At 70.2% G+C, this 55,510-nt stretch carries 55 protein-coding genes and 6 pseudogenes (1 of these 61 cut by a window edge); 33 read left to right on the top strand and 28 right to left on the bottom strand.

The genetic code is table 11. From position 1 onward, the window contains the following. From ACWFQ8_RS18405 to ACWFQ8_RS18385, 5 genes are all read left to right on the top strand, one after another. A protein-coding gene (locus ACWFQ8_RS18405; RefSeq protein WP_453787283.1) for an ArsR/SmtB family transcription factor crosses the window boundary here: on the top strand, window positions 1-947 show its 3' portion. Its footprint begins 37 nt before the window's first position; only the last 947 of its 984 coding nucleotides appear in the window; its start codon lies beyond the left edge, outside the window; the stop codon is at window positions 945-947. Between the two features lie 360 nt (window positions 948-1,307). Beyond that, window positions 1,308-1,958, top strand: a complete 651-nt coding sequence (locus tag ACWFQ8_RS18400; protein WP_453787282.1) for a hypothetical protein — start codon at window positions 1,308-1,310, stop codon at window positions 1,956-1,958. A gap of 379 nt (window positions 1,959-2,337) precedes the next feature. Then, entirely contained in the window at window positions 2,338-2,529 is a 192-nt protein-coding gene (locus ACWFQ8_RS18395) for a hypothetical protein (RefSeq protein WP_453787281.1), read from the top strand. A gap of 50 nt (window positions 2,530-2,579) precedes the next feature. Next, on the top strand, window positions 2,580-3,029 hold the full coding sequence (locus ACWFQ8_RS18390; RefSeq protein WP_453787280.1) for a VOC family protein: 450 nt from the start codon (window positions 2,580-2,582) through the stop codon (window positions 3,027-3,029). A 21-nt stretch (window positions 3,030-3,050) separates the two neighbouring features. After that, the gene (locus tag ACWFQ8_RS18385; protein ID WP_453787279.1) at window positions 3,051-3,644 is read left to right on the top strand and encodes a pyridoxamine 5'-phosphate oxidase family protein; all 594 of its coding nucleotides are present in this window, start codon (window positions 3,051-3,053) and stop codon (window positions 3,642-3,644) included. Here the strand turns inward: ACWFQ8_RS18385 and ACWFQ8_RS18380 are convergent. Further along, window positions 3,617-3,868 (bottom strand): hypothetical protein, encoded by a 252-nt coding sequence (locus ACWFQ8_RS18380; protein ID WP_453787278.1) that lies wholly within the window; start codon window positions 3,866-3,868, stop codon window positions 3,617-3,619. The two genes, ACWFQ8_RS18385 and ACWFQ8_RS18380, sit on opposite strands and share 28 nt — an antisense overlap. A gap of 199 nt (window positions 3,869-4,067) precedes the next feature. Between ACWFQ8_RS18380 and ACWFQ8_RS18375 the strand changes: the two genes are divergently transcribed. Then, a complete protein-coding gene (locus ACWFQ8_RS18375) occupies window positions 4,068-5,180 on the top strand; it encodes a hypothetical protein (RefSeq protein WP_453787277.1) in 1,113 nt (370 codons plus the stop codon). A gap of 352 nt (window positions 5,181-5,532) precedes the next feature. On the opposite strand, the gene ACWFQ8_RS18370 is transcribed toward ACWFQ8_RS18375, so the two are convergent. Continuing rightward, the gene (locus ACWFQ8_RS18370) at window positions 5,533-5,667 is read right to left on the bottom strand and encodes a hypothetical protein (RefSeq protein ID WP_453787276.1); all 135 of its coding nucleotides are present in this window, start codon (window positions 5,665-5,667) and stop codon (window positions 5,533-5,535) included. Window positions 5,668-6,005: 338 nt separating this feature from the next. Between ACWFQ8_RS18370 and ACWFQ8_RS18365 the strand changes: the two genes are divergently transcribed. The 4 genes from ACWFQ8_RS18365 to ACWFQ8_RS18350 all read left to right on the top strand — a co-directional run bounded on the left by ACWFQ8_RS18365 (window position 6,006) and on the right by ACWFQ8_RS18350 (window position 10,135). Then, window positions 6,006-6,386, top strand: coding sequence for an FKBP-type peptidyl-prolyl cis-trans isomerase (locus ACWFQ8_RS18365; RefSeq protein WP_453787275.1), 381 nt, complete (start codon window positions 6,006-6,008; stop codon window positions 6,384-6,386). Window positions 6,387-6,871: 485 nt separating this feature from the next. After that, window positions 6,872-7,765, top strand: coding sequence for an AraC family transcriptional regulator (locus ACWFQ8_RS18360; protein WP_453787274.1), 894 nt, complete (start codon window positions 6,872-6,874; stop codon window positions 7,763-7,765). 460 nt (window positions 7,766-8,225) lie between these two features. Beyond that, a complete protein-coding gene (locus ACWFQ8_RS18355) occupies window positions 8,226-9,239 on the top strand; it encodes an SPFH domain-containing protein (RefSeq protein WP_453787273.1) in 1,014 nt (337 codons plus the stop codon). After that, window positions 9,236-10,135, top strand: coding sequence for a hypothetical protein (locus ACWFQ8_RS18350; RefSeq protein WP_453787272.1), 900 nt, complete (start codon window positions 9,236-9,238; stop codon window positions 10,133-10,135). Before ACWFQ8_RS18355 ends, ACWFQ8_RS18350 begins: the two co-directional genes overlap by 4 nt. A gap of 139 nt (window positions 10,136-10,274) precedes the next feature. Here the strand turns inward: ACWFQ8_RS18350 and ACWFQ8_RS18345 are convergent. The 3 genes and pseudogenes from ACWFQ8_RS18345 to ACWFQ8_RS18335 form a co-directional block, all read right to left on the bottom strand. Continuing rightward, a pseudogene (locus tag ACWFQ8_RS18345) lies at window positions 10,275-10,728 on the bottom strand (IS5 family transposase); the annotation flags it as partial. An 87-nt stretch (window positions 10,729-10,815) separates the two neighbouring features. Further along, window positions 10,816-11,451: a VOC family protein gene (locus ACWFQ8_RS18340; RefSeq protein ID WP_453787271.1), complete on the bottom strand. Its 636-nt coding sequence runs from the start codon at window positions 11,449-11,451 to the stop codon at window positions 10,816-10,818. 10 nt (window positions 11,452-11,461) lie between these two features. Beyond that, entirely contained in the window at window positions 11,462-11,617 is a 156-nt protein-coding gene (locus ACWFQ8_RS18335; protein ID WP_453787270.1) for a hypothetical protein, read from the bottom strand. Window positions 11,618-11,761: 144 nt separating this feature from the next. On the opposite strand from ACWFQ8_RS18335, the gene ACWFQ8_RS18330 reads away from it, so the two are divergent. Both ACWFQ8_RS18330 and ACWFQ8_RS18325 read left to right on the top strand, forming a co-directional pair. Further along, window positions 11,762-12,676: a hypothetical protein gene (locus ACWFQ8_RS18330; RefSeq protein WP_453787269.1), complete on the top strand. Its 915-nt coding sequence runs from the start codon at window positions 11,762-11,764 to the stop codon at window positions 12,674-12,676. A gap of 2 nt (window positions 12,677-12,678) precedes the next feature. Beyond that, window positions 12,679-12,915 carry a SpoIIE family protein phosphatase gene (locus ACWFQ8_RS18325; RefSeq protein WP_453787268.1) on the top strand — a complete coding sequence of 79 codons (237 nt, stop codon included), beginning with the start codon at window positions 12,679-12,681 and terminating at the stop codon, window positions 12,913-12,915. Here the strand turns inward: ACWFQ8_RS18325 and ACWFQ8_RS18320 are convergent. The 3 genes from ACWFQ8_RS18320 to ACWFQ8_RS18310 form a co-directional block, all read right to left on the bottom strand. Next, entirely contained in the window at window positions 12,843-13,601 is a 759-nt protein-coding gene (locus tag ACWFQ8_RS18320; RefSeq protein ID WP_453787267.1) for an SDR family NAD(P)-dependent oxidoreductase, read from the bottom strand. The two genes, ACWFQ8_RS18325 and ACWFQ8_RS18320, sit on opposite strands and share 73 nt — an antisense overlap. A gap of 25 nt (window positions 13,602-13,626) precedes the next feature. Further along, a complete protein-coding gene (locus ACWFQ8_RS18315; RefSeq protein WP_453787266.1) occupies window positions 13,627-14,985 on the bottom strand; it encodes an MFS transporter in 1,359 nt (452 codons plus the stop codon). A gap of 80 nt (window positions 14,986-15,065) precedes the next feature. Next, window positions 15,066-15,650: a TetR/AcrR family transcriptional regulator gene (locus ACWFQ8_RS18310; RefSeq protein ID WP_453787265.1), complete on the bottom strand. Its 585-nt coding sequence runs from the start codon at window positions 15,648-15,650 to the stop codon at window positions 15,066-15,068. 284 nt (window positions 15,651-15,934) lie between these two features. Between ACWFQ8_RS18310 and ACWFQ8_RS18305 the strand changes: the two are divergent. Beyond that, a pseudogene (locus ACWFQ8_RS18305) lies at window positions 15,935-16,098 on the top strand (helix-turn-helix domain-containing protein); the annotation flags it as partial. Here the strand turns inward: ACWFQ8_RS18305 and ACWFQ8_RS18300 are convergent. Next, a pseudogene (locus ACWFQ8_RS18300) lies at window positions 16,080-16,450 on the bottom strand (helix-turn-helix domain-containing protein); the annotation flags it as partial. The pseudogenes ACWFQ8_RS18305 and ACWFQ8_RS18300 overlap by 19 nt on opposite strands. A gap of 145 nt (window positions 16,451-16,595) precedes the next feature. Between ACWFQ8_RS18300 and ACWFQ8_RS18295 the strand changes: the two are divergent. The 4 genes from ACWFQ8_RS18295 to ACWFQ8_RS18280 all read left to right on the top strand — a co-directional run bounded on the left by ACWFQ8_RS18295 (window position 16,596) and on the right by ACWFQ8_RS18280 (window position 22,467). Then, on the top strand, window positions 16,596-17,582 hold the full coding sequence (locus ACWFQ8_RS18295; RefSeq protein ID WP_453787264.1) for an alpha/beta fold hydrolase: 987 nt from the start codon (window positions 16,596-16,598) through the stop codon (window positions 17,580-17,582). Window positions 17,583-18,148: 566 nt separating this feature from the next. After that, a complete protein-coding gene (locus tag ACWFQ8_RS18290) occupies window positions 18,149-18,799 on the top strand; it encodes a DUF6338 family protein (RefSeq protein WP_453787263.1) in 651 nt (216 codons plus the stop codon). Next, the gene (locus tag ACWFQ8_RS18285) at window positions 18,796-18,945 is read left to right on the top strand and encodes a hypothetical protein (protein WP_453787262.1); all 150 of its coding nucleotides are present in this window, start codon (window positions 18,796-18,798) and stop codon (window positions 18,943-18,945) included. Before ACWFQ8_RS18290 ends, ACWFQ8_RS18285 begins: the two co-directional genes overlap by 4 nt. A gap of 3 nt (window positions 18,946-18,948) precedes the next feature. Beyond that, window positions 18,949-22,467, top strand: a complete 3,519-nt coding sequence (locus tag ACWFQ8_RS18280; RefSeq protein ID WP_453787261.1) for a CHAT domain-containing protein — start codon at window positions 18,949-18,951, stop codon at window positions 22,465-22,467. A gap of 535 nt (window positions 22,468-23,002) precedes the next feature. On the opposite strand, the gene ACWFQ8_RS18275 is transcribed toward ACWFQ8_RS18280, so the two are convergent. Then, a complete protein-coding gene (locus ACWFQ8_RS18275; protein WP_453787260.1) occupies window positions 23,003-23,524 on the bottom strand; it encodes a DUF4142 domain-containing protein in 522 nt (173 codons plus the stop codon). 462 nt (window positions 23,525-23,986) lie between these two features. Next, the gene (locus ACWFQ8_RS18270) at window positions 23,987-24,196 is read right to left on the bottom strand and encodes a hypothetical protein (protein ID WP_453787259.1); all 210 of its coding nucleotides are present in this window, start codon (window positions 24,194-24,196) and stop codon (window positions 23,987-23,989) included. 1,129 nt (window positions 24,197-25,325) lie between these two features. On the opposite strand from ACWFQ8_RS18270, the gene ACWFQ8_RS18265 reads away from it, so the two are divergent. The 3 genes from ACWFQ8_RS18265 (at window position 25,326) to ACWFQ8_RS18255 (ending at window position 28,752) form a co-directional block, all read left to right on the top strand. Next, the gene (locus ACWFQ8_RS18265; RefSeq protein WP_453787258.1) at window positions 25,326-26,738 is read left to right on the top strand and encodes an ice-binding family protein; all 1,413 of its coding nucleotides are present in this window, start codon (window positions 25,326-25,328) and stop codon (window positions 26,736-26,738) included. A 134-nt stretch (window positions 26,739-26,872) separates the two neighbouring features. After that, complete coding sequence (locus ACWFQ8_RS18260) at window positions 26,873-27,583, top strand: DUF5819 family protein (protein ID WP_453787257.1); 711 nt, start codon at window positions 26,873-26,875, stop codon at window positions 27,581-27,583. 137 nt (window positions 27,584-27,720) lie between these two features. Then, window positions 27,721-28,752: an HTTM domain-containing protein gene (locus ACWFQ8_RS18255; protein ID WP_453787356.1), complete on the top strand. Its 1,032-nt coding sequence runs from the start codon at window positions 27,721-27,723 to the stop codon at window positions 28,750-28,752. A gap of 71 nt (window positions 28,753-28,823) precedes the next feature. Here the strand turns inward: ACWFQ8_RS18255 and ACWFQ8_RS18250 are convergent. The 3 genes and pseudogenes from ACWFQ8_RS18250 to ACWFQ8_RS18240 all read right to left on the bottom strand — a co-directional run. After that, window positions 28,824-29,264: pseudogene (locus ACWFQ8_RS18250) on the bottom strand (DUF5753 domain-containing protein); the annotation flags it as partial. A gap of 204 nt (window positions 29,265-29,468) precedes the next feature. Next, the gene (locus ACWFQ8_RS18245) at window positions 29,469-29,624 is read right to left on the bottom strand and encodes a hypothetical protein (protein ID WP_453787361.1); all 156 of its coding nucleotides are present in this window, start codon (window positions 29,622-29,624) and stop codon (window positions 29,469-29,471) included. Then, window positions 29,623-29,781 (bottom strand): annotated as a pseudogene (locus ACWFQ8_RS18240) (IS110 family transposase); the annotation flags it as partial. The pseudogene ACWFQ8_RS18240 and the gene ACWFQ8_RS18245, both read right to left, overlap by 2 nt. Before the next feature lie 166 nt (window positions 29,782-29,947). Between ACWFQ8_RS18240 and ACWFQ8_RS18235 the strand changes: the two are divergent. The 4 genes from ACWFQ8_RS18235 (at window position 29,948) to ACWFQ8_RS18220 (ending at window position 33,495) form a co-directional block, all read left to right on the top strand. Then, on the top strand, window positions 29,948-30,406 hold the full coding sequence (locus ACWFQ8_RS18235) for a hypothetical protein (protein ID WP_453787256.1): 459 nt from the start codon (window positions 29,948-29,950) through the stop codon (window positions 30,404-30,406). A 216-nt stretch (window positions 30,407-30,622) separates the two neighbouring features. Next, window positions 30,623-31,249 carry a hypothetical protein gene (locus ACWFQ8_RS18230; RefSeq protein ID WP_453787255.1) on the top strand — a complete coding sequence of 209 codons (627 nt, stop codon included), beginning with the start codon at window positions 30,623-30,625 and terminating at the stop codon, window positions 31,247-31,249. 448 nt (window positions 31,250-31,697) lie between these two features. Beyond that, the gene (locus ACWFQ8_RS18225; protein WP_453787254.1) at window positions 31,698-32,390 is read left to right on the top strand and encodes a hypothetical protein; all 693 of its coding nucleotides are present in this window, start codon (window positions 31,698-31,700) and stop codon (window positions 32,388-32,390) included. 175 nt (window positions 32,391-32,565) lie between these two features. Further along, a complete protein-coding gene (locus tag ACWFQ8_RS18220; RefSeq protein ID WP_453787253.1) occupies window positions 32,566-33,495 on the top strand; it encodes a S8 family peptidase in 930 nt (309 codons plus the stop codon). 149 nt (window positions 33,496-33,644) lie between these two features. Here ACWFQ8_RS18220 and ACWFQ8_RS18215 read toward each other — a convergent pair whose 3' ends face one another. The 4 genes from ACWFQ8_RS18215 to ACWFQ8_RS18200 all read right to left on the bottom strand — a co-directional run bounded on the left by ACWFQ8_RS18215 (window position 33,645) and on the right by ACWFQ8_RS18200 (window position 38,555). Continuing rightward, complete coding sequence (locus tag ACWFQ8_RS18215) at window positions 33,645-33,860, bottom strand: hypothetical protein (RefSeq protein WP_453787252.1); 216 nt, start codon at window positions 33,858-33,860, stop codon at window positions 33,645-33,647. A 458-nt stretch (window positions 33,861-34,318) separates the two neighbouring features. Next, window positions 34,319-34,873, bottom strand: coding sequence for a telomere-protecting terminal protein Tpg (tpg, locus tag ACWFQ8_RS18210; protein ID WP_453787251.1), 555 nt, complete (start codon window positions 34,871-34,873; stop codon window positions 34,319-34,321). A gap of 5 nt (window positions 34,874-34,878) precedes the next feature. Continuing rightward, window positions 34,879-36,993, bottom strand: coding sequence for a telomere-associated protein Tap (gene tap, locus ACWFQ8_RS18205; RefSeq protein ID WP_453787250.1), 2,115 nt, complete (start codon window positions 36,991-36,993; stop codon window positions 34,879-34,881). Window positions 36,994-37,952: 959 nt separating this feature from the next. After that, on the bottom strand, window positions 37,953-38,555 hold the full coding sequence (locus ACWFQ8_RS18200; RefSeq protein WP_453787249.1) for a DUF2867 domain-containing protein: 603 nt from the start codon (window positions 38,553-38,555) through the stop codon (window positions 37,953-37,955). A 91-nt stretch (window positions 38,556-38,646) separates the two neighbouring features. On the opposite strand from ACWFQ8_RS18200, the gene ACWFQ8_RS18195 reads away from it, so the two are divergent. Beyond that, the gene (locus ACWFQ8_RS18195; RefSeq protein WP_453787248.1) at window positions 38,647-39,204 is read left to right on the top strand and encodes a TetR/AcrR family transcriptional regulator; all 558 of its coding nucleotides are present in this window, start codon (window positions 38,647-38,649) and stop codon (window positions 39,202-39,204) included. A gap of 74 nt (window positions 39,205-39,278) precedes the next feature. Beyond that, a pseudogene (locus ACWFQ8_RS18190) lies at window positions 39,279-40,396 on the top strand (IS630 family transposase). A 48-nt stretch (window positions 40,397-40,444) separates the two neighbouring features. Here ACWFQ8_RS18190 and ACWFQ8_RS18185 read toward each other — a convergent pair. Next, on the bottom strand, window positions 40,445-41,101 hold the full coding sequence (locus ACWFQ8_RS18185) for a hypothetical protein (protein ID WP_453787247.1): 657 nt from the start codon (window positions 41,099-41,101) through the stop codon (window positions 40,445-40,447). Window positions 41,102-41,294: 193 nt separating this feature from the next. On the opposite strand from ACWFQ8_RS18185, the gene ACWFQ8_RS18180 reads away from it, so the two are divergent. Next, window positions 41,295-41,570 carry a hypothetical protein gene (locus ACWFQ8_RS18180; protein WP_453787246.1) on the top strand — a complete coding sequence of 92 codons (276 nt, stop codon included), beginning with the start codon at window positions 41,295-41,297 and terminating at the stop codon, window positions 41,568-41,570. Between the two features lie 464 nt (window positions 41,571-42,034). Here ACWFQ8_RS18180 and ACWFQ8_RS18175 read toward each other — a convergent pair whose 3' ends face one another. Further along, a complete protein-coding gene (locus ACWFQ8_RS18175; RefSeq protein WP_453787245.1) occupies window positions 42,035-42,502 on the bottom strand; it encodes a cupin domain-containing protein in 468 nt (155 codons plus the stop codon). Between the two features lie 421 nt (window positions 42,503-42,923). On the opposite strand from ACWFQ8_RS18175, the gene ACWFQ8_RS18170 reads away from it, so the two are divergent. The 3 genes from ACWFQ8_RS18170 to ACWFQ8_RS18160 all read left to right on the top strand — a co-directional run bounded on the left by ACWFQ8_RS18170 (window position 42,924) and on the right by ACWFQ8_RS18160 (window position 44,082). After that, window positions 42,924-43,052, top strand: a complete 129-nt coding sequence (locus ACWFQ8_RS18170) for a hypothetical protein (RefSeq protein WP_453787244.1) — start codon at window positions 42,924-42,926, stop codon at window positions 43,050-43,052. A 489-nt stretch (window positions 43,053-43,541) separates the two neighbouring features. Continuing rightward, window positions 43,542-43,931 carry a peptidase inhibitor family I36 protein gene (locus ACWFQ8_RS18165; protein ID WP_453787243.1) on the top strand — a complete coding sequence of 130 codons (390 nt, stop codon included), beginning with the start codon at window positions 43,542-43,544 and terminating at the stop codon, window positions 43,929-43,931. 16 nt (window positions 43,932-43,947) lie between these two features. Next, window positions 43,948-44,082 (top strand): hypothetical protein, encoded by a 135-nt coding sequence (locus tag ACWFQ8_RS18160; RefSeq protein WP_453787242.1) that lies wholly within the window; start codon window positions 43,948-43,950, stop codon window positions 44,080-44,082. A gap of 263 nt (window positions 44,083-44,345) precedes the next feature. Here ACWFQ8_RS18160 and ACWFQ8_RS18155 read toward each other — a convergent pair whose 3' ends face one another. Continuing rightward, complete coding sequence (locus ACWFQ8_RS18155; RefSeq protein ID WP_453787241.1) at window positions 44,346-44,693, bottom strand: hypothetical protein; 348 nt, start codon at window positions 44,691-44,693, stop codon at window positions 44,346-44,348. A 514-nt stretch (window positions 44,694-45,207) separates the two neighbouring features. Between ACWFQ8_RS18155 and ACWFQ8_RS18150 the strand changes: the two genes are divergently transcribed. Continuing rightward, complete coding sequence (locus ACWFQ8_RS18150) at window positions 45,208-46,104, top strand: hypothetical protein (RefSeq protein ID WP_453787240.1); 897 nt, start codon at window positions 45,208-45,210, stop codon at window positions 46,102-46,104. Window positions 46,105-46,148: 44 nt separating this feature from the next. Here the strand turns inward: ACWFQ8_RS18150 and ACWFQ8_RS18145 are convergent, their stop codons facing one another. The 6 genes from ACWFQ8_RS18145 to ACWFQ8_RS18120 form a co-directional block, all read right to left on the bottom strand. Beyond that, complete coding sequence (locus ACWFQ8_RS18145) at window positions 46,149-46,538, bottom strand: IS3 family transposase (protein ID WP_453787239.1); 390 nt, start codon at window positions 46,536-46,538, stop codon at window positions 46,149-46,151. Between the two features lie 59 nt (window positions 46,539-46,597). Then, window positions 46,598-46,894, bottom strand: a complete 297-nt coding sequence (locus tag ACWFQ8_RS18140) for a DDE-type integrase/transposase/recombinase (protein WP_453787355.1) — start codon at window positions 46,892-46,894, stop codon at window positions 46,598-46,600. A 441-nt stretch (window positions 46,895-47,335) separates the two neighbouring features. Next, window positions 47,336-47,794, bottom strand: a complete 459-nt coding sequence (locus tag ACWFQ8_RS18135) for a hypothetical protein (RefSeq protein ID WP_453787238.1) — start codon at window positions 47,792-47,794, stop codon at window positions 47,336-47,338. A gap of 809 nt (window positions 47,795-48,603) precedes the next feature. Then, complete coding sequence (locus ACWFQ8_RS18130; RefSeq protein WP_453787237.1) at window positions 48,604-48,939, bottom strand: hypothetical protein; 336 nt, start codon at window positions 48,937-48,939, stop codon at window positions 48,604-48,606. Between the two features lie 898 nt (window positions 48,940-49,837). Beyond that, window positions 49,838-50,170 carry a hypothetical protein gene (locus ACWFQ8_RS18125; protein ID WP_453787236.1) on the bottom strand — a complete coding sequence of 111 codons (333 nt, stop codon included), beginning with the start codon at window positions 50,168-50,170 and terminating at the stop codon, window positions 49,838-49,840. A gap of 933 nt (window positions 50,171-51,103) precedes the next feature. Next, entirely contained in the window at window positions 51,104-52,705 is a 1,602-nt protein-coding gene (locus ACWFQ8_RS18120; protein WP_453787235.1) for a sigma-70 family RNA polymerase sigma factor, read from the bottom strand. A 615-nt stretch (window positions 52,706-53,320) separates the two neighbouring features. Here ACWFQ8_RS18120 and ACWFQ8_RS18115 point away from each other — a divergent pair. Next, the gene (locus tag ACWFQ8_RS18115) at window positions 53,321-53,632 is read left to right on the top strand and encodes a CAP domain-containing protein (RefSeq protein ID WP_453787234.1); all 312 of its coding nucleotides are present in this window, start codon (window positions 53,321-53,323) and stop codon (window positions 53,630-53,632) included. A gap of 163 nt (window positions 53,633-53,795) precedes the next feature. After that, window positions 53,796-54,761: a ricin-type beta-trefoil lectin domain protein gene (locus tag ACWFQ8_RS18110; RefSeq protein ID WP_453787233.1), complete on the top strand. Its 966-nt coding sequence runs from the start codon at window positions 53,796-53,798 to the stop codon at window positions 54,759-54,761. Between the two features lie 83 nt (window positions 54,762-54,844). Here the strand turns inward: ACWFQ8_RS18110 and ACWFQ8_RS18105 are convergent, their stop codons facing one another. Continuing rightward, window positions 54,845-55,069, bottom strand: a complete 225-nt coding sequence (locus tag ACWFQ8_RS18105; protein WP_453787232.1) for a hypothetical protein — start codon at window positions 55,067-55,069, stop codon at window positions 54,845-54,847. Window positions 55,070-55,510: the final 441 nt, after the last annotated feature.

The raw sequence follows: 55,510 nt of genomic DNA, 5'->3' as shown, positions 1-55,510 counted from the left end.
GGACGCGGTTGGCCCCTTCCCCTGCGTCAGAGTCCATGGCGTGGCTGAAACTCACCGCCGCGTCGGGACGGCACCCGGTATTCGGAGATCCCGGACCACTCGCCCGCGCGTCCCTTGCCCATCCGGACGTTGCCCTGCTCGCGGACCTGTTGCCGCAAAACGGCGACACCTACAGACCTGACCTGCTCACCCCTCAGCCAGGGGCGGACGCGCAGCGTCGTGACCTGCTCGACGAGCAGATCGCGCAGATCGAGGCGGCAGCGCAGGACGACCTCGAAACCCAGGTCCTCACATACACCCGGACCCACTGGAACAGGCCGCTGCTGGCCGCGACCCGCCGGATCGCGGAGTCGGGGCGGATGCAGCGCCATCTCGCCAACGGTCTCGCCCGGTTCTGGCGCGATGCCCTCTCCGAAGGCTGGCCCGAACTGCGCTCGATCATCGAGCAGGACATCGCCCACCGCGCGACGGCCATCGCCACCCATGGCGTCGGCCGGGTGCTCGGAACACTTCACCCCGACATGGAGTGGGCAGGCGACGCGGTCACCCTCGCCAAGTCGTGGGACGGCGAAATCGACGTCACCGGCCGGGACCTGGTCCTCGCCCCCGGCGTGCTCAACTGGCCCGACGTCATCATCCAGGTCGACACCCCAGGGCAGTTCGTCCTCTACTACCCCGCCCAGCGGATCGGAGCCGGCCGGGATCGCAAGTCCGGAAGGATCGCGCAAGTGGTCGGCAACACCCGAGCGGCCCTGCTGGCGGACCTCGAAACCGCCCGGTCCACCGCGGAACTCGCCGCCCGGATCGGATGCACCCCGGGCACCGTCTCCTACCACCTCAGCGCACTGCACCGCGCACGCCTCGTCACCAAGGTCAGAGACGGGCGCTACGTGTTGTACCAGCGGACCGCACATGCGTCAGGTCTGCTGGAAGAAGCCCGCGTCTAGGACGTGTTGTGGACGTCGTCGGTCTTCTGGGTGGACTGTCCGGGGAGGTCGTGGTCGGCCATCCAGATCGTGAGGCGGGCCGCGCCCGGCAGCACGGACGACCGGCCGACTGCGCCACCTCACCGTGGCGCTGCCGCTTTCTGGGACGGCTCCCCGAGATCCTGCGGCTGGAGCCGAGGGCACGAACCAGGTCCAGCGCATCGTCATGGCCCGCAACCTGCCGTAGAGGCCTGACCCCGCCGGACGTGAGGTCTCCCGGTCCATGGCCGGGGGACCGCGCGTGTTCCGATCGGCGGCGCACCCCCTAGGCTGTGCGCCGGTCGGCCCCAGGCGCGGGGTCCCAGGGGGCGGGGAAACAGGATGTCCGTAGAACGTCACATAGCGGGGATGCTCCAGCAGATCGCCCGTCAGCAGGACATCGTCGAGATCGCCCCCCAGGGCTCCACGCCGAAGGCGGCCGCCCTGGCGCACGTGGCGGAGCAGTACGGCTACACGTACGGCGTGGCGTACAGAACCGGGTTCAAGAACTCGCTCGTCCAGGTCCGGATGTACCGGGACCCGCAACCCGACGCACGCGTCCGCGAGGCGGCCACCATCACCGCCCATCCGCAGGCGGGCAACGGCGGGCCAGTGCCGGGGCTGGAGCAGGGCTCGCTGAAGCCGCTCCCCGAAGCGGTCGGCGCCGTGGCCGTGCTCAAGGACCTCATCACCTTCGACGTCATGGCCCAGTACGTCGCCGACCGGAGCCAGAAGGTGAAGGGCTACCTCGCCTGCGCGGTCCTGACCGTCCTCCTGCTCATCGACAGGTCGCCGGTCGAAGCGGTCGCCTCCGGCGGAGCGGTCGCGCTGCTCTTCACCGTGGCGTTCAAGGTGGGCGCGATCCGCCGCGAAAAGATCGCACAGCGGCTGACGGACGCCGGGTTCCTCGCGGTGCGCGACGAACAGGGCGGCCGGCGGTTCCTGCGCCCGGGGCAGCAGTTGCCCGGCCACACCAACCCGTTCGCCGTCTGAGGCCCTGGCCTGCGGCGCAGACAGGACTGGGACACCGCCGGGCAGCTGCCGCCGGCCGAGCCGGCTGCTCGGCGTGGTTGTCGCCACGCCCCGGGTGATGACGCGGCGCGGCTCCCCGGCCGTCACCGGCCCGGAGCCGATGACGAGTTGTCGCCACGCCCCGGCACAACGACGGAACGGGTTGCACGCAACCCCGTCCGTACGCAGCGCCGCTGACCGTGCCCACCGCCCCGCTCAGCGGCGGCTCCTACCGGATCCGCTATGTCGGCCCGAGCAGGAGCCAGCCCCGGACACCCGGCCACGCCCGGGACGTCGCCGTCCGGATCGGCCTGTTCGGGAGCGCGCACACACACGCCCGGGTGATGACCACGGACCCGACATGATCGCCGTCGCCCTGGTCCACCCCGACCCCGCACGCTGCGGCGCCCACCGCTACACCAGCAAGTGCCTATACCCGGACGACACCGAGGACCAGGCCGTGCTGCGCCCGCTGACCCGCGCCCGCACGAAGGCTCCGTACGAGCGGGCCCGCCTCGCCGCCGGCGCGCTTCGCATACCGAGGGTATGCTGACGTTCAGCTCGCATACCCTGGGTATGCGAAATGAACTCGGAGGCCCCGCCATGACGAACGCACTCACCACCGCGCCCACGACCGGTCTCGGTGGCTTCTATCCGGTGCTCGCCACCCGGGACGTGGCGGCGTCCCGCGACTTCTACACCCGCCACCTCGGCTTCGAGGTGACCTTCGAGGCCGACTGGTACGTCAGTCTGCGCCGCCCCGACGCGCCGCAGTACGAGCTGGCCCTCCTGGACCACGCCCACCCGACCGTCCCCGAGGGCCACCGGGAAGCGCTCCGGGGCGGTCTGCTGCTGAACTTCGAGGTGGACGACGTGGACTCCGAGCACCAGCGGCTCGTGACGGAGGCCGGCCTGCCGGAAGTACTGCCCCTGCGCACGGAGGAGTTCGGCCAGCGCCACTTCGTCGTCGCCGCCCCCGACGGGGTGCTGATCGACGTCATCACCGTCGTCCCGCCCGGCGAGGAGTACGCCGCCCACTACACCAAGGCCTGACCCCAGGGCCGGGTCAGAGCCATGGGTCGGGCCCCCCGGCCTCTACAAGCTGCCGGATCAGGAGCGGCAGGCCGCCCGGGAGCCAAGTGCCCGGCAGCCCAGGAGCCGGCCACCGAGACGCCGCCTGCCGAGAACACCAGCGGCACCACCAGAAACGACGGCCCGGCCCCCCGGGTACTCACCGCGCAAGAGGTCTCCCAGCTGTTGCGGCAGCAGCAGTTCGGCGTACTTGCGAGCGTCAGGAGCACCGGCCACCCGCACCTGTCGACCGTCCTCTACGACTGGAACGCCGAGGAGCGCGTACTGCGCGTCTCCTCCACCGCCGACCGTCTCAAAGTCCGCCAACTGCGCCGCGACCCACGCACTTCACTCCATGTCAGCGGTCCGGACGTCTGGTCGTTCGCCGTAGCGGAGGGCGAGGCGGAGATAGCGGACCTGGCCGACGGAGCGGCCCCCGGCGAAACGCCGCTGCCCTCTTTCGGGGGTGGCGGCCCTGGTGCTGTCTTCCGGCGGGGGAGTGAGACCGGGCAGGGCGGCGGTGCTGGGGCTGGTCCGGCCGGAGCCCCTTCGGCTGCTTGCGGTGCGGGTCATCGGCGCATGCGCAGGGTGCCGTAGAGGCCGGCGACGGCGGTGATGACACCGGCGAAGCCGTTCTCGCCGACGATGAGGTAGATGCCGGCGCAGGTGGCGAGTAGGGCGATGAGTACGACGCTGTCGTGATGCCGGTTGCGTGGCGTGTCGGTGGGTGGAGCCGGTTCCTGTCGCGTGGGGGGCCGTGCAGGGTCGGGAGTCGGGGTTGTGGGGTCGGGGGTCGGGGGTGTTGCTTCGGTGGGTGTCATGCCTCCAGGAGAGCGGCGCCGGGGCCAGATCCCTAGTGATCCGTACGGGCCCGCATGGACCCGGACGCCGCCCGTCACGGGCCAGTTGATCGCGGGCTGTTCTCGAACGCTGTCGGGCGTCCGGCATCGTTCGACGCATTCCGCGTACGTACGGCCCTGGGCCCTCTAGCGTTGCCTTTCGGACAGGGAGGGTGATCCGGTGACAGACGACGACCCCGGGATCGAGCCGAACGATGCCGCCGCCGTGGACGCGTTCGAGACGGCGCTGCGGGCGTTCGCCGGGGAGCTGAACCGGCTCCACATCGCCCACGGCGCCCCCTCCTACACAGTCATGGCCGGTGCGTCGGTCCGGCCGAGGCTTACCCGGGCCGGCCTCAACGAGATGCTGACCGGTAAGCGGTTCACCTCCCTGGAGGCCCTGCTCGAGTTCGTCCGGGTCGTCACGATCCCCCCGGGCCTCCCGCCCGCCGCGGCCGCGGGCTTCCGCGCGGACCCGGCACTCGCGGCCGCATGGCGGACCCGGTGGCAGGAGGTGAAGCTGCTCCAGCGCGCGTCCCAGCCGGCACGCAAACGCCTTCGTGCCACCGTGCGGCAGACCCTGGACGACGCCGCCCAGGAAGCCGAAGCCCTCCGCGAGGACGCCCGCACCGACGCCGACCGCATCCGCGCCAGCGCGCAATCCGAGGCCGCCCGTGTTCGCGCCGGCGCGCAATCCGAGGCCGCCCGTGTTCGCGCCGGCGCAGAATCCGAAGTTGCGGGCCTACGTGCCCAGGCGCGGCACGAAGCCGACGAACTCTTGCACCACGTCCGCCATACGGCCGGCCAGAACACGCCGCTCACCCATGACGGAGCAGACCTGGAGGACGCTATCCATGTCACCGGGCCCGGCGGACCGCGGTGGCGCCAGGGCCTTGCGCGGCGTCCCGCATTACGTCCGCTGGCCGCGGCGGCCGCGGTGGCCTGTCTGGCGCTGGCCGCGATTCTGGCCGGGGACTCTCTTATGGGGACGTCCGGCGCCTGCCCGCCCGGTCAGAGCCAGGCCGACGCCATGCTCAGCTCCCGAGCGGGCCTCCCGGGTCGCGGAGCTGTGCGGCAGGCGGCGTTTGCCCACCGGCCGGCGGACATCATCTTCATCACCAACCTTCCGGCGCCGCAGGGCTGGCCACAACCGTCCTCCTCTTTATGGACAGGCCCCCCTTCTACGCCGAGCCCGAGCCCGACCCCCAGCCCTACTCCCACTCCGAGCCCTACTCCGACGCCGAGTCCCACCCCGACACCAACCAAGGACGGGCCCGAGGCCTGCACCCCGTAGGCCCGCCACCACTGAGAGGGCGTTCCGTCCAGCCGCGACCGGGAGACCGGGGCACTCGCCGAACGGATTTCCGCGGGGTCGCCCGGCGGTGTCCGGGCCCGTGGAAGCCCGTTGGGCGGGCGGGCGTGTCACCCCGGGGGAGCAGCCCGCTCCCGGGCCGCGTACACGTCCTCAAGGACGGCACAGCTCGCCGGATACTGATCATGGTCGACGCCGGAGCTGCCGACTGGCTTACCGCCACCTAGGGCGGGGAGATCGACCCCGGGCCGGACGTGCCATGGGCCCCAGGGGTCAGCCATGTCAACCCCGGGGGGCCCGTGGGCCGGTTGAACGACATCGCGGCGCCGTCGCGTCACGTGGTGGCCGGCCGGGTCTCCTCCAGGGCCTCCACGACCTTGCGGGCCATCCTTGCGACGTGAGCGGGCAGGTAGTCGTCCAGGGCGCCGACGTCGCATGAGCACGACCCAAGGCCGGGCCCTCTCGTCACGCCCACCTACCTGTTCCTGACCGCGCAGCGGACCTGCCCCAAAGCCCCTGCCATGGCCTGACCCTCTACCAGGCCCTGGACTTCCTCCAACACCTCATCGCTACCTGGACCGGCACCTGCCCAACCTGCCGACAACCCACCAGACAGCCCTTCGACAGCAGCCAGCAAAGCACTACTGAACCGTGTCTTCTGGATCCGCCACAGGCGCCGTGCTCCGTCGGGTTGGATGCACTCCACGGGATCAGCATTGTCGGTAGCGTGATCATCTACTGCATGGAGTGACCATGCGCCCGGCTGGTCCGTACGAGGGCTTCCGGCGGAGGGTGAATGAGGCCGCAATGAACGAACTGACGAAGCCCGAGATCGACCTTCCGGAGGGTGATGCTCCCACCGAGCTGACAATCCGGGACCTCGTCGTCGGGGACGGGCCCGAGGCGAAACCGGGCAGGGTCGTCCGGGTTCACTACGTGGGGGTCACCTTCGAGTCCGGAATGGAGTTCGACGCCTCCTGGGACCGGGGTGATCCGTTCAAGTTCGCCGTGGGTGGCGGCCGGGTCATCAAGGGCTGGGACCGGGGGGTCAGGGGGATGAAGGTCGGCGGCCGGCGCGAGATCATCGTTCCCCCGCGCCTCGGCTACGGCAACCAGTCGCCCTCGCCGTTGATCCCGGCGGGCTCGACGCTCGTCTTCGTGGTGGACCTGCTCTCGGTCTCAGTCTGAGGCCTGCTTCACAAGCGGCAGACGCCACGGCAGTGGGCGTCCACGTCGGCCTGGACCGCCGGGTCGGCGACGGGCGTGCCGGCGGCCGTGCACTCCGCGAAGCGGATCATCTGCGCGGAGACCTCGCGCAGAGCAGGATCTGCTGAAGCCGCAGCAGCCGGCCCTTCCCGTAGCAGCGGCGCCCGATACTCGCGATGTACGCGGGCAGCAGCAGGCCGATGTCCTGGGACCCAACCGGCGGACATCCGGGCCACGTACGCGATCGGCCAGCCCATCAACGGTGTTCTTCCTTGGCCGGGGCTGGTGGTTCCGGCCCCGCACGAAGCCTTGGCAGTCGACGCGGCGTACACCGCGAGTCCGACGCGCGCCCGTCGCTCCGGGCTCGTGACGCAATCGGTCACCCGATCGTTCCGGGCACGGATCATCGGGCCCCGGAAGGGAGGTGATTCCTACGGTGAAGACATCAGAGGGAAGGACACGCACCCGTGCTGGAGCAGCTCAACGAGGCGCTCGACCACATCGAGCGCTGCCTCGAAGCGGAGGCCGGCCGGGAGGTCGCCATCGTCGAAGTCGCCCGGATCGCGATGACGTCGGAGTACCACTTCCGGCGCCTGTTCTCGGCTCTCGCCGGGATGCCGCTCTCCGTGTACGTACGGCGCCGGCGCATGACGCTAGCCGGGGCCGAGGTGCTGGGCGGGGAGCGGACGCTGCTCGACGTGGCCGTGCGGTACGGGTACGGCTCGGGCGAGGCGTTCGCCCGGGCGTTCCGGTCGGTGCACGGCATCGGGCCGGGCGAGGCCCGGCGCACGGGTGCGACGCTCACGGCGCAGTCGCGCATGTCCTTCCGTGTCGTCGTCGAAGGGAGTACGACCATGCGGTATCGGATCGTCGAGAAGGAAGCGTTTCGGGTCGTTGGCAGGAAGGCGCGGGTCCCCCTCGTGCACGAGGGGGTCAACGCGGCGGCCGCGGCACACGTGGAGAGCCTGGACGAGCAGGCGATCGTAAGGATGAAGAAGCTGGCCGACGGGGAGCCGAAGGGGGTCCTGTCGGTGGTGGTGCACCTGACCGACAGTCGGGAGGAGGGCGCCGAGGTGGACTACTGGATCGGTGTGGTCACCGGCCCCGAGGCGGCCGCGGAGGAGCTCGACGCCCTCGACGTACCGGCCGGGGCCTGGGCGGTCTTCGACAACCACGGGCCGTATCCGAGCGCCCTCCAGGAGCTGTGGCGGGACGTGTTCACGCAGTGGTTCCCCTCGAACCCGTACGCGAGCCGGCCGGGTCCGGAGCTGCTGCGGACACAGCCGGTGGAGATCGGCGCGGAGACGGACTCCCAGCTGTGGATCCCGGTCGAACGGGTCAGCGTGAGCAACGGGGAGTGAAGACCGGGACCTGGACGTCGTCTTTCGGACGGAAAGGCGACGTCCAGGTCCAGGGTGCCGGGAGTCCACCCGATGTGCGCGGTGTCCTGCTGAACGCCGTCTTCGGCAAAGCCACGCCGCGGCCCTCCGCGGAGACCACACCACCGCACGCACCCTCCTCGCCGAAGGTCGGCGCATCTTCGACCAGCCGGCTCCCACGAACGGACTGGGCCTCGCACTGCGGGCGGAGGACGAGTACCCGCCGCCCGGCCATGGCTGTTCCCGAACCTGAGCCCGGCGGTGGCCGAGGGCTGTGCGGCAGCCTGTCCCGAGCAGAGAAGCCGTGCTGCGCCGCCGCCCACCCGCCCGACGGGGACCGGCCCGCTTGCCGGGGCAGCGTGCCGGAAGCCCCTTTTCGTCCGCTTGACGATATGGGAAGCCTTCTATTATCGTCATGCTGACGAAATCAAGGGGGTTCGCCATGGCCGACATCACCCGGCGCTTCGGCTGGCGCCATCTGCGCTCCGCGCCCACCGCCCACATCCGCCACCACAAACGCGGCCGCCTCGTCCACGACGGACGGGGACTCAGCTTCTGGTACCGGTCCCTGTCGGCGGCGCTCTCCGAAGTCCCGGTCGACGACCGCGAGCTGGCCATGGCGTTCCACGCCCGCACGTCCGACTTCCAGGACGTCGCCGTGCAGGCCACCGTCACCTACCGGATCAGCGACCCGGCCGAGGCCGCCAACCGACTCGACTTCTCCGTCGACCCGGACACCGGGAGCTGGCGCGGCGCCCCCCTGGAACAGATCGCCACCCTCCTCACCGAGACCGCGCAGCAGCACACACTGGACGTACTGGCCCGGACCCCGCTGGCCACCGCCCTGGTGGACGGCGTCGCCTCCGTACGGGAGAGGGCCGCCGCCGGTCTCGCCGCCGAGCCCAGACTCCCGGCCACCGGAATCGACGTGGTGGCCGTACGGGTCGTGGCGATCCGCCCCGAGGCCGAGGTGGAGCGCGCCCTGCGCACCCCGGCCCGCGAGCAGATCCAGCAGGAGGCCGACCGGGCCACCTACGAACGCCGGGCCGTCGCCGTCGAGCGCGAGCGCGCCATCGCCGAGAACGAGCTGGCCAGCCAGATCGAACTGGCCCGGCGCGAAGAGCAGTTGGTCGAGAAGCGCGGCACCAACGCCCGCCGCGAAGCCGAGGAGAAGGCGGCGGCGGACGCCGTGAGGACGGAGGCCGAGGCAGCCCGCAAGGTCCGCCTGGCCCGCGCGGACGCCGAGGCGGCGCGCGAGACCGGCGCGGCACGCGCAGAGGTCCAGGCCGCATGGCTGCGCGTGCACGACGAAGCCGGCCCGGACACACTCCACGCCCTGGCGGCGACCCGGCTGGCGGAGAACCTGCCGCGGATCGAGAGCATCACGCTCTCTCCCGACGTCCTCACCGGGCTCCTCACCAGGCTCGGACGCCCGGAAGGCGGCACGGGCGCGTGAGCCTGGCCCCGCGGGCGGTCCTCGTGCACCGCAGGACCGAGTACGAGGAACTGCTCGCCCGGCACGGCACGCACGGGCAGGCCGCGTTCTTCCTCTCCAGCCGCGGCCGGTCGATCGACGAGGTGGCCCGCCGCCACGACCGCACGCGCCACGCGCTGCGCCAGGTGGCGGCGGCGGTGCCGCTCACATGGCGCAGCTCCCGCGTGGAGAGGGCGGACCTGGACCGCTTCCTGTTCGCCCCGCAGGACGTGGTGGTCGTAGTCGGCCAGGACGGCCTGGTCGCCAACACCGCGAAGTACCTGCGCGGACAGCCGGTGGTGGGCATCGACACCGACCCGGGCCTCAACCCGGGGGTCCTGGTCCGCCACCGCTGCGCCGACGCGGCTGCCCTGCTGCGGGCGGCGACCGCCACCGGGAGCCGGGCAGAGGAGCTCACCATGGTCGAGGCCGTCGCCGACGACACCCAGCGCCTCCTCGCGCTGAACGAAATCTACCTGGGCGCTCCCGGCCACCAGACGACCCGCTACCGCCTGGCCTCCGACGCCGAGAAGGGCCCGGCCGAGGCCCAGGCATCCTCCGGGGTACTGGTGGGCACCGGCACCGGCGCCACCGGCTGGCTGCGCTCCCTGTGGCTGGAACGCGGCAGCCCCACCGCGCTGCCCGCCCCCCGCGACCGGCGACTCCTGTGGTTCGTACGCGAGGCCTGGCCCTCACCCACCACCGGAACCACGAAGGTCGCCGGCGAGCTGAGACAGGGCCAACAGTTGCAGCTGACCGTGGAGTCGGACCGGATCACGGTCTTCGGCGACGGGATGGAAAGCGACGCCCTGGAGCTGACCTGGGGCCAGAGCGTACGGCTGGGCCTCGCGGAAACATCGCTCCACCTGGTCACATGACCACCCGCCGGCACGGCCGCCCTCGTACTCGGCGACCTCACCGCGGCCTGCCGGCACACCGTCCGAGCTCTGGCCGACGTCCGCTCGTGGGGTTGGACATGCGAGGACCTTGCCACAGCCGACAACGGACGAAAATCCATTCCCAGGGGCCGGGCACGGTCGTCGGCGGCCAGGTGGACCTTGGTGCTCAGGCCGCTGCGTGAGCGTCCGTAGGCGTGGTCGGCGGGCTCGCTGCGGCCCTCGGCCCCTTTTCGCGTGCTCCGGCGGAATGCTGGTGGGCGCGGACGACGGTGGAGTCGACCGAGACGGTCCAGCCGATGTCGTCATCGGCGTCCGCGGCCGCCGGGCACGGCGGTCAGGATGTTCTGCCAGGTTCCGTCGACGGCCCATCTGATCAGCCGTTTGTGGGCCGTCTGGAACGGGCCGAGCTCGTCGGGCAGGTCCCGCCAGGGCAGGTTGGTGCGGTACTTCCACGCGATGGCCTCGAACGCTCGGCGGTGATCAGCCCACCGCCGTCCACGGACCGGATCGGCCGGCATCAGCGGCTCGATCCGGCCCCACATCGCATCAGTGATCACTAATCGGGCAGGCACATCCGATCAACTGACCAACCCAGCAAAGCGACACGCGCTAGCCAGGAGACCCCAGCCGGCTGCTCCCGCGGGGCAGTCGGGCCCTGGTCAGATCGTGACCGGGCCGTGGGCGGTGGCGAACTCGACCGAGACCAGGCCCGGTTCCTCGTCCTCGACCCAGGTGACGTCGATCTGGTCGAGGGGGTGGTCGGCCGGTTCGCCGAGGAAATCGGCGATGGAGGCGGCGTCGCCGGCGATGGAGACCCCGTGGATGGTGGTGGAGGTGCGCGAGTCGGCGCTCGGGCGCTCCTCGACGGGGACCAACCACTGCAGGAAGTAGGGCAGTTGCGGGTCCTCCAGCAGTTCCAGCAGGCCGATCTGCTTCCACCTCAGGTCGAACCCGTCGGGGCGGACACGGTGGCCCTCGGCCGAGGTGCGGCCGAGACGGGCCTCGACCGGGGCGATGTCGTCGACGGAGACCACCCAACCGAGCCAGCCGCCGCCCTCGGCGGCGCGGCGCGCGACCGCCCGGCCGAAGGGTGCGCGGTCGGCGGCGGGGTGGTCGAGTGTGGTGACGACCTCGACGTAGGTGCCGCCGCTCAGCGGGAGAATAAAATTGCGGGTGCCGAATCGCGGGTGCACGCCCCCGTCGACGAACCCGGCGCCGAGGGCCGATCCGATCCACTGGACGGTCGAGACGAAGCTGTCGCGGGCCACCGCATAGGACACGTGATCAAGTCGCACTGCGCCATCATCACCCGACAACCCGCACAAATCCCGACGCCACGCCCGCCGCCCCGGCCGCGTCCGCCGTGGATTCAGCCGTGTGGAGCGGATCGATCATCGTCATCCCGGCGAGGGAGGCCCGATCGAAGCCAGGCAGCAGCGCTGCCGCCTCGTCGAGGCCCACGACGCGCTCGATCAGCCGCTGCGGGGCGAGCCTGCTGCCACAGGATTTCGATCCGGCTGGGTGGCGGTCGCGTGCCGGTGGTGCGGAGGCCCGGGCCGTCCATGGACCGAGCCGAAGGGGCCCAGTGCGGAGGTCGACGCACTGGTGCGGACCGTCCGCGACTGGATCGAGCGCGCGGGGCTGTCGGTGGAGGAGCTGCACGAGCGGCTGGAGCCGGGGCAGTTCAAGGACGAGGCGGTGCCGAAGCTCAAGCAGGTGCGGGGAGGAGAGGAACGCCCAGTCCGTCGAACGGCTCGCGGGCGCACGGAAGTTGTGGCGCAAGGCGCAGGAGGACCCACGCCTCTGCCGGAGGTGAGCGCGGCCGCCATGCTCCGGCTGTCGATGGACCTGGCAGCCGCCCGGCAGTCGTTGCTGGTGAGCGACCAGCGGCAGGGGCAAGCGCTGCAGCTCAGCACGTTGCTGCCGGCACACCTGGGACAGGCGCGCGCCGCCGTGGCCGAGCTGACGTGGGGTCTGGCGGAGGCACGGGGAGCCCGGGGCAGCCTGCCGTCTGCGGCGGGCCCCACCGACGCCCGGCTGCGGCTGGAACTGGCCCGGGAGCGGGAGCGAGACGTGCGCGAGGCGCTGACCCGGGCGGAGCGGCAGGCAGCCGCGGCCCAGGAACTGGCCGAGTCGGCGGTGCGGCGGGTCCGGGAGCTGGAGGGGCGGACGGGACCGGCGGTCAGTGCGGCGGCACTCCCTCACGCCGGTCGGTCGGCTGCCGACCCCCTGGCGTTGGAGAGCGGGGGGCCGGCATGGCAGCAGGCCGACGCGCCCGTCCCCGGCGGCGTGCCGTGCCCCGCCGCCCGGCTCCCGGAGGACGAGCTCACGGCGTTCCTGTACCGGGCGATGCTGCCCGCCGTTGCGGCGGAGCCGGAGGAGCTCGTAGTGGCGTGGTCACTCGTGCCGGCCGCGCCGTCGGGGGCGGCCCGGCACTGCTGGTATGACGTGCTCCCGCTGGGCGGGGGCCGGTCGGCCCTGGTGTCGGCGAGGTGGCCGGCGGCGGCTTGCAAGAGGTGACGATGATGAGGCACCTGGTCACCGCGCTGCGCCAGTACGTCGAGCTGGACCTGCCCCCGGAGGAGGTGCTCGGGCTGCTGGACCGGGTGGTCGGCGGGCTCGGCGGCGGCTCGGCGGTCGGCTGCCTGTACGCCGTGCACGATCCGGAGACGCAGAGAGCCGTCTGTCAGGCCGATGATCCGCTGTCGACCACCAGGTCGGTGCCGACCACTGCGCCGGCTGCGGGCGAGGCGAGGTAGAGCACTGCGGCCGCCACTTCTTCGGCCTCCGCTACCCGGCCGAGCGGGTTTTCCGTCTTCACCCGCTCGGCACGGTCGGCCTCGGTCTCGTTGGGCCGCAGTGACATGGGAGCGGCGGAGGCGCCCGGGCTGACCGCGTTGATGCGGATGCCCTGGTCGATGTGGTCGAGAGCGGCGGCGCGGGTCAGCGCGGAGACCGCTGCCTTTGAGGTGATGTACGCGGCGGCGTTCGGGATCCGCAGGTGTGCGCCCAGGTTGGAGGAGATGTTGACGATAACGCCGCCGCCGTTCGCCTTCATGTGCGCGATCTCGTGCTTCATCGCCAGCCAGACGCCAGTGACATTGGTCCGCAGTACCGCGTCCCAGTCCTCCTCGCTCACCTCGCCGACGGGTACGGTGCCGCGAAGTATCCCGGCGTTGTTGACCGCGATGTCGAGTGAGCCGAAGCGGGTGACGCTCTCGCGTACGAGGTTCTGGATCCGGCCGGAGTCGGTCACATCGGCGGTGACCGCGGCGGCCGTACCGCCGGCGGCCTCGATGAGGCCGACTGTCTCGTCCAGGGAGGCCGCAGTGCGTCCCGCGGCGACCACGGATGCGCCTTCGGCGGCGAAGGCGAGCGCGATCGCGCGGCCGAGGCCGGAGCCCGCGCCGGTGACGAGGACGGTCTTGCCGGTGAAGCGGTTCATTTCGGTAACTCCCTTGAGTGATGGATTACTTGGTGCGGTGGTTCAGGAGGGCTACGACGGCGAGTGCGACCCCCGTCGCGGCCAGGGACGAGGCGTCGCTGCCGAGGGTGAGCAGGACGGCGAAGAGGACGGTCGGGCCGAATTCCATCGCGGTGTTCAGTACGCCGCCCGCGAGCCCGGTCTGCTGTTGCGGCACGCCTTCGGTGGCGAGCACGGCGGCTCCCGCGAAGGAGGCTGCGGTGCCGGTCGGCAGCAGCACGAGGCCCGGCAGCAGCCCGTACACGTACCAGGTGTGCGCATCAAGCCCGGTGAACGCGAGGAGAAGGAGCCCGGTCGCGCCTGTCCCGAGCCCGGCGGACGTGACGGCCCGGGCCCCGTACCGGCTGATGAGCGGTGCTGCCGCCCGGCCCGAGGCGATCAGCGCGACGGCGAACGGCACGAAGGCGGTCGAGGTCTGCAGCGGTGACCAGTCGCGCGCCTGCTGGAGGTGGAGCGAGAGGACCACGAAGGTCATCGCGGTCCCGCAGGCGCTCAGCGCGATGGCCGTGAGGGCCAGGGCTCGCCGCTGGTCGAGCAGGAAGCGGGGTGGCAGCAGCGGGTCGCGGGCGCGGCGCTCGGCGTACAGGAACGTCGCGAGCAGCGCGGTCCCGCCGAGCAGTGGGACGAGCACGTCGGCCGAAGACCAGGGTTGGGCGTCGGTGACGACGAGTCCGTAGCTGGCGAAGGTGATCCCGGCGGTGGCGAGCAGGGCACCCGGCAGGTCGAGAGTCCTGGCCCGGCACGGTGCGGTGTCCGGCAGCAGCCGGGGGGTGAGGACGAGGGCGGCGAGGGCCACCACGAGTGGTACGGCGAAGGCCCAACGCCAGGAAAGCAGCGCCGAGATGACGCCGGACAGGAGATTGCCCGCAGTCGCGCCGAGTACCGAGAGCCCGCCCCACGTGGCCATCGCCCTGCCGTACGCGGCGGGGGAGGGGAAGACGGCGCGCAGCACGGCCATGGCTGCGGGCGCGACGAGGGCCGCGCCCGCGCCCTGTGCGCAGCGCGCCGAGAGCAGTGCCCCGACACCGGGGGCGAACGGGACAGCGGCCGAGGCGCTGGCGAAGAGGACAAGGCCTGCGGTGAGGGCGCGCCTCCCGCCGTAGCGGTCGGCGAGGCGCGCGCCGAAGAGCAGCAGCCCGGCGAAGGTCAGTCCGTAGGCGGCGCTGAGTAGGATCAAGTCGGCGCGCTCCAGGCCGAATTCGCGCCCGATGTGGGGTAGTGGTACGGCGATCGCGGCGAGTGTGAAGATCAGCGTCGTCTGGACGCTGCCGAGTAGGACGAAGGCATGGCGGTGCCGGGTGGTGGCGACGCGGGCGTCTGTGGCGTTCTTTCCCCCCGATTTCATTTCCCTCCATTCTTGACTGATCGGTCCAATATGCGGGCATGAAGAAGTGAGCTGGACGGCCCTCGTGCGCGCGATTCGTTTCAGTCCAGCAGGGTCAGTGCCTGCTCGGTCGCATCCCGCACCCGGGCGGGATCGCTCGACGCCTTGCCGACGATCCGTACGCCCTGCAGCAGGACCAACAGCATGCGGGCCAGCGTGCGCGGATCGCGGTGCTCGGGCAGCTCGCCCTGGGCCCGGGCCCGTACGAGGGCAGAGTGCAGCAGGGCCTCGATGTGCTCCCAGCTGGTTTCGACCCGGCGAGCCGCCGCATCGTCATGCGGTGCCAACTCGGCTGCCGTATTGGTGACGAAGCAGCCATTCAGCCGGGTCCCGGGGGAAGCGGCCTCCGCGGCGAAGCGCCGCACCAGCGCCCGTACTGCGGGCAGGGCGGGTCCCGGCTGGGACAGCTCCGAGTGGAGCGGCGGGTTGCGCGTCTCGGCGTACCGGTCCATGGCCTTCAGATACAGCTCGTGCTTACTGCCGAAGGTCGCGTAGATGCTGGCGCGGCCGATGCCCAGGTGCTCGACGAGATCTGTCAGCGACGTCGCCTCATAGCCGCGCCGCCAGAACAGCTCGAGGGCCGACTGCAGCACGGCGTCCGGATCGAATTCCTTGGTCCTGGCCACATCGAAGATCATAAACGTATCTAGAACGTTCGGTCAATAATTGCGCGCGCCCTGGCCGGCCTTTGCGATGGGGCGAGCCGGGGTCAACGGGGCAACCGTTCACGGCCAGTGACGGGGCGTCGTCAGCGGACGTCCGCTCCCGCGCGGGATGGAGCCCCGGCCGCGACCGCATCGGCCACCGCTGCGGCGTGTGCAGGACTCCATGGCTGGCACCCAGTTCCTCAACCAAGTTCGGGTTGTCGTCGGGTGGTGACGGTTGATGATCTCTGCGGTATGCCGGTGAGGTGAGGTATCCAGAGGGTGGGGCCCGACCGCTGAGCGTCGGGCGTCTCGTGAGGGGATCCGGCTTCAGGCCGGCGAGAGGTTCGCGGCGGGTGAGAAGACCGCGGTGATCGCGAAAGAGCTGCGGGTGAGCGTGCGGTCGGTGGAACGCTGGCGTCGTGCCTGGCTCTCGACGGCAGGCAGGACATGCTTGTGGCCGTGCAGGCCGCCGACGTACCGGGTCAGCGGCAACACCGCCTTGTCGTCGCCGAAGCTGCGTTGCGCCGTGCTGCGGGCTCGGCCGCAGGAGGGAGTGCGGTGCCGACCAGCTCGTCCAGGGAGACTGCGAATTCCTTCGCCAGCTGTAGCACCACCTCCAGGGTGGGCTTGCGCCGGCCGGTCTCGATCCGCGACGGCGTACTGGGCGAGATGTCGGTCGCGCGGCTGACATCGGCGAGTGTGACGCCTCGGCGCTCGCGCACGCCCCGCAGCCGGGGCCCCACCGCTGCCGGCATCTGGGCCACGTCGTCCTCTGCCACAGTCCCTGTTCCTTCCCGCCGTGCCACTTCACCACCCTGTCCTGCGAGCTTGCCGGAATGGCAACGCTGATCGCGCCGAGCGGCCGCCGCGCCGCATGATCGGTGGGTACCCGCCGACCGCCCGCGAACCGAGGAGAAGTCCCCCATGCGACCCGAGCCGACCGCCGCACTCCGCCACCGCACCGTCGAGGCCCCTGCCGGGCGCCTGCACCTGGCCGAGCAGGGCACCGGCCCGCTGATCCTGCTCGTGCACGGCTTCCCCGAGTCCTGGTACTCCTGGCGCCACCAACTCCCAGCCCTCGCCGCGGCCGGGTACCGGGCAGTGGCGATCGACGTACGCGGCTACGGCCGCTCCTCCAAGCCCGCCGCGACCGACGCCTACCGAATGCTCGACCTGGTGGAGGACAACGTCGCCGTCGTGCGCGCCCTCGGCGAGGAAAGCGCGGTGGTCGTCGGCCACGACTGGGGCTCCAACATCGCCGCCGCCTCCGCCCTGCTCCACCCCGGAGTCTTCCGTGCGGTCGGCTTGCTGAGCGTCCCGTACGCGCCGCCCGGCGGCCCCCGCCCCACCGACATCTTCGGCCAGATCGGCGGTCCCGAGCAGGAGTTTTACGTCTCCTACTTCCAGGAGCCCGGCCGCGCCGAGGCGGAGATCGAACCCGATGTCCGGGACTGGCTCGCGGGCTTCTACGCGGCCCTGTCCGCCGACACCATGCCGGCCGAGGGCGAGCCCGACCCGCACTTCGTCGCCCCGGGCTGTCAGATGCGCGACCGTTTCCCCGTCGGCCCGCTCCCGGCCTGGTTGAGCGAGGAGGACCTCGACGTCTACGCCGGGGAGTTCGAACGCACCGGCCTGACCGGCGCCCTCAACCGCTACCGCAACATGGACCGCGATTGGGAAGACCTCGCCCCCCACCGGGGAGCCCCGATCAAACAGCCCGCCTTGTTCGTCGGCGGCGCACTGGACGCCTCCACCACCTGGATGGCCGACGCCATCGACGCCTACCCCACCACCCTCCCCGCCCTGTCCGCCTCCCACCTCCTGGACGGCTGCGGCCACTGGATCCAGCAGGAACGCCCCGAGGAGGTCAACAGCCTCCTGATCGACTGGCTCGCCACCATCCAGGACTGAACCAGGCGGGCTACCTGGGCAGCTTGGCGGTGCGTTTCGGGTGGGCCGCGCCGAGGTAGCGCATGGCGGTCTGCTCGGTGATGCATCGCGCGCGGTGCTGCCGTCGGTGGGAAGGCCCCGGCCCTGCCGCTGCGGCCAGTACGGCCTGGGCGCGGCTGCGGGCTGGATCTCTGAGGCACGGCTGATGAGCTCGGAGAACCACTCGTGCTTTGTCATCACCGCGGGCGCGGACCGGCCCCATCCGGAGGCGGTGCCGCCCCAGGGATCGACCTCGTTGTGGTTCGGCATCTCGTCGAAGTCCGCCATGGCCGTCGACCCCGACAGGGCCTCGGTCATGAGCCATTCGGCGCGGTCCGTCCAGGACGATCCGGCCGACGCGAGGACGCGCTCACCTTCGGACACGTCCACTGGTCGTGGACGTCGATCGGCAGCGCGGTGCCGAGGAGAGGCGATCACCACCCACCGAGCGATGGCCCCAACTGCCGGGTATTCGTCCCGTCGTTCGCGCTCAGAGACGCAAGCCAGTAGCCTGATCGAACGGAGTCCGTGAGACTTGGGGGTGGTGAGTGCAGGCGCCTGCGACCGTCGTGCAGCTCGCTCTGCTCATCCTTCTGGTGCTGCCCGGGGTCACCTATCAGTTCGTCCGGGAACGCCGCCGTGGGCCGGTGCCCGGTGAGCGTGATCTGGGTGAGCGGGTGCTGCGGGCGATCGTCGCGTCGATCGCGCTGGACGCCCTGTACGCCGTGGTGGCGGGGCCGGCGCTGGTTCGCCTGGCTCAAGGCACCGGCGGCGGCTGGGACGGCTTCGTGGAGCGGCCGCGAGTGGTCGGCTTCGTCGCCGTGGTGCTGTTCCTCGTCGTGCCGGCCGTGGCGGCGGTCACCGTTTCCCTGGTGGATCGGCAGCGGCGCAAGGCTCGGTTCCTGCGCACGCCCAGCGCCTGGGACCACGCGTTCCGCGACCGCGAACCGTGCTTCGTGCGCGTGCGGCTCAAGGACGGCAACTGGGCGGGCGGCTGGTACGGCGACCGGTCGTACGCCTCCTCGTACCCCCACCCGGCCGAGCTGTACCTCGAATCGGCGCGCGTGATGGGTGCCGACGGGTCGTTCGGCGCGCGCGTGCGCGGGACGACGGGCCTGCGGCTGCGGGCGGAAGACTTCGACGTGCTGGAGTTCGTCGAAGCCGGAGAACCGGCGGCCGTGCCGGGGGAGGACCGATGATGGCGCACGAACCCGAGCTCTCGCCCGAAGAGGCGGCACTGCTGCAGGAGGCCGCGGAACGCGGCTACACCCCGAAACGCACGGTCGCCGAGCCGGACGAGGCGCCCGGTGGCCCGGCCGGCACCTCGAACGGCAACGAGGACTGACGCGTGGGTGGCGGGCCCGCGAACGGCCTGGCCGAGCGGTTCTGGGAGGCGTTCCACGTGGCCCGGCACAGCGCGGACCCCGCGTCGGTCGAGAAGGCGATCGACCTCGGCCATGCCCTGCTGGCCGCCGAGGACGTGGCCGAGCGCCGCTCGGTCCTGTCGGATCTCGGAGGCCTGCTGCAGACCCGCTACCACCAGACCGGCGACTTCGCGTTCCTGCGGGAAGCCGTCCGGGCAGTCACGGAGGCCTACCTCCTGGCGTACGAAAGCCCGGAGGATTCGGCGGGCTACGCCAACAACATCGGCATGCTGCTGCACACCGCGTTCCGGCAGAACCAGGACCGCGCAACCCTGGCCGACGCGCTGGACTGGAGCCGGACGGCCGTCGACGAGGAACCGTCCACGAACAAGGCTTTCTACCTGGATAACCTCGTCGTCGCGCTGCGGACGGCGTTCACCGTGACGGAAGACCTCGCCCACCTGGCGGAAGCCGCCGAGCACGCGCGGGCCGCCGTCGCATGCTCCCCCGATGACGTGTCCACCGCCAGGAGTCTGCACTTCCTCGCCGTCGTCCTGCGCGACTGGTCCCATGGGACCGGGGAGACCGGTGTGTTGGAGGAAGCAGTCGACGCCGCGCGGCGAGCGGTGGAGCTCACGCCGGCCGGGTCGTCCGACGTGCTCGACCGGTTGAAGAACCTCGCGTACCTTCTCGACGACCACTACCGGGCTCGCGGAGCGCGCGATGATCTGGCCGAACTGCTTCGGGTCCGGCAGACGCTGGTGGCCCACACCCCGGTCACCGATCCACGGCACTCGCAGAACCTCCTTGAGCTGACGGCCACGGAACGGGACTGGGCCGCCCTCACCGGCGAGCGCCCGAATGCGAACCGTGGCTGGGAACGCGCCGACACCGAAGCCGAAGCGTGCGGCCGGTACGCCGCCAAGTTCAAGCAGACCCGGGACTCGGCCCTGCTCGACCGGGCGATCGAACTCGGGCGTTCGGCGGCGGCGGCGACCCCCGCCGGGCACCCCCATCGGGGCGTGCGGCTGGACCACTTCGCCACGGCGCTGGCCACCCGGGGTGAAGAGTTCGGGGACCACGCCGCGCTCGCGGAGGCCGTCAGCATCGAGCGGGAGGCGGTCGCGTGCACGACGGCGGGCCATCCGCTGCGGGTCCAGTTCATGGGCAACCTCGTCGTCAACCTGAACGCGTTGTTCCACGCGACCGGAGACCTGGCCCACGTCATGGACGCGATCGACGTCGCCCGCCGTGCCGCCGAGGCCACCGCCGGGCAGGGGGACCACCCGCGTTCGCTCGGGATCCTCGCCGTCGTGCTGCACACCCGGTTCCGGGTGACCGGCGAGCTGCAGGTGCTGTCGGAGGCGGTCGACCGCGCGCGGGAGTCCGTCCGCCTCGGCGCGAGCCTGGTCCCCGCGCAGGCCCAGCGGCTCTCCAACCTTGGCACCATGCTGTGCGACCGGTTCACCAGGACGGGCGAGGCAAGCGCGCTCGACGAGGCGATCACCGCGCACCGCGCGGCCGCGGACGTGACGGCGGACGACGACCCGGACCGGGCCGTGCGGCTCGCCAATCTCGGCGGTGTGCTGAAGATGGCATACGAGAAGTTCGGCGACCGGAACGCCTTGCGGGACGCGATCGCCGCGCGTCGCGCGTCCGTGGCCGCGACTCCGCAGGACAGCCCGCACTGGCCCGGGTACACCGCGAGCCTGGCCGCCGCGCTCGGCGACTGGTGCACGAACCCCGCCGCACCCGCCGTCGCGCGACGGGAGCCGCCGGATCCGCAACTCCTCGCCGAGGCGATCGGCCTGGCCCGGAGCGCGGCGCGAAGGCCCGAGCAGGACGCCTATTCCCGGGCGGATTTGCTGACCCACGTCGCCGACGTCCTGGCGCTCGGCTTCCGGCACCTCGGCGACGGCGACGCGCTGACCGAGGCGCTCGGCTGCTACCGGGAGGCCGCGGCGTCTGCCGGCTCGCCGACGCAGAGCCGGGCGGAAGCGGCGGACCGGTGGGGCGATCTGGCCGCCGAGGCCGGGCAGTTCGACGTGGCCGCCGAGGGGTACGCCGCCGCGGTCCGGCTGCTGCCCCGACTCGCCGGGCGCCGCCTGGGCCGCGAGGACGCCCAGTACTGGCTCGGCCGCTTCGCCGGGGTCGCCGCCGACGCGGCCGCGTGCGCGCTGGCCGCCGGCGACGAGGTGAGCGCGGTGACCCTGCTCGAATCCGGACGCTGCGTGCTCGCCGCCCAGGCACTCGACAGCCGCGGCGATCTTTCCGACCTGCGCGAGCGGGCGCCCGAGCTGGCCGAACGCTTCCGGACGCTCACCGCGGAGTTCGAAACCGACACCACGAGCGACCGCGTGGCCCTCGCCGACGAGCTCGACGCGGTGACCGACCGGATCCGCGCGCTGCCCGGGATGGAGCGGTTCCTACGGCCCCCGCTGCTCACCGACCTCACCGCGCAGGCGCACGAGGGCCCGATCGTGTACGTCAACGTCAGCCGGCACCGGTGTGACGCGCTGATCATCACCCCGGACGGGGTCCGGTCCCGCGCGCTGGACCGGCTGAGCGAAGAGACCGTGAGTCACCGCGTACGCGCTCTGCACAACGCGTTCACGGAGGGGCGGCTGGCCGCCGAGCAGGCGATCCACGACACGCTTGAGTGGCTGTGGGACACCGTCGTGGGCCCTGTGCTCGGCGAACTGGGGCTGACGGCGGAACCGGCGGCGGACGGTCCGTGGCCAAGGATCTGGTGGGCCCCGGTCGGGTCGCTCAGCCTGCTCCCCCTGCACGCGGCGGGCCACCACCGCGACGGCGGGCCCGTGCTCCTCGACCGCGTCGTCTCCTCGATGACGCCGACGATCCGCGCTCTGGGCCACGCCCGCGCGGGCCGCCGCGACGACCGGAACGAGCCGCGGCTGCTGGTGGTCGCGATGCCGCACACTCCGGACGCCCCGGACCTGCCCGGCGCACAGGCCGAAGCCGACCACCTGGCCGCTCTCATACCCGGCGCCACGGTCCTGGTCGGCGCGGACGCGACTCGTGACGCCGTTCTCGACGCCTTGCCGGCCAGTGGCTGGGCGCACTTCGCCTGCCACGGATACAGCGACCCGGACAACCCTTCGGACAGCCACCTCGCGCTGCACGACCACGACCGCGCGCCGTTTCGGGTGCTGGACCTTTCCCGGCTGCGCCTGCGGAACGCGGAGTTCGCGTTCCTGTCGGCCTGCGACACGGCCCGCACCACCGCGCGCCTGTCCGACGAGGCGATCCACCCGTTGGCGGCTTTTCAGATAGCCGGGTTCTCCCAGGTAGTCGGCACGCTCTGGCGCGTCGACGACGTCGTGGCACCAGCCTTCAGTCAGCAGATCTACGGCGAGTTGATCGCGGATCGATCCGGTGCGTTGTGCGCGTCGGCGGCGGTCCACCGCACGGTCAGACAGCTCAGGACGAAGTATCCGAACCTGCCGTCGGTGTGGGCCGCACACGTCCACGCGGGCGCCTGACTACGCGCACTCCGTCGTATCGGAGTTTCATCCGCAGCCGACTCGGCCGGCTGCGTCGGTAGCTGTCATCGGCATCCGCTCATGGCTCCCCTTTGTGTCAAGCCGTGGGCTCATTTTTGATCTCGGGCCCGATGAGCCGCTGAACGAGCTGCGGACCGCCGCCACACGGGCCTTCGAGGTCGTGCTCGGGCTGCGGCCGCCACGTACGAGACCGGTGTTTCGCACCTGACGGAGTCGTACGCCACCGCCGAAGTCGAGCTCGACCACTACCACCAGATCCACCAACGCGTACGCCGAGTCCGCCCCATCCCCGCGCCGCGCCGCGCGCGACCGAGCCGCGGGGCGTCACGGGCGGGCGCCGCCCGTCATGGACATCGCGGGCGTGCCCCACGAGCTGATCCGCTGGACCGCCATCCGCGGAGAGCAGACCCGTGTCCGGAAACGGCACCAGCAGTCCGCGAACCTGCGGGCGTGCCGCCCGGGTTCGCAGTGGTCATGGAAGGTGCCCGGTGCGGCTACGCGGGACGAGGCGTTGTCACGTGCTGTGGCAGGTTCCACCGCGGACCATGTCCAGGTGCATGGCGACCACCGGGCGGGCCTTTTTCGCCGCAGTGGTGGTCTCGGCGTCCTTGCCCTGGCTGATCTGCTGATCGATCAGCGTGAGCGTCTTGGCGTGGCCGGCTTCCTGGGCCATCAGCCAGGCCTTGTCGTAGTCGGGGGTGCCGGCCTTGGAGCGGACGTCGGCGAGCGTGGCCTGCTGCTCACGGGTCGGAGCCCCCGGCAGGGAGACGTCGCCCTCCTTCGCCAGGGCGGAGAGTTCCGCGTCGAGCTTGGTGTGATCGCTGACCAGAGTGGCACCGGCCTGCTTGACGCATGTCGTGGTCGCGTTCTCCTGAGCGTCCTGACCGGCGGAGATCTCCGCCAGGTTGCTCTGGTGGGCCATCTGCACGAAAAGCGCATCGGCACTGCCCGGAGCCGGTGCAGCGGTAACCGCCGACACCCCGGAACACGCCAGGGAAGCCGTGAACACTGCGATCGTCAACACTCTTGCACGCATGGTTCCTCCCAGACCGCGGGCGGCCCGAGCGGGTCGGCAAGACCGCGGCACCCGGCGCCTGTCCATACCGCCCGGGAGCAAACCACACGCTGAAGCCGAAGACAGGACGGCACAAGGTTGGTGTCACGCCTCGTTGGAGCCTTCGAGGACGACGCCGGGGGCCGCAAACCGTGGCAGTGGCGGCGAGGACGGCGGGCCCTGAAGACGGATCCGACCGGGTCTTGGGCGAGAGCCGCCGCCCGGGTGGGAGAGCAGTCGCCTGTGCTGCGGTGCTGCGGTGCTGCGGTGCTGCTGGACCGCAGGCCGTCGTCGGGCTGCCGCCCAGCTGCACGCGCTGGCTACCGGCGCACAGGCGCAGACCCCGTAGCGGGACCACGCCTCGGTGAACCTCGCCCGGAGATCCGAGACGTGCCAGGCCCGGCTGGGGTGGCTGCCGTCCGGCCGGGCCTTGGGGCGGGGCTGCTACAGCTCGTCGCCCTCGACGTCTCCCTCGCTCACCAGGTCTTCCTCGCGGCGGCGTTTGGTCTCTTCGTCCAGGCCGTGGGAGGTTTTCTCCGGCTGCTGGGGACGCGCCGGGGCCCGGCCCGCAGATGGCTGGCCCTGAGTCCCCGTCTTCTCAGGCCCCTTGCCCGATTGCCCCGGCTGCTGCCGATTGTCCTGCATACCGCCCATGACGATGGCTCCTCGCGGTGTGGAAGTCTACTGGCACGCTGACACGGTCAGTGACACATCGCATCCTTTCTGTCACTCGGTGTCGCAAGAGCGAGGGCGGTCCCGGTCGCAGGCGCGGTAGCCCGTCCCGCAAGCCGCAGCGGGATCCCCGCCTGCGGGGGCGGTGAGCACGATGTCGGCATGGGCGCCGTGCACCACAGGTTCTTCAAGCGGCAGATTGAGGACACCGACGGCAAGAACAAGCCCGACCCGAGGCGCCGTTGCCTGTCACTGGGGCGCGCCGGGCAAGGGGATGTGGCGCATCCGCTGGCTGGCCCGCGTCGACTACGGGGAGGACTCGCACCCGCCCGTGCTGCTGGTCTTCAACCATCGGCGCCGACCCCAACCGAGCCGTCCCGCGGCTGCGGGGGCTGACCCGGCCGCTGCGGGCGGGGCACCCGAACGGGGGCGGACTTCCAGAGCTACGACGATCATCGCGACCGGACTACGCAACCTGCGCGCGCACGGCCCCAACGAACCGGTCTTCCTCCGCTTCGGCCGCACCCACATGCAGCCGCTGCGCGACGCGATCGGCAACCCCCGCCGGGACGCCGCCCTCGCCCGCCAGGCAGAGCGGCGCAGCGCTCATCGGCCGACCGCTACGGAGCTCGCCCCCCGGCCGGCGCACCGCGCACGCCGGGCCACGGCGACTCGGCACGTGCTGTCGGTGCCACCGGCTTGCCGGTCCGCGTCTACTCGGTCGCCGTCCGCTCCACCACCAGTGCCGTCACCCTTGCGGGGCAAAGAATGCCTGACAGGCGTACCCAACGCTGAGATTTATTCGAATCGCCGGAATGGCGGAACGCTGGCACGTGGGGATGGGTCTGATTATCGGGCAAGGGGCGAGAGGAGTGGTCCGCATAGGGTAAATGCGCCCCTTGTTCAGGTCGCGTATCTGATGATCTCCGCTGTGAATTCTGATATTACCTGTGCGTCTTTAGTTTTCCTGTATCCCGGCGCGCCCCCTTCCTGCTCGGGGCCGTCCTCGATCTGGCGACTTGCTGCGTAATATGCCGTTTCATCCATCAGGCTTCCCGGGCGATCGGTCAGGGCCCGGCATGCCACGGCCCCTCTAGGAAACGGCCTCTCGATGAAACTGAGAAACCTTCAAGCGGCTCGGCGCCGTGCTTTGTCCGGCGGGCTGGCCTCGGGAATCGCGGCGACGGTCGCCGCGATCATGGTCGCCGTCACTCCGACGATGGCGCTGGCGATCGCCACCCCGGTGCCGCTGGCCACTGCGGCGAGCTACTCCGTGCTGGCCGGCTCGCAGGTTACGAACACGGGCCCCTCTGTGATCAGCCGCGACCTTGGTGTGCACCCGGGCACGGCGATCACCGGATTCCCGCCGGGTCTGGTCCTCGGTGCCGTGCACTCCGCGGACGCTGCCGCCCTCCAGGCCAAGAGCGACCTTGTCGTGGCCTACAACAACGCCGCCGGCCAGGCGACGGACTTCGCGCTGCCGGCGGGAATCGGGATGGGCAACACCCTGCTTCCCGGTGTCCACACGGCCGTGGCCGGTGTCGGACTCACCGGCGACCTCATCCTGGACGCCGGCGGAGATCCGAACGCCGTCTGGGTGTTCCAGATTCCCGAGGCGCTGACTACGGCATCGTCCAGCCGGGTGCTTCTCACCAACGGTGCTTCGGCGTGCAACGTGTACTGGCAGATCGGTAGTTCGGCCACGCTCGGCACCAACTCCACCTTCGTGGGGACGATCATGGCGCTGACCTCGATCAGCGTGACCACGGGTGCGAACATCGAGGGCCGGGCCTTGGCCCGCAATGGCGCCGTGACGCTCGACACCAACCGGATCTTCCTGGGGACGTGCGCGACCGGCGGCACCACGACCGGAACGACGACCGGAACGACGACCGGTACCACGACCGGAACGACGACCGGAACGACGACCGGAACGACGACCGGTACCACGACCGGAACGACGACCGGTACCACGACCGGCACGACAGCTGGTACCACGGGCGGTACGGCAGGCGGGACTTCGGGTGTCCTCGGCGGCGTACTCGGTGGTGTGACGACAGGCGGCGGCCTGCTCGGCGGCCCCCTCGCGAACCTCGTGACCGGCGGCACCTCGGGGAACATCTCCGGCAACACCTCCGGGAACACCGCCGGGAACACGACCGGGGCCGCTACCGCGGGCAATACGACCGGCGGACACACCACGGGTGGAAGTATTACCGGCGGGAACATCACCGGTGGGAACGTTGGCAAGCCTGGTCACGGCAACGGCAACGGCAACGGCAACGGCAACGGCAACGGCAACGGCAATGGCAACGGCAATGGCCACGGCCACGGCCACGGCAACGGCCACGGCCACGGCGAGGGGCCGGGCAAGCCGGGCCACGAGCACGGTGAGGGCCCCGACAAGCCGGGCCACGAGCACGGTGAGGGACCGGGCAAGCCCGGCCACGGTGAAAAGCCCGGCGCGCACCATGGCTATGGCGCCGAGCCCGTGAACTTCGAGCACGAGGTCTTCGAGGGCTAGGCACGGGCCGAACGAAGTCCGCCCAGCGGACCGCGGCGTGCGGCGGAGCCCTCATCGGCTCCGCCGCACACCACCGGGCGCAGCAGGAGGGCAGGACGTAAGCAGCCGATACGAGAAAGGCAGGGTGGGGCGTGTTGAGCGGAATCGAATCAGCGGCCGTGAAGGAGCTCCAACAGGCCGGATCTGATCCGGACCCGCAGGAACAACACGATGAGCGAGTGACGCCGCACCGGCCGGCCCTAGGCGCCCGTGTGCTGGCGGTGACGCTCCGCACCGCGGTGGCCCTGTGTCTGCTGACGACTTTGACCCACGTGGTCCTGCTGTTCCTCCACGTGGCGCCCACCAATTCCGTCTCGAACCGGTTCAGCCCGCAGATCAACGCCTGGGTCTTTCCCCTCTTTGAACAGAACTGGCGGCTCTTCGCACCTGAACCCGACTCCGTAAATCGCACGATTCTCGCAAGGACCGCCCACACTGCCCCGAGCGGTTCGGCTCAAGTGAGCGCCTGGTTCGACCTGAGCGCCGTGGACAATTCGGCGGTTGAGCACAACGTCTTCCCGAGTCACACGACGCAGAACCTCCTGCGCCGCGCTTGGACCTCCTACGCCGAAACACACGGAGGAGACGACACGGCGCACTCGGACCGCGCCGTGATGATGCAGAAGTACCTGCGGAACATCGCCGTGGCCCGCGTCAGGGCCCACCGCGACGGCGCCGCCTTCGACTTCATCCAGCTTCGCGTCCTCACGCAGCCGATCGCCGCACCAGGCACTTCCGCCGGCAACCACCCGCCGATCCCTGCCGACGAACGGCTTCTGCCCTGGTGGAAGGTCACGTCCCCGTGAGAACTGAGCACACCCCCCAGCCCCCGCCCCGCCCGGCCCCGCCGGCGGACCCCACGCGCGACAACACGCACAGGACGGCACAGCGCTGCCTCGCGGCCGTCACCACCCGGCCCGTCTCGCTGTACGCAGTGGCGGTCATGCGGGCCGGCTACGGCATGCTCTACCTGCTCTTCCTCCTACGCGAGTTCCCGCACCGCCACGAGATCTGGGGGCCCGCCTCCCCCTGGACGCCCGAGCTCTCACAGCAGCTCTTCGACCAGACGGGCTGGAACAGCATCCTGGCCCTGTCCGACAGCCGCGCCTACTTCGAACTTTGCTACGTGACGGCCCTCCTCACGTCGGCGCTGTTCATGCTGGGCTGGCGGACCCGTGCCACGTCTGTTCTGTTCGCCGTCGTGGTGACCTCGTTCCATGCGAAGGCCATCTTCATGACGGACGGAGGCGACAACCTGATCCTGCTGATGGCCATCTACCTCGCCTTCACCGCGTGCGGCCGCCGCTGGTCCCTGGACACACGCAGACACCGCCTCCGTACGGCCCGTACTACCGGTGCGCCCGAACAGGTGAAAAGCCGTGTATCGCCCCGCCTCCTTGAAGCGCGCGGCACCTTGACGACGGTCGTGCACAACTGCGCCCTCTTCGTCATGGCGGCAGAAGTCTGCTTCCTGTACGGGTCAGCAGGCCTGTACAAGGTCCAGGGCGCTTCCTGGGGCAGCGGCACCGCGCTCCACTACGTCCTGAACCTCGAACTTTTCCAGCCCTGGCCGGCGCTCTCCCACCTCGTGGACGACTACGCGATCCTGATCGCGATCGCCACCTACACGACGGTGCTCCTGCAAGTGGCCTTCCCCTTCGTGCTTTTCGGCCGGCTCAAGTACCCGGTCCTGGCCATGCTGCTGGGGATGCACCTGTGCATCGCGTTGATCATGGGGCTGCCCCTGTTCTCCGGGGCGATGATCGTGGCGGACGCCGTGTTCCTCCCCGACCGCTTCTACACCTCACTGGCCGCGCTGTGGCGCCGTACGGTCCGGCAGTCGCGCCCTTGGCGGCCGGTGCCCGGTTCCTCGACTTCCGTAAGGGTCCCCCCGCAGGGCGGGCAGCTTGCGCCACCCGGCACACAGCCCGACTCTGCTGGGCCCGGCGGGTGCCCGTCGGCTCGTCCCGCATAGGTCCGGGCTGTCCGGGTGATGAGGCGCTCGGTGCACTCCGGGGCCAGGGCCTGGGCCCGGAGATGGTCGTACATCACGCTGTAGCTCCGGACCTCCGAACGATTCTGCAGGTAGAGGTCGCTGGTCAGCCGCTCGAGATACACCGTCCCCGTCCCCGTTCCTGTCCCGGGCGTATCAGCGAAGTGGAGGACGGAGAACTGTCCGGACAGTCCGGGATGGGCCCCCGCATCGTGGGGGAGGACCTGCACGCTGATGTGCGGTTGCGCACCGAGACGGTTGAGGTGCTCGAGCTGTTCGCCCATGAGGTCAGGGCTTCCCACGACACGGCGCAGCACCGATTCGTCCAGGACGACCTGGAGGCGGAAGGGTCGGGCCGGATGGTGAGCCCGGTGCTGTCGACGCATCCGTACCTCCACGCGTGCCGCAACCTGCTCGGAGGTGGGCTGAGGGATCATTCCCGCGATAACCGCGGCCGCATAGGCGGGGGTCTGCAGAAGGCCGGGGATCACCATGGGCTCGTAGCCTCGCTATTCGGCGTCACCGGGGGATACCGGCAAGTACGACGGCGTCCTTGGCGCCGGCGGCCTCGACCCCAAGCTGCCCTCCGAGCCACCAACCCTGCCCGGTGCGACCATTGAAGATGGCCCCGGCAGGAGACCTTGTGCCCGGCACCGTCGCTGCGGGCACCGGCCGCATGCTGATGGGCCTGACCGTCTTCACCGGCATATCCACGTCGTGTCCCTGGCCGGCGGCTCGGCTTCCAGACCGGAATCGTCCACCGGCTCGGCAGCAGTTTCGTGCAGCGGGCCGACCTGGTGGTGCGGGCCGCGGTGGCCGGGGTGCCGGTACTGCGGCTGGAGATCGACCGCCATCGGCGATCCGTCGCATCGTGAGTCCGGGCGAACAGGCGACCTGGAAGCCCGCGTTACGGGCGACCGCCAGCGGCAGGGCCCCGATGGAAGCAGGCTGGTCGACGACCACCAGCACCGTTCCGTGCTCGGCCTGGAGCCCGTCGAACAGCTCCCGCAGCGGGGCGCGGGCCCAAGTCGCCGTGCACGGGGGCGAGATGGTCACAAGGCGGACGGGACGAGTTCAGGCCTTGATCAACTTGCGTTCTGATGACATGTGAAATATCACATGTCATGCACGCCATCCGGGAATCCCTGGACGGTGCTTCATCTCAAGGAGGACCACCATGAACCGCTTAGCTCTGCTCGCCGCCGGCACCGCAGGTCTGGCCGTTCTCACGATCACCCCGGCCGGCGCCACCGCGCAGTCGGCCGACTCCGTCGCGACCGTCACTTCCTGCGGCCACTCGGGTCTCCAGGCAAGCCTGTCCACGCGGGTGTGTGCCGCGGTCACCGGTAACACCGTCGAGTTCTACGGCACGGTCGGCTTCGCCGGCCCGCCCTCCCATGGCAGCCCGGCGCCCGCCCCGAAGGAACTGATCACGACCCTGTCCGCAGAGGTCGTCGGCAGCGGCGCCGCGCCCAGCACCCAGACCAAGTCGGTCATCTTCACCTTGTCGAACCTCGAGGTGCACGGCCTGGTCACCACCGTCCCGTGCGGCTCCACCATCCGCGGCACCTTCGGCGCGGCCTCGTTCCCCCGCCCGGCCAACCCGGTGGCCCACGAGGTCACCATCACCTGCTGAGTGCGTGACGCGTACTCACCCCGCGGCGCTGCCGCGGGGCCGAGTACGCCGTCCCACGCACGACCCCGTCAGGCACCGCGCCGGGTTGCCGTCCAGCCGTGTTCGAGGAGTTCGAAGGCGCGGGTGCCGGCTTCCCGGGTGCTGCCGGGGGCGCTGCCCTGTGCGACGCGGGGGGCCCGGAAGCGAACCGAGGCAGCGAACCGGACGATCTTGCCTATGACGTCTCCTCGCTCTCCTGCCCCTTGGTTCAGCCGCCGGCATCTCCTGCGCAACGCTCTCGCCGTCGCGGGAGTCGGTGTCCTGGCTCCGGGCGCACGTTCCATGACCGCCGTCCCCGGCGCCGCACGAGACCTGCCGGCGATCGGGCAGACCGTCGCCCTGTCGGGTCCGGCGACCCTGACCCTGAACGGGCAAGACCTCACAGCCGCCCCCGCACCGTTGCACTGGACCGGCAGCCGGGTGGTCAAAGTCCTCGCTGGCGGCGTTGACTTCGTGCGCCTCCGGATCCTCGCCTTCACCGTGGAAGCCGTCCATCCTCAGCTCGGCAAGATCACCCTGAAGCTGCCCGACATCGACGTGACCCCCTTGAGCGTTCTCCAGGTGCGATCAGCCGGGCTGCTCGCATCGTGGCTGATGTCCTTCGACGCCGCGTTCGAGGACGGCACCAAGCCCACCACCCTGGAGCCGGCCAAGTGGACCGCCCAGCCTTCGCCTTGGGGTGATGCGGGTCCGGGCCGGCCCGGGAGCGAGCCCTTCGGCCGATACCTGTTGTCCGCCGGTTCGGGCCAGCCCGGGGCCCGGGGTACCGGGCAGGTCGTCGGGGCGTGGGGGATCACCTCCTGAGGGGCGGCGTAGGAGCAGATAGGTGACATGCGGAATGTTGGGAGGGAAAGCCGGGAAGTTCTGCGAGCAATCCGACTGCACTACACGGAAGGCCGTCATGCGTCGTCTTGCCGCTGTCGTTCTCGCAACTCTGGTGGTCCTTGGTGCTCTCGCCGTGCCGGCCAGCGCTGACACAGGTCTGAGCGTCGGTCCGATCTCGCTGGGTCTGCCAGGCGCATCACAATTTGCGCAGCTCCAGGGCATGAACATCAATGTGGGCAAGCTCCTGGGGTAGACGCGGGCCGGTCAGGGCACGCACCAGGCGGTGTCTGCGAGCCGGCCTGACCCAGCGGCCTCGCGCATCTTGAGTGTCCGTCCCGCCGCGCGCGATCCCCTCACCGTCCGGTGGGGGCATTTTCGCCGCCCTCACTCCGGTCGTCCCGGGCGAGGACCGGGTGCTGCTGGCGAGGTGGGGCGGATCGCCGGTGTGGGCCGGGCCGCGGCGGCGAACTGGCGCCGCCGGCACGTCGGCTTCCCGGCGTCGGTGGGCGGTACGGAGACGAGCCCGGAGTTCGACCGGTCCGCGGTCGTCGCCTGGCTGCTGGCCCACGGCGACATCGCCGTACCCACGGAGGCGCCGTCCGCCGTCCTGGTCGTCGCCGGAGCAGGGGGCGGTACGCGCCAGTTCCGGCTGGAGGACCCCCACCTGCTCCTGGCCGACGACGCCGACGACGAGGACCGGTTGTCGGGCTGGTTCACCGACGAGGACGGCGACGCGCTCGCCGCCCTGTCCGCAGGCACGTTCGGACTGACCGTCAAGCACTTGGCCGCGCCCGGAGCGCCGCCCCTGGCCGTCCTCGGCGAGGCACGCGTGATCGACCGGTTCCGGTCGGGATCGGAGAAGCCTGCGCCTCACGCTGACCTGGCCGGCCGGCCGGCCAGCGCGGCACCGCCACCACGGGCACGTCCGGGGTGGTCCGCCACGGGATGGCGTACGCCGGCCCGGGGGAGGAGTGCGTGTGCAGGCGGTACGACTGCGGCGGCATCATTCCCCCTGTCCTGGCGCCCGGACCACGGGGCCACCTCGCCGGCAATGGAGTGGCACCCCGGAGGCGGGGTCCGTTGCACGGGCCTGTCCCTTGGCCGCCTGGTGGGCAGGTAGTCATGGCCGCAGCGGCCGGTGGCTCCGGAACTCATCGATCGTGTCGCACCTTCGCACTGCTCGCCGGACCCGAGGCCGTGCCTTCATCAGACCAAGATCGTTCACCCGGTATGAAGACCACTGGGCGTGCAGTCGCCGTTCTCGCCCTCGCCGCTCCCATCTGCGAGGAGATGTGATGGCACGAAGGACGTGGGGCCGTGGGGCTGCTGGAGCCCTCGCCTTGACGATGTGCGCGGTGGGAAGCATCTGGGCGGGTGAGCAGGAGGGCGCGACGTGGGGTCTGGCGCGGGTTTCACAGCGCGCGCCTGTGGGGGCCGGGCCGTGGACGTACAGGTTCCTCGGCAGCGCGGGCGAGGGGGTTACCGTGTACGTCCTCAGTACGGGTATCGATGTCACGAACCCGGAGTTCGAGGGTCGGGCCCGTTTCGGGAAGAGGTTCGCCGGCAGCAGCGACGGGGACTGCAACGGCCTGGGTACCCACCTGGCCGGCACCGTGGGCGCGAAAACCTACGGCGTGGCGAAAAAGGCCAGTCTCGTCGCCGTGAAGGTCGCCGACTGCGACAACACCTCCAGCGTCACAGGCCTCATCTCCGCCATCAACTGGGCTGTCAATGACAAGAAGGGAACGAAGGGCAACGTCATCCTCATCGCCAGCTCCGCGCGGCGAGTAATCCCAGCCCTGAACAACGCGGTGCAGGACGCCCACCACAAGGGTGTCCTTGTGGTCGTCCCCTCCGGAGGCCACGGCAGCGACGCCTGTACCGAGTCCCCGGCCAGCGCGCCGAACGCGGTGACGGTAGCCGCCACAACACTGGACGACCGGCTCCTTGACGGCTCCAACTTCGGCAAGTGCGTCGACGTACTGGGCCCCGGCAAGGACATCGTCTCCACTGGGACCGGCGCTGCCGGTACGACCGCCACCAGGTCGGGGACCGCGATGGCTGCCGCCCACGCCGCCGGCATCGCGGCGACCTTCCTTTCCGCCGGATCCCCGGCCCCCGACCAGCTCCGCCAGAAGATCGCTTCCGCGGCAACGAAGAACGCCGTGACGGGCCTGCCGGCCGCGACCCCCAACCTGCTGCTCTTCAACGACGTCTCCCCCTAGACGTCCCTCGCCGGTCAGCCCCCTTGTAGCGGCTCCTACCCCCGGTTCCGGCGGCGGGAGCCGCGGGCGCGTCCTGGCGGGCACCTGGCAGTGCGCTGCCGCTGCGCCGGCTGGGTAACCGCGTCCGCGGTCGTCTCCTGGCTGCTGGCTCACGGCAAGATCGCCGTACCCACGGAGGCGCCGTCCGCCGTCCTGGTCGTCGCCGGAGCAGGGGGCGGTACGCGCCAGTTCCGCTGGAGGACCCGCATCTGCTCCTGGCCGACGACGCCGACGACGAGGACCGGTTGTCGGGCTGGTTCACCGACGAGGACGGCGACGCGCTCGCCGCCCTGTCCGCAGGCACGTTCGGGCTGACCGTGAAGCACTTGGCCGCGCCCGGGACGTCGCCCGTGGCCGTCCTGGGCGAGGGACGGGTGATCGACCGGTTCCGGTCGGGATCGGGAGGCCTGCGCCTCACGCTGGCCTGGCCGGCCTGCGCGGCACCGCCGCGTCAAGGCCGGTGGGCGGGCTGGTGCGCCATGGCGTCGCCTATGCCGGGCTGGGTGAGGGGTGCATGTGCAAGCGCCACGACTGCAGCGGCGTTGTCCCCGTTCCTGGTGCCAGGAGCACGCCGACGCCGTGGGGCCGGCGTTGGAGTGGCACCCCGGCGGCGGGATCGGTTGTAGGAGCCTGCGCCTGGGCCGTCTGGGCGGCCGCAGCCGTAGCTGCGGATCTACTGGGTGAGGTGGGGGACGGAGTCCTCGACCCTGAGCACCCCTGCCCCGGGTAGGCAACGGCGGCGGTGGTCACCAGCACGGTGACCGTCGCCGGTGGACGTGATCGCTTAGAACGACACGTCGATGTAGTCGATGTCGGTGAATTCGACTTCGAGGTGGTCGGCGCGGGTGCCGCCGTCTTTGAAGTAGATGTTCTGGAGGCCTTCGGCGACGATCGCGCGCAGTTCCGGGTCCGGGGCGCCGTGCTGCTGGGCGTCGAAGAGGCGCTGTGCGTAGGCCGGGGGGAGGTGGACGGTGAGGCGTCGCATGCGGCCGTCGTCGGTGGTGCCGATGGGTGCGGTGTATCCGAAGCGGGCGCGGGTCTCGACGGTGATACCGGTGCGGGTGGCGGCTTCCTTGCGGCGGCGGTCGCGGACCTTGGGCTGCCAGCGTGCGCGCACGGCAGCGTCGATGCGGTCGGTGATCGCCTTGGGCGGGGTCTTGCGTTCGCCGGTGCGGTAGCGCTCGACGGAGCGCTGGCTGACGCCGAGCTCGGCGGCCACGGCACTGGTGGTCTTCAGCTTGCCCATCAGGAAGTTGATGCGGCCCTTCAGCGTCTTGGGCGGCTCCCGCGTGAACGTCTCGCGACCCGCGCGCTCCAGGGCGTCGTCGATGTCCCCCACGGCTTCTATTCTCCTTCGTCGGTGACGGCGTCGCCGCCCTTGATGTGGCGGGCGGGGTTGAGGCCCTTCTCCATGAGGTCGACGGCCCACGCCATCTCCTGGACGCCTTCGACCTTCGCGAGGCCCGGGGTCGTCCCGAGGCGGAAGGCACCGGGGAGCGGCTTGCCGGAGGTGGTGTAGGGCAGGAAGTCGAGCGGGGAGGGTCCGGGGCTGGCGTAGACGACGCAGTCGGAGAGGACGCCGAGCGGATACTGCCCGGTGGCCTTCGCGGTGTTGGCCATCTTGCGGTGCATGTTGACCCGGGCCTTGGAGATGACTGCGGCCCGGATGTCGGGGCGCCAGGTCGGCCGCTCCAGAGCCGGCCACCGCTCTCCGTCTCGGTAGTGGCGTCCCTGGGGGCGTTCACGGAGTTTGCCGATGCCGCCCTTGACAGTGGCCTTGATCGCCGCCAGCACAGCCGCCATGCCGGGATCCACGTCCTTGTGGTGCTCCATCGCGGCGAGGAACTGCCGGTCGTCCAGCTCGGTGGTCACGCCCAGGTCGGCGAGTGTGTCGACGTAGGCGGTCTTGAGGCGGTCGTGCCACGGATCCAGGTAGGCGCCAGTCTCCCGGCGCAGGAACGCCTCGATCGGGGCGACGTCGTGGCCGAGTTCCTGGGCGTAAGTGAGGGTGTGGGTCTGGTACCAGGCCGGCCCCGTCGGCCGCTGCCCGGTCGGGGTGAACGGCGACGGCAGGCGCGGGTCCAGCTCGATGTGCGAGAGGTCCACGAGCCAGGAGCCAGGGATCTTCTTGTTGAAGGTCGGGCGGCGGAAGTGGTCGGGTGCGGACAGGCCGACGACCAGACGCGCGGCCGCGGCGAGGAACGCGGTGTTCAGATCCAGGCCGACCGCGTACGGCAGCAGGCACTCCTCGTCGGTGAGCAGGTCCACCTCGCGCACCCACTGGTAGGCCTCCTCGTCCAGGAAGCCGCCGGTCCAGCCCTGCGCGGCGGGGTGTTCGGCGGGGGCCTCCGGCGGCGCGGGGTCCATCGGCTCACTGCCGAGCGAGCCCGGGTTGTAGGCGGACTCCCACCCGCCCGTGGTCTCGTTCTTCACGGCGCGGGTCGGCGGGCGCAGCGCGGTCATCAACTCCAGCCCGGAGGTGGCGGTGGAGCCGCGCGGGGTGATCACCCGGGCCGCGTACGTACCCAGCACCCGGGCGACCTCGGCAGGCTCCATACCCGCGACCCCGGGCCAGGCCCGGGCGTCGAGCGCGTCCCACGACAGGACCGCGAGCTGCACGCACTGCCGCTGTCCGGCCTGCGCCGGCCGGTAGATCCGCGCCCACGGTCCGAAGCCGCGCTTGGTGAGCTTCCACTTCGCCTTGGCGATCTGCTTGATGACCGGGTGGTCGTCCTCCAGACGCAGGGAGCGACGCTGCTCGTGGCCCTCCAACTGCTCGGGCAGGCCGAGCTTCACGGCGGCCGCTGCGGTGAGGACGACCAGCGGATCACTGTCCTTGCCGTTGCGGTTCAGGCGCGGCGCACCGAGCCCGGACTCCTTCAGCGTCCACTCCACCAGCCTCGGGATGGTGGTGGCCGGGCAGTCCAGCACGATCCCGTCCACGCCGTAGGCAGAGCTGTCGCCGTCCAGGACCACGAGCGGGCCGTGCGGGAACCGTGAGTCGACGGCCGGCTGCGCGGCGGCCTTCCTCGCCGGGCGGCGCGACGTCGCCGACGGCCCGCCCGCCTCCAGCGGCGCCTTTGCGACTGGATCCGGTGCAGCGGCGGTGGCGGGCTTGGCGGGTTGCTCCACGGGGCCGGTGAACGCCTCCGGAACCGCAGCCGGAGCGGGTACGGGCGCGGATTCGGTTGTGGACTTAGAGGTGGCCGGAGCGGGGTACCGCTCGGCCCAGCCATCCAGTAGCCGCAGATAGGCCTGCAGCCGCGGCGGGCGCGGCTCGGAGCGGCCGTTCTCCCAGTTCTTCACCGTCTGCGGTGTCGACTTCAACGCGGCCGCGAGCCGGGCCTGTGTAACACCGGCCGCCTCACGCAGCCGCGCCCGCTCCGCCGGAGACGGCAACCGCGGCTCGCCCTCCAGCAGTGCGTCCACCGCGTCGAACAGTTCTTCCTGGCTCGGCATAGACACCTCCACCCCGAACCCTAGCAAAATTAACCCCGCCTGAGTCTTGAATTTAACCCTGTGCGGGTGTTGTGTTTTCGGGATGTGCCGCGGGGCGCGGTACCCAACTGCACGGGTTGTTGGGCCTGGGTGTGGGCGAGACCGCGGCGGCGGGTGACGCGGGTGGGGCAGGGTCGCAGACGGGATCCGGTCGGTCTGTCGGCAGGGACGTGGGAGAGGGCGGTGTGCGGGTGGACTGGGACTGGTGGACGGTGGATTTCGGGGACGCGCACGCCGGTGTCGGCGGGTGCACTCGTCGGCGGCCGCGAACCAGCCCCGGTGTACTCCGACGTCGGGAGCGGTCCGAACGTGCCGTCGACCACGCACTGGTCCGCATACGACGGCCGTGCCCGCCGCCCGCGCGCCGAGGCCCTCCGGGCCGTGTGCGCATGCGGATGGCGCAGCGCCGCCCAGTACCCCCTGGCTGGGACACGATCGGCGACCAACTCCTGTACGAAGCGGACGTCGACCTCGCGGGACCGCTCGCGGACTGGACCGCGCACCTGTCCGTCGTCCGCGATATCGCCGTGCCGCTGCCCGAACGGCTGGCCGCGCTCCTGGTCGAGATGGCCGAGCACCTTCCTTGCCGCACACCCCGCCCCGGCCACAGGCAAGATCAAGTGATTGCACTGGCGGAGGAAATGACGAAGCTTGGTTCCTTTCCCGGATGGCGCGCGTCGCGGCCGCCACGTCTGGACTCCGGGCCTCGCTCCGGCGCTGTTACTTCTCACCGACATCGCACACGGCCGGGATCGGGAAGTGGTTTTGGAAACCGATGACAAATGCTCTCGGTTGTGACCTACGCAGCCAGGTGCCGTGTATCGCAAGGCGGAGGGGGCCCGTGTACTGAACGTACGCGGGCGCCCCGACAACGCGGCGAGGTGCGTGGCGCGGGTCAGGCAAGATCCGGAAGAGACGGCCTAGGCAGCACCCGCCCGGCGTGCGGCGGCGCCCGCCCGCCACTCGCGGCCGATGCCGCGGATCAGAGCGGGGTAGACGCCCAGGTAGCGGAACGGCTTGATCCCCAGCATGTACAGGGCGCCGAGTCGCCCATTCGGTTTCACCAGTACCGCCATCTGTCCGCGGTAGCCGCCGGCCCCGTCCGGGACCCAGCTGATGTGCATCACCCCGTGCATGGTCCGGTTGGCCATCTCCGCCGCCCACTCGTCATGCGTCAGGAAGACGGACGTGAACGGCACGGACTGGGTGTCCGGCCCCCGCGGGCCCTCGCGCAGGTCCGCCGGGAGGCGGTCGCGCAGGGTCGCCACCCGGCCGTCGAGACCGCCGGCGGGCGTGTCCCAGCCGAGCAGGGCGCCGAGCTTCCAGCGGAGGGCGAAGAGCGCCCGCCCCACGGGAGAGGGCACGGGGTCCCCCTCACCGTTCGCGAACTGGGCGACGAGCAGGGCGAGATCGTCGGGGCCGCCCGGCGTGGGCAGCTCCCAGACGTCCTCGACGTGGAAGTCACCGGTGATCTCGTGGATCCGCCAGGGGCGGGAGGTGTGCGCGGAAACCGGAAGTCTCACGAGCGGGCTCCTATCTATACGATGCCGTATAGAAGGCTAGCACTCGTCTATACGCTGCCGTATAGACGAGTGGACGTGAGGGAGGAACATCGTGGGCGTGACCCGCACACCACGCGGCAAGTGGATCGAGGAGGGCCTGCGGGCGCTCGCCGCCGGTGGCCCCGAGGCTGTCCGGATCGAACCGCTGGCGCAGGCGCTCGGGGTCAGCAAGGGCGGTTTCTACGGGTACTTCCGCAACCGGGACGCGCTGCTCGACGAGATGCTCGACACCTGGGAGCGCGCGGTGGCCGAAGCCGTGATCGAACAGGTGGAGAGCGAGGGGGGCGAGCCCAGGGCCAAGCTGGAGCGGTTGTTCACGATCGCCTCGGCCGCCGAAGGGCCGACGATGGGCGTGGCGGCCGAGCTGGCGGTCCGCGACTGGGCCCGGCGCGACGCGGCCGTCGCGGAGCGGCTGCGACGCGTCGACAACCGCCGTATGGACTACCTGCGCTCGCTGTTCAGCGCGTTCTGCCCTGACGAGGACGAGGTGGAGATCCGCTGCATGGTCGCCTTCTCGCTACGGATCGGCGAGTACTTCATCGCCGCCGACCACGGCAGCCGCAGCCGGGCCGAGGTGATGGAACTGACCCGGGACCGGCTGCTGAGCTAGTGCTCTGACCGCATAGGTTCGCCGGAGTGGCGGTTGGATGTGCGGTGACGTCCGATCCGCCGCTGGAAGCCGCGGTGGCCGAGCCTGTCCGTGTGCGCAGACTGACTGACCAGGAAGGGCAGCGGCTGCAGCAGATCGTGCGCCGGGGCAGCACCAACTCGGTGCGCTACCGGCGCGCGATGATGTTGTTGGCCTCGGCCGGCGGGAACCGGGTGCCGGTGATCGCCCAGCTGGTGCAGGCCGACAAGGACACCGTGCGCGATGTGATCCACCGGTTCAATGAGATCGGCCTGGCCTGCCTGGATCCTCGGTGGGCGGGAGGCCGTCCCCGCCTGCTCAGTCGTGACGACGAGGATTTCGTCGTCCAGACGGCCACCGCCCGCCCCACCAAGCTCGGCCAGCCTTTCACCCGCTGGTCGCTGCGCGAACTCGTCGCCTACTGCGGAAAGTCCACGGCCGGGCGATCCGTATCGGCCGCGAGGCGTTACGCGGCCTGCCCGCCCGCCGCCGTGTCAGCTTCCAGCGCACCAAGACATGGAAGGAATCCCCGACCCTGACCGCGAGGCGAAGCCGGACCGGACCGAGGAGGTCCTTGACCGCTTGCCGGACCGGGTGGTTGCCTTCGACGAGTTCGGACCGCTCGGAATCCGGCCCACCGCAGGCTCGGGCCGGGCCGAACGCAAGCACCCCGACCGGGTGCCGGCACCTACCACCGCACCCACGGAGTCCGGTATTTCCACGGCTGCTACTCGGTCGGCGACGACCGCCTGTGGGGCGTCAACCGCCGCAAGAAGGGCACCGGAAACACGTTGGCCGCGCTGAAGTCGATCCGCGCCGCACGGCCCGACAGAGCACCGATCTACGTGATCATGGACAACCTGTCCGCCCACAAGGGCGCCGACATCCGGCGCCGGGCGAGGAAGAACAAGGTCGAGTTGTGCTTCACCCCGACCTACGCCTCGTGGGCGAACCCCATCGAGGCGCACTTCGGACCGCTGAGGCAGTTCACCATCGCCAACTCCAACCACCCCAACCACACCGTGAAGACCCGGGCCTTGCACGCCTACCTGCGCTGGCGCAACGCCAACGCCCGTCACCGCGACGTCCTGGCCGCCGAGCGTAAGGAACGTGCCCGCATCCGAAGCGAGAAGGCATCCGCTGGGGTGGCCGACCGATCTCAGCAGCAGCCTGACGAGGCACCCCCGACCGAACCTCTCCTCTGCGGCGGAGACGCCTGAGCCTATGCCCGGGGTGCGCCGTCCCAGCGCCATGTGGTGAGACGGGGGTGTCCGGGTAGTTCGGCGCGTCCGGTGGCCCACAAGAGGGTGGGCCAGGGATCCGTGGACGACGGTGCGTCCGGAAACAGCCGAGCGAGCACCCGAGAGCACAGATCGGCAGGCGGGCTCCATGCGAGACCGAGCCCTTGTGCCAGGTCGTGCGTGTGCACCAGGGTCTCCACGATCCCCATCGCGGCAAAGCCCTCGGGGTCCGAGACGCCGAAGACGTGGTGAGCGCGGGTCTGCGAGGGCGTCGTGCGCACCATGGCGACCAGCAGCGCGCCGCTCGCTTCCAGGACCTGCAGCAGGCCGACGGGCCCCGCCTTGCGGTCCGCGTGAATGGCGTTCGCTGGGCCGCCGGGACGTCGGCTCTCCCATACGAAGGGAACCTCACCATTCAAGGGCGGTGTTTTGGGGCCCAGTTGCGCAGCGTAGGAGAAGAGGTCGTCGCTGAGGTGCTCAACGGTTTCCCAGCAGTCCCATTCCAGCGAACCGGCCTTGCCTTCCCACGCGGCTGGGGGCGCCTCGCGAAGGCCTGCCACGGCGAGTTGCACGGCAAGGTCGAGGTCGTCCGCGGTGACGGGGGGCTGAGAGAGGGCAATATCGGCTGATCGGGACATGGCAGGACCGTACCGCGACCGGAGGGAGCCACCCCTCCTTTTTGATCACCGGCCCAGCAGCCCGGTGAAGGTTCGCGGTCACAGCACGTGCTGTGACCGGAAAGGTTCACCGGGTCGCGGCGCCCGGCACGGCACGACCAGCACCCGTAGGCGCATACGCTCGACGCGCCGGTGCAGGTGCAGGTGCAGGAGGGTGGAGCAACCCGTCGACGTCCATGGCCGCAACAGCGTGCAGGTCCACCAGGAGATCGCGCTCGTCCATGATCACGTGGTCCAGCGCGCGCTGGAGCACCTCTCCCGCACCCTCGTCGAGCTCCCCAGTGGCACTGATCAGAATCGAGCTGCCGCATGCTGGACGTCCACGTTGATCAATGTTCTGCTCCCGTCACCCGAGGGCTCGGACCTACGGGGCCCCATCCTGGCGCGACGCGGCGTAGGGCCGGTGTGCGGCGCGCTGAGGCACGCGTAGAGCCGGGACCGGGGTGCACCGGGAGGAGGCTGGACCGTTGCTTGGGGGATTGCTTTCAGCGGGGGGCCGAGGATGTGACCGAAGGTGGGACCCTCCTGAACAGCACAGTGCCGCATCCTTCCGGGACCCTCGCTGCCCAGGCCACAGGGGTTGAGGTGGATGCGGGCGCGTGGGGCGGGCAGAGAACGGTGGGCTGCCTGCAGGAGGTGTCGGGTCTTCTTCTCGGCGACGACGTAGTCGGCGTACCCAGCCGCACACGTGAGGAAGTGCAGGTCGTTGAGGTCGTTGTTGACCCACCGGTCCGCAGGGTTGCGAAGTCGGACGTAGGTGACTTCCAGGACTCTCCCCGGGAACGCAGTTGCTCACCAAGACGCTCGGTCGTGGGAGCACAGGCTCCTGGGGTGCGGCTTGATCAGACCCCTCACGGGTGGCGGGGTGGCGCCTGGCAGCAGCGCACGACAGCCTCAGCGCGGCGGTCCGACGATCACCTGGCCGTAGAGGTCGGCGGCTTCGGCGAGCACGTCGCTTGAAATTTCGAAGCCCTCGGGCCGGTCAGTGGTGACGTCACGTCCCGCGTGGCGGAACATGCCCTCGATTCCCGACGGCGTTGTGATCAGGAGGAGGTCCGCGGTGTCGGACGTGATGCGGTAGCCGTGGGGAACATTGCGGGGCAGGTAGACGATGCCTCCTTCAGAAAGTTCCCTCTGCTCGTCGCCCACCCACAGCAGCGCGGAGCCCTGGATGAGGAGGAAGACCTCGTCCTCCCGGGTGTGCAGGTGGAACGGTGGGGCCTCTCCCTTCGTGACGCGGAAGCGGCCCACGGTGAGCTGACCGTCGGTCGCCCGTCCGTCGAGCAGGACCGAGAAGGTGCCGCCGTGAAGCCATTCAAGAGTCTCCTGCTGCTCGGCCTGGGCGAGATAGGGCATGCTCATCGGTCGTCCTTTCGACAAAAGCTGCTGAATTAGGCGGCGGCGTCGCCTGACGAAAGAGCCTGCCCACGACCGTGGGCGGTCCATCGTCGGCTTCGAACCGTCGGTGCACTCGAACGCCATCGGAACCCTCGCGACTGGCACCAGTGAAGTCGGGTTCTGCGGGTGTACACCGGCATCCGCTGGGACACGGCCGATGCGTTCAGTGAATTGCTCCTATGGCAGGCGCCCGGCAGCATCCTGGTGCGTTGCGCTGGCCGCCCGCGCCCCAAGAGCCGATGCCGGACAGATCCGTGAGTTGTCGCGCCGTAGAACCGTCCTGCGGGAGCTGTCGGGGGCGGGCGCCTCCCAGCCGATGCGCGCCAACGGCCAGGTCACAGCCTGTTCCGTCCCATGAGAAGGTCCTTCTTTCAGCATGGCTCCCATGGCCGGATTCGGCATGAGGCTCATCGACATGCCGGCACCGGGACCGGAGCTGGACGCGGAGCCTGGGCCACTCGCCGCCGCGACGGAGCTGGCCGGGTTCAGCGACTCCGTCTGGTGGAGGCAGTAGCCCCCACGCAATGGCCGGTCCACCGCGGCCTAGGCGCGGCGGGGTCCAGGGGCTGGCTCCTGGGATTCACGGTCCGCAGTCGACGACGGGCAAGACCTCCTTCAGGTTCAGCCATGATCGTGCTCTCGTCCGACAACCAGCCGGCCCAGCCTCCTCGACGGGCCATCGTCCGAGCTCACGAGCACCTGACACCTCTCCCCCCGCGTTTGTGGCACCACCGATTGACCCCGGTGCCAGGTGGAGCACTACCGATCCGGCTCGTACGAACGGCCCCTCAGGAATCGGTGGACGACAAACCGCTCACATGGGGAGTTCCGGCTCTGATGGCACGAAGAGCCTCGAACATGCCTTATGGCGCACGAAGTTCAACGAACTGGCTGATTCATCCGTAGCCGCTCAATTGGTGTACCCACCAGACTTCTCGGTGGCAGCCCGAGCCTCGACGGTGCGGGCCGCCACGGCAATCTCGCCTCAGTCGAAGGAGGGGTAATGAACCGTCGGACAAAGTTCAGCCTGGCCGTAACGACCGGACTCGTCGGTGCAGCGCTCGCACTCGCGCCCGCGGCCCAGGCCGACGACGTCTCGATCAGCGGCTACGACAACTGCGCGTCCGGCTGGATCTGCTTCTACTCGGAGAGGGACGGGGGCGGACAGAAATGCCAGTGGTCCCAGAGTTCCACCGACACCCGTTCCCAGTGTTCATGGATGCGAGCCGGCACGAACACCCGGTCCGTCTACAACCGCACCGGTAGCAGGTTCCACTACTACCACAGCGTCAACTACACGAATCGGATCGGCAGCACCACCGCCGGCAACAGGGGAAATCTCGCGGGGACCTACACCATCGGCTCCCTCTGCGCCGGCTCCTGCCCGGGCTGACATCGACCTCCGGTGCGTGTGCCGGGACGAGATCCAGACCGGCGCCGCGCCGATGACCGAGATCGGGCAGTTCGGCCCCGGCGGCCGAGCTCTGTACGACCTGCGCCCCGGCGAGCGGCGCCGCGGGGACTGGTCCGGCGACACACCCTGACCGGTCGGCGGGTGACACCTACGTCCTGCCGTTCGTTGATCCCACACGTCTGTACTGCCGTCACCTGAAGAGATCGACGCCGCCCGCACGCCCAAGGGCGGGTGGACGCGTGCCCAGCTCGCCGAATGGGGCGTTCCATGGCCTGCGGAGAAGGGTTGGAAGGCGGAGACTTGCGGTCGAGTAGTCGGACGGTTCGCCTTGGCCGCCGCCCTCGGGGGCTGTACCCGGGGCGGTGGTCAGTACCCTCTGCCGGTACTCATGAATCAGAAGGCGCCGCAGACCTGCTTGCCATGGCCCTGGGCATCCACCCCGATGACCTTCACCACCGGGCCGTCGGCTTTGTTGCCCCAGTCCGCCACGATCAGGTGCTTGAAGGCGCTCAGGTCCGAAATGGTGCACGCCCGTTCCGTGGACAGGTTGATGAACGTGTGCGTGTCCGCATCGAGGACTGTCTCCTCCGAAGGCTCCAGCACATCGACGCCCTCGTCCACCTGGTCGTAGATGAGCACCTCCTGGTGACTCTTGTTGATGGTCTCCGTCCCGCTTGCCGCCCCCGCGTACGCAGGCGCTCCCATCATGCCGACCACGACGGCGCTGCTCGCAAGGAGCACCGCGGTCCTTGCCGCACTGCTTCGCACAGTGAGTACCACGTCAATCACCCTATTCCTGGCAGGTTCCGACAGGCTGCGACAGCAAGCCCATCGAACGACAACGGCATAGATCAATGCCGCTGACAGCCTGCGTTTCCCCACCCGCCACCGACGAGGACACACCGCACCCCGCACATCAACCACCCCATCGGCGCCACCCGAACCGCCATCCGCAGCACGAGCCTTGACCCGGGCCTTGCCCCCGGACCCTGGACACCGGAGAGACCTGGATCTTGCAGGTCCGGGAGAACGCGTCCCCGTGGATGAAGCACTGCCTGCCGGAGCCAAGGCGGTGGGGTGATGCCCGGCGCCCTGAGGTAGGGCGGGCTTACGGGGCCGGTCGCCCGTCGTGCTCTGGCTACCTCTTCGCAACCTGCGGCGTGTTGCGGTCAAGGGGCAGTATATCTGGCTAATGTCCGCTATCTGCCGTTCCGTCCCTCGGGGATGGCAATAGATCGGATGACAGGGAGATGTTGTGCGCAAGTTTCACCGGGCTGCTCTGGTAGCTGCCGTGGTCGGCAGCGTCAGTGTGTTGGGGGCTGGTGGTGCCTTCGTCCACGCCTATGGCAGTGCCACGGACGTGGTTGAGTGCGATCAGCGCTCCAAGATCACTCACGTGACGTTCCAGAACGGCCTCCTCAATGGCCCGCTCCTCGGTAGCGGCCCGGCGAGTGCGGCCGCTGCCCAGCAGATCTGCAGCGGCAGGGACAGCGTCGGCGTGAATGGCGCTTCCGCCCAGTCGGGCCCCGTCGTTGCAACCACACCCGCCCCCACGCCCACGCCCCCGCCCAGCGGCGAAGTGGTGTTCACCTCCGACGGAACCTTCACCGCGCCCGCGGGCGTCACGTCCGTGACCGCCCGAGTCTGGGGCGCGGGAGGCGGAGGCGGCGGAGCCGGCGGCTACGTCTCGTGCACCGTGCCGGTGACACCGGGCACCGTCTACACGGTCGACACAGGCGAAGGCGGAGACGGCGGCGAAGGCGGTGCACCTGGTGCCGTCGGCACGTCGGGCGGTAACGGCGAATCGGGAGAGGCTGCTGCCCTGCTCGCACCCGATGCCACCGTCCTGGCCAGCGCCACCGGCGGGCAGGGAGGCGGCGGCGGTGGCGTAGGTGGTGGTCCTGGGGGAATCGTCCCCGGGGCCGGCGGCGAGGGCGGCACCGGAACGTGCTCAGGAGCCGGCACGATCCAGAATGGCGGCGACGGTGCCCCCGGCATCCTCGACGCCGGCGGCCAGGGCGGCCTGCCCGCCCAGCCCGCACCGGACGGCCGTGCCGCAGGCGGCGACGGCGGCAATGCCGGAGGTGGCCTCGGCGCCCCCGGCGGTTCTGGAGAGCAGGGCGGCGACTCCTACGTCGTCATCTCATACTGACGTCCCTCCGGGACTTCCCAAAGATTCACCCCGAAGAGCCGAAGTCAGTAGAGGTCAGCTCCAACCTCCAGGTCTGAACCGTTCCACTGGCTCACTGACCCGACGGACGACGAGAGCTGACCCGAAGCCGGACACGCTACGGGCCCGGGGGGCCAGCCATGGTCCCCGGGGCCTGGCTGTGTGAGGTTCCCCGTTGCTCGGAAGTTGCTGATCAGCTGGTCAATAGGGGTTGACGGGTGTTCAGGGTTCGCTGGTTCGACCGTCGCCTGGTCGGCGTAGTACTCCTCCTCGAACTCGATCGGGCTGAGGAAGCCGAGCCGTTCCTGGATGCGACGGGAGTTATAGAAGCCATCGACGTACTCGAAGAGCGCGAGGTTCGCCTCAGCCCGGGTGGTGAAGGTCCGGTCCCGGAGGCCCTCGGTTTTGATGAGCATCCAGAGGTTCTCCGCGAGAGCGTTATCGTACGAATCGCCGACCGAGCCCCATGGATGCTTCAACTCCAGCTCGCAGCACCCGAGTTGTGAGCTTGACCGACGTATATTGACAGCCGTGGTCCGCATGATGAATCAGCTGGCCCGGGCTCGACCTCACGGGACGCGAGGGCGTACTCCAGGGCGGTCAGCACCAGGGCGGCGTCCGCGCGGGCGGAGGTCTCCCAGGCGACCACCCGGCGGGAGGAGGCGTCGCGGACAGCCGAGAGCCACAGGGGCCCTTCACCGGTGGAGATCATGGTGAGGTCGGTGACCCACAACCGGTTCGGAGCCGGTGCGGTGAAGTCCCTATTGACCAGGTCCGGGGCCAGGGTGGCCTTCGGGTTCCGGCGTGTGAACGGTGCGGCGGAGGATTCCTTCGCGGACCCGGCGTCCCAGTTCCGCGCGTAGTCCTTGGGCGTCGTCCAGTCCGATACCGCGGGCGATTTCACAGGCGCGCCAGGAGTGGCAGGGATCGGTTCGCAGGCATCGAGCCCGCACCCTGACCGCATCAGGCTCCGACAATGCCGCGAGCTTCTGGGCTCCGCTCAAAGAAGAGAGATCGGCGCCCGAGTGGCCCGACCGTGCCACCCCGGCGGCGAGGGTGGCGATGGCGAAACTCCCGAAACGGTCGGGGCGCCGACAACGGCGCCTACGTCGTCGCCGCCCCGAGAGAGATCCGGGACACGGGTCCAACCGGTGCAGGCTCTCCCGGACCACAGCCCGGCGCGGCTGTTGTCGATACCGTCCGGGAAGAGGCGTCAGTATGAGATGACGATGTAGGAGTCGCCGCCAGCTTCTCTGGGGTTGTCGGCCTGGGCAAATGCGCCGGCGTTTCCGCCGTCGCCGCCTGTGGCACGGCTGTCGGGCGCGGGTTGGGCGGGTACGCCGCCCGCGCCGCCGGTGGCGCCGATGCCGGGGGAGCCGTCGCCGCCGGGCAGGGTCGTACCGGCTGCTGAGCACATTCCGGTGCCGCCTGCGCCGCCGGCCCACGGGGGAGGAGCAAGCTGATCGCCGTCTTCGCTTCCGCCGCCGCCTTGCCCGCCGGTGGCGCTGGCCAGGGCGGTGGCATCGGGTAGCGAGCAGGCCCCACCGTCTCCAGGCTCCCCGTCTGCGCCGTCCGTGTTGTTTCCGCCGCCTGCGCCGCCTGCGCCGCCTGCTCCGCCTTCGCCCGTGTCGACCGTGTAGACGGTTCCCGGTGTCACCGCCACGGTGAACATGGCGAAGCCGCCGGCCCCGCCTCCGCCCCCACCGGACCCGGGGTTCGAGACGGCGCTCCCTCCGCCGGCTCCGCCGCCTCCGCCTCCCGCGCCCCAGACTCGGGCGGTGACGGACGTGACGCCCGCGGGTGCGGTGAAGGTTCCGTCGGAGGTGAACACCACTTCGCCGCTGGGCGGGGGCGTGGGGGTGGGGATGGTTCCGACGACGGGCCCCGGCTGGGCGGAGGCGCCATTTACGCTGCCCCTGCCCCTGCCCCTGCCCCTGCCCCTGCCGCTGCAGATCTGCTGGGCGGCGGTCGCTCTCGCCGGGCCGCTGCCGAGGAGCGGGCTATTGAGGAGGCCGTTCTGGAGCGTCAGGTGGGTGACTTCAGAGCGCTGATTGCACTCGAACACGTTTGCGCCGGGCCCGTGTCCCCGCTGCCGTAGGCGTGGACGAAGGCGCTGCCGGCTCCGAACACGCTGGCGCTTCCGATCATGGCAGCTACCAGAGCAGCCCGGTGAAGCTTGCGCACTACATCGCCTTGTCATCCGAGTTGCTGCCATCCGTGATGGATGGCACGTCAGATAGCGGCATAGCCAGCGAGGTTTGCAACCCTTTGGCTGCAACACGCCTCAATTCGCGAAGAGGTGACCAGAGCGCGACGGGCGACCGGTCTCGTAGACACGCCCTACCTCAGGGCGCCGCCGGACATCACCTCCGCGCTCTGTGCACCACGGGCCCCGGGCGGTCAGCCTCGACGTCCCCGGGGCCGTTCTTGGAGTCGCATCGTTCAACCGGGCCGCGACCCCGGGTCGGGTGTGCCGGGTCGTTACAGGACGCCGGGCAGAACACTGCTGACGGTGGAGGCGAGGCCGCTGAGGAGGCCGCCGGTCGTGGCGGAGGCTCCATTCAGGCCGCGGCTGTCCCTCCCGCTGCAGATCTGCTGGGGAGACGTTGCGGTCGCCGGGCCGCTACCGAGGAGCGGGCCGTTGATGAGGCCGTTCTGGTACGTCACCTGTGTGACCTCGGACTGCTGATTGCAGACGATTGCGTTGCCGGGCTGGCCCGTCTCCCTGTCGCCGTGGGCGGAAGCGACACCGGCACCGAAGATGCTGATACCTCCGACCATGGCAGTTACCAGGGCAACCTTGCGAAGCTTGCGCACGGCATCTCCTCTTCCTCAGAGTCACTGCCATCCTTTGGATGGAATTACAAACGTGGACGCTATGTGAGATTCGTGCCCTTTTGAGTGCGACACGCCTACGGCGTGGCCTGGGAGACCTCCGCCCGCGCGGAGGCCGCCCTGGTTCTTGGCCCCACCACGTGCAGCCTGCCCCACCGCCCGCCCGCGGCCGCCGGGGGCACACGTGGTACCGCGGGCGCCGGCCGGCTTCCCGGATGCTCGAAGGCCGCGCGGTCCCGAACCTGCCTCCCCTTCGATGCCGCCCTTGTCCCTGCGTCCACGCTCCCCGTTCGTCCACACACTGGCCCCGGCGTCGCGCACGGTTGCCGAGGCAAGCGAGTTCCCTGGGCAGGGCCCAGCAGTGGTGCATCACGTGCAGCTTTGTCGTGGGAGGCGGCGGCCGGTTCGCCCAGCAGATTGCCGCGCGCAGGACACCGCGGTTGAGCACATGAAGATCCGCATTCTGCCGTGGTGGACGGTCAGAGCCATGCCGTCCCGGTTCCCACTGGGCGAGGGTGTGAGGTCTCTCCAGAACGGGATCCCGGCCAAGGCGCCGCACATTCCGGTGTAGGCCTTGTGGCCCCCCGCCCCCGCACAATGCGCCATACCTTGTCGTGGTAAACGGTGATGGCCGCCTGCTTTTCCGTCTCCCCCCGGGGTGTCGCAGGAGGGGCTTCAGCCGGCCGCCGCCCGGTGACCCCTGCCCAAAGGGGACCGCCGGCCCCGGACGCCCCGCGACGCCGGGACAGGGACCGGTGGACTCTCGGCACACTGGGCCCGGTGCCGGACACCCTGATGCTCTGGACGACCCACTACATCAACGCCAGGTGCGAGCAATCGGGTCCGGCCCAGGCGAGCCGAAAAGGACTAGCTGGAGAGGTCAGCCCACCACCTTCTGTCCGAGGACGCCTCGGAGGAGGCCCGCCGCAGTGTTGTGCACCTGCCCGAACGGGTCTTCGATGGTGTCGTGGAGCGTGTCAACGACGACCGGGGCGACGTTGGCAAGGTTCTGCGCTTCGGCGGCACTGGCCTGAGCGGTTCCTGTAGTTGCCAGGGCAGCGCCCGTCAGGATCACGGCTGCAAATGTGCGCTTCGTGGTACTCATGTCCGCCGTAACGTTCACCACCGCCTCAGGGACACGGGAGCGAGGCAACCGGGTGACATCCGGCCCCGACACCACACCCTGCCGTGCGGCGTCCGCTTCAAGATCCACCCCATCGCAAACGACTGTACGACCGTTCCCTGATGCCGAAGCAGCCCGCCCGACTGGGCGTGCCCGGGATGCTGCGTCGCTGGGACCATGCCTCCATGTCCTGCGGATGCAACGCCGGCCTGGCCGTCCAGTCGCATGACGGCGGCACCCGCTACCCCGGGGACCCCCGCCGCCCGGCACGGCGAGCTCTCCTCACCCCCCGGCCACCAGACGCGGGCGGCGCCGCCCGTACGCGATCTGAACTGGGTCACCAACCGCATCCGGGGCTACAGAGAAGCAACGGCATGAGCGACGGGCAGTACCTGTCGTCGCTGGTGGACTGGACCCTCACCCAGCGGGAACAGCTGGGCGCGCGTCCGTACCGGACGTGCCTCGCGCTGTGCCCGGAGGAGGCGCTGGCGGCGTTCGCCGCGGCAGGAGTCCGTCCGGCTCGGCCCTCGTCCCGGCCCGTGCTCGCGCCACGGATTCTGCGCCTGGCCGACGCTGTTCCGCCGCGCAGCCGATGCTGCCCGCACCGAACACCGCGATCCGCGGCCGCTGATCGCCGGTAGGGCAAGGCATGTCGGCATCACTCCTGGGCCGCAGTGGTACCCGAAAGTAGGGTGGAAGGGCCAGCGGTCTCATTGCCGATCTTGTCGTAGGGTGTCGGCGATGCTGGACGTTCAAGGGCATCGATCCTGCGGCAGCGCACCCTCGCTCCGCCGACTTCCGTAAAAGCCCTCCGAGTGCGAGCGGCCGCCTCCTAGCTCCCGGCGGCGGCTGCACCCGTGACGCTTTCAGTTACGAGTTCTGCACGCCGGCACCTTGCCCGGCGCGCCGCGCTCCGGGGGCCCGCCCCGGGGTAGCCGTGGTGAGGGCAGCCTCGTGGACCGGTGGCTCTGGTGAGCGGCTACCCGTGCGCCGTGTCCGCCTGACGGCGGTCAACGCAACTCGCTACGTGTCGATGTTGATGGCGGCGAAGATCGCGGTGCCTTCGGCGTTGGTGACTATGGCAGGACCGGCATTGCGGGAGCCTGGGTAGGTCAAGGCTTTTCTGTGGCCGGGACTGTTGAACCAGGCTTCGATGATCCGCTCGGGTGGGGTACCGGTCCCTCCCTTGAAGAGGACCTCATGGCCGCAGTGTTCGAGGTTCGCCTGCTGCGCGTTCTTCTGCACGCAGGTACGGGCGGCCCGGGCCAGGCTGTCGCTCCGCTCGACCTCGGGCAGCCCGAGCCCACGGCGCCGTTCGTTGAGCAGCGTCAGCAAACGGCCCTCCGCTGACTGATCGGCCGCCGACCGGGCAGGCGCCGGCGCCGCCGACCGGGAAGGCGCGGGCGCCGCCGACCGGGAGGGCGCGGGCGCCACTGTCGTCGGAGGGCGGCTGGGTGAAGGCTTCGGTATCGAGGATGCTTTCGACGGCTTCGCAATCGGCTCCGGCTCCTGAGCCGCCGCCGTCGACTGCACCGGGGACAGCGCACCGGCATTCGGCGGCGTGGTGGGCGAGACGGCAGAAGGCGGGGCGGCCTTGGGATTCGTGGCTGTGGTGAGGCCGGAACCGGTGAAGGCGATGACGGAAGCGGCTGTGGCGGCACCCATGGTGGCTGCTGCCGCGAGACTCAGCAGCCAGGGGTGCGCCGCCATCCACCCCGCGCCGGGGGCAATGGAGCCGCCCGACGCCTTTGTCGCGGTGCTGCTGGAGCCACTGGCCGTGGAGCCGGAGAGGTCGGCACTGCCCCAACCGAACAACAGGGCGAAGGGAGCCAGTGCTCTGAGACGGGCGTTGAGGTGCTCGATGTCTGCGAATGCTGTCGAGCACCGGTCACAACCGTCCAGGTGGCGCATCAGACCGCGATGGCGCTTGCCTCGGTTTCGCGCTGCCGAACCCATCAGGCCCGCATAGTGCCGGCACTCCGCGTCGCCGCCCTCACGTATGTGCGCCTGGAGGTAGGCCGTGCGCAACCCCTCCTGGGCGCGGGCGAGCAGTGTGGAGACGCCGCTGGGTGTCATCCCCAGCAACGGGGCCACCTCTGCGGTCGCACGTTCATCGACCAGCCGGTGCCAGAGAACCGCCTGCCAGTGCTCCGGCAGGGAACGGAAGCTGCGTATCAGCAGGCGTGTCTCCTCGTTGCGGAGCAGAGTCCGTTCAGGTTCCGTGGTGTCGGGCAGGGACTCGCTCCAGGCTTCGAAGTCCGCGAGCGGTACGTGCGCACGCTGCGCCTTCGCGTCCTGGGCGGCGGTGTTGCGCACGACGACACACAGGTACGGACGCCAGGATCCGGTGGGGCCGGCACCTTGCCGCACCGCGTGCAGGGTGCGCGTGAATGCCTCTGACGCAAGATCGTCGGGTGTGTGTGCACTGGCGAAGCGCCGTGCGTACGCGAGAACGGCCGCACGGTGGCGTCGGTAGAGCTCGGACAGCGCTCGTGCCGTGTCATCCTGCACGCTCCGATCCGCTGGCCGGTCGTCACGGGCTACATCCTCGCGGTGGGAGGCACGGATCATGGCCGTGAGCTCTTCATCAGACAGGTCGGTGGGGTCGCTGGAGCGGGGGAACACGAAGTCTCCGGTTGTCGTACGCCAGTGCTGCGAAGCGACACCCGTGCGCAGGGGCCGTCGCCTGCTCAGATAAACAGATGTGCATAACAGATCCGTAACGGGGTGAGATGGTCGCTCGCCGTGAGGCTCCTGAAGGACGACAGGTCTTTCAGAAACCGCTGCCGCTCACCACGGCAGTGGTCCTCTCACCAGTTGGAAGTACGCATGACACGCCACCGTGCGCCAGACCGCCCCCGCAACCGCCGACGTCAACCCAAGACCGCTCGCTTCTCCACCGTCAATGCCGCATGGCTCGTCCCGGCCGCCGTCGCCCTCTGCCTGGCCGGGTGCGCTGCCTTGGACGATGACCCAGGATGGGGAGGCGGCGGCAACAAGGCGGAAGCCGCCCAGGGATCGGCTGCGCCGGTCGCCGCACGCCCTTCGCTCGTAGTGGGTTCTCCGGCGCAGTCGACGGCGGCGGCTCAGGAGCCGGAGCCGATTGCGAAGCCGTCGAAAGCATCCTCGATACCGAAGCCTTCACCCAGCCGCCCTCCGACGACAGTGGCGCCCGCGCCTTCCCGGTCGGCGGCGCCGGCGCCTTCCCGGTCGGCGGCCGATCAGTCAGCGGAGGGCCGTTTGCTGACGCTGCTCAACGAACGGCGCCGTGGGCTCGGGCTGCCCGAGGTCGAGCGGAGCGACAGCCTGGCCCGGGCCGCCCGTACCTGCGTGCAGAAGAACGCGCAGCAGGCGAACCTCGAACACTGCGGCCATGAGGTCCTCTTCAAGGGAGGGACCGGTACCCCACCCGAGCGGATCATCGAAGCCTGGTTCAACAGTCCCGGCCACAGAAAAGCCTTGACCTACCCAGGCTCCCGCAATGCCGGTCCTGCCATAGTCACCAACGCCGAAGGCACCGCGATCTTCGCCGCCATCAACATCGACACGTGATATCGCAACAAGGAGTCGGCAGGAACTTCCTGGTCGACGAGTGACAGGAGAACGCCGCTGCCTTCTGGCAGCGGGGCCCAGAGCTTCTTCGGCCGTACGGCAGGCACGCCACCCTTTTGCCGACACCGTGGTCGCCGCATCATGCACAAGGAAATCAGGAGCAATGACCGCAGAGAGCAGCCCGCGAAATCCGTCCGCGAACAGCGATGCCCGTAACGGTGGAGACACGGCCAGCGAAGCACGGCGCTCCTCTCCCGCTACCGGCCCAGTGGCAGGAGCGCCCCTGCCCAATGTCTTCCATCCCACCGCACCGGCTCCGCTCGACGAATCCTGGATAGCCGCCTTTGCGGATAAGCAGGTCCCGTTGGATCCGACCGCCCAGAGAGGCCACGATTCCAGTGGCCTCGCGGACCGAACGGAACTGGTGGCCGGGCAAAGGGGATCCGCCCACCGGAGATCGGCACTTGACCGCCGAATCCGCACGGCGCTAGTGGCCGGCGTGAGCGCTGCTGCCTTGACGGGCGCCATGCTGGTCTTCGGCGACGACGAGCAGCGAGCCGATGTCGGGATGCCTTCGGGTGTCGTGCGCTCGCCTGTGGAGCCTCTCACCCTGAGGCTCAACGGAAGCGTGGGGGCAAGTACAGCAGCGGACCTTCCCACCTCAAGGGCCAGTGAATCACCCTCCGCTTCCGCTCCGACGCCCACCAAGACGGCTGCACGGCGGCACAGCGCTGCGCCTGATGTCTCCAGCAGCCCCCAGAAACTCGCTTACGTAGGTGCTGCGTCGGCGCTCTGCCTGGATGCTTCCAACACACGACTGCACCTTGCCGGCTGCGACAGTCGAGCCACCCAGCTGTTCACCTACGGCAGCACCCACGAGCTGCGGACCGCGACCGGCCTGTGCGCCGGGGCATCCAGCGGCGAGTCTCGCGGTGCTCTCGTCGTCGCCGAGGAATGCAACGCCGGCCAGGACCAGCGCTGGACGATCACCGGGGACGGCAGCATTCAGCAAGGAACTCTCTGCCTGGACGCCTTGAACGCAGGGACCGGACCCGGAACCCTGATACAGCTGTGGGACTGCGGCGGCGGCGGCAACCAGGACTGGCGTGCGTCTGCTCCCCGTCACTGACAGGCTCACGGAAAGGTCGGCACTTCGCTGCCCGGACACAGATGACAGCTTGACCCGCTGGCGAGCAACTGGGGCCGCCGGCGTCACACCCTGCGCGGCCTGTTCTGGGGCACTTCGCGGAACTCATCGCCGCGGAGAAATTGCGTCAAGGCCCACGTGCACCACTGCGCCGCCGCCAGGACCGCCGTCGCGTCCAGTGCCGGGGCCAGGTGTGAGTGGGCGGTGGGGTGGCAGCGGGTGGGTGCCAGCGGGATCGTGGAGTGGATGTCCTGGTAGCGGGTGCAGGACGGGGTTGTGGTCGCTGTCATGGGGTGACCAAGCGGATGTTGTGGTGTGGCCAGCAGGTTGGTTGCTGGCTGTCATGGTTTTCGCTGTCCCTACGGCCCGACCGGCCTGCAAGAAAGCGTTCGATCGCGTTCGACCGCCGGTCCACCTCCGCGATCCACCGCCTCCCGCAGACGGTGCACTCCACCACGCCGGCCCCGTCCCGCACGGGCTATCTGGTCCAGGGCCGTGTACGTGGTGGTACCCGAACGAGGGCCGCATTACCGACGTGAAGCTCCAGAAACGCATCATGGCGGGCCGCGCCGGCGTTCCACTCCGACACCGAGTCGTACTGGTAGCCCACCTACGCCGCCGCTACGCGGACCAGCCGACCACGCCATCGAGACGGCAGCCGGATACGGAAATCAGGAGCCCGTAGGCGAACGCGCTCACGGTTGAATGGGCTCTGCCGGGGGCCGGGCGGG

The sequence above is a fragment of the Streptomyces sp. NPDC055254 genome, assembly GCF_053606025.1.
The sequence above is the reverse complement of the archived record's forward strand: the minus strand, read 5'-3'. Positions and strand labels throughout refer to the sequence as shown.

Bases quoted from the DNA above. Each gene is read 5' to 3' on its own strand.
- ACWFQ8_RS18400 (WP_453787282.1), top strand. From the start codon at position 1,308: ATGTCCGTAGAACGTCACATAGCGGGGATGCTCCAGCAGATCGCCCGT.
- ACWFQ8_RS18395 (WP_453787281.1), top strand. From the start codon at position 2,338: ATGATCGCCGTCGCCCTGGTCCACCCCGACCCCGCACGCTGCGGCGCC.
- ACWFQ8_RS18390 (WP_453787280.1), top strand. From the start codon at position 2,580: ATGACGAACGCACTCACCACCGCGCCCACGACCGGTCTCGGTGGCTTC.
- ACWFQ8_RS18385 (WP_453787279.1), top strand. From the start codon at position 3,051: ATGGGTCGGGCCCCCCGGCCTCTACAAGCTGCCGGATCAGGAGCGGCA.
- ACWFQ8_RS18380 (WP_453787278.1), bottom strand. From the start codon at position 3,868: ATGACACCCACCGAAGCAACACCCCCGACCCCCGACCCCACAACCCCG.
- ACWFQ8_RS18365 (WP_453787275.1), top strand. From the start codon at position 6,006: ATGAACGAACTGACGAAGCCCGAGATCGACCTTCCGGAGGGTGATGCT.
- ACWFQ8_RS18355 (WP_453787273.1), top strand. From the start codon at position 8,226: ATGGCCGACATCACCCGGCGCTTCGGCTGGCGCCATCTGCGCTCCGCG.
- ACWFQ8_RS18325 (WP_453787268.1), top strand. From the start codon at position 12,679: ATGATGAGGCACCTGGTCACCGCGCTGCGCCAGTACGTCGAGCTGGAC.
- ACWFQ8_RS18320 (WP_453787267.1), bottom strand. From the start codon at position 13,601: ATGAACCGCTTCACCGGCAAGACCGTCCTCGTCACCGGCGCGGGCTCC.
- ACWFQ8_RS18315 (WP_453787266.1), bottom strand. From the start codon at position 14,985: ATGAAATCGGGGGGAAAGAACGCCACAGACGCCCGCGTCGCCACCACC.
- ACWFQ8_RS18295 (WP_453787264.1), top strand. From the start codon at position 16,596: ATGCGACCCGAGCCGACCGCCGCACTCCGCCACCGCACCGTCGAGGCC.
- ACWFQ8_RS18285 (WP_453787262.1), top strand. From the start codon at position 18,796: ATGATGGCGCACGAACCCGAGCTCTCGCCCGAAGAGGCGGCACTGCTG.
- ACWFQ8_RS18275 (WP_453787260.1), bottom strand. From the start codon at position 23,524: ATGCGTGCAAGAGTGTTGACGATCGCAGTGTTCACGGCTTCCCTGGCG.
- ACWFQ8_RS18270 (WP_453787259.1), bottom strand. From the start codon at position 24,196: ATGGGCGGTATGCAGGACAATCGGCAGCAGCCGGGGCAATCGGGCAAG.
- ACWFQ8_RS18265 (WP_453787258.1), top strand. From the start codon at position 25,326: ATGAAACTGAGAAACCTTCAAGCGGCTCGGCGCCGTGCTTTGTCCGGC.
- ACWFQ8_RS18255 (WP_453787356.1), top strand. From the start codon at position 27,721: ATGCGGGCCGGCTACGGCATGCTCTACCTGCTCTTCCTCCTACGCGAG.
- ACWFQ8_RS18245 (WP_453787361.1), bottom strand. From the start codon at position 29,624: ATGGCGGTCGATCTCCAGCCGCAGTACCGGCACCCCGGCCACCGCGGC.
- ACWFQ8_RS18235 (WP_453787256.1), top strand. From the start codon at position 29,948: ATGAACCGCTTAGCTCTGCTCGCCGCCGGCACCGCAGGTCTGGCCGTT.
- ACWFQ8_RS18230 (WP_453787255.1), top strand. From the start codon at position 30,623: ATGACGTCTCCTCGCTCTCCTGCCCCTTGGTTCAGCCGCCGGCATCTC.
- ACWFQ8_RS18220 (WP_453787253.1), top strand. From the start codon at position 32,566: ATGGCACGAAGGACGTGGGGCCGTGGGGCTGCTGGAGCCCTCGCCTTG.
- tap (WP_453787250.1), bottom strand. From the start codon at position 36,993: ATGCCGAGCCAGGAAGAACTGTTCGACGCGGTGGACGCACTGCTGGAG.
- ACWFQ8_RS18185 (WP_453787247.1), bottom strand. From the start codon at position 41,101: ATGTCCCGATCAGCCGATATTGCCCTCTCTCAGCCCCCCGTCACCGCG.
- ACWFQ8_RS18175 (WP_453787245.1), bottom strand. From the start codon at position 42,502: ATGAGCATGCCCTATCTCGCCCAGGCCGAGCAGCAGGAGACTCTTGAA.
- ACWFQ8_RS18170 (WP_453787244.1), top strand. From the start codon at position 42,924: ATGGCCGGATTCGGCATGAGGCTCATCGACATGCCGGCACCGGGACCG.
- ACWFQ8_RS18165 (WP_453787243.1), top strand. From the start codon at position 43,542: ATGAACCGTCGGACAAAGTTCAGCCTGGCCGTAACGACCGGACTCGTC.
- ACWFQ8_RS18145 (WP_453787239.1), bottom strand. From the start codon at position 46,538: ATGCTCATCAAAACCGAGGGCCTCCGGGACCGGACCTTCACCACCCGG.
- ACWFQ8_RS18135 (WP_453787238.1), bottom strand. From the start codon at position 47,794: ATGTTCACCGTGGCGGTGACACCGGGAACCGTCTACACGGTCGACACG.
- ACWFQ8_RS18110 (WP_453787233.1), top strand. From the start codon at position 53,796: ATGACCGCAGAGAGCAGCCCGCGAAATCCGTCCGCGAACAGCGATGCC.
- ACWFQ8_RS18105 (WP_453787232.1), bottom strand. From the start codon at position 55,069: ATGACAGCGACCACAACCCCGTCCTGCACCCGCTACCAGGACATCCAC.